Here is a 57,671-nt window from a genome sequence, read left to right as displayed (position 1 = left end):
ATCTAAGACAAGACGCCATTTGATTGAATTTTGGATGATTGAACCAGAAATGGCCTTTATGCATCAAGAAGAAAGCTTGGAATTGCAAGAACGATATATTGCTTATTTAGTTCAAAATGTTTTAGATCACTGCGATTATGAATTACAAATTCTTGAACGTGACCGTGATGTTTTGAAGCGGTATACTGAACTTCCTTATCCACGCATTTCATACGATGAAGCAATTGATTTGCTTAAAGAAAGTGGACAATTCCCAGATATTAAGTGGGGCGAAGATTTTGGTTCGCCTGAAGAAACTTATTTGGCTGAACACTTCAGCAAACCGGTCTTTGTCATGAACTATCCTAAGGCTATCAAACCATTCTACATGAAGCCGCATCCAACGCGTGATGATATTGTTATCTGTGCTGATTTATTGGCACCGGAAGGCTATGGTGAAATCATTGGCGGATCTGAACGTGCCACTGATCCAGCCTATCTGGAAGAACAAATTGTTAAAGCTGGACTTAATAAGGGTGACTACGAATGGTACATTGATTTACGCCGTTATGGTAGTGTACCGCACTCCGGTTTTGGTTTGGGACTTGAACGTTGCGTTACATGGATTACTGGTGAAGACCACATTCGTGAAGCAATTCCATTCCCACGTTTGTTAAACCGTATTTATCCTTAATGTGAAGAAGGGGCCGAAACTATTCGGCCTCTTTTTTAACCGCCAGATACGCATTATTTAATTGAGGAAGAATTAAATGGAAGATATGATTTTAAAGCTGCTCAAAATGGGGCATACGACAATTTCTAATTTATTGTTGGAAAATTACACCAAATTAGGTTTAACCGACAGCGAGTTCATTATGCTGCTTTTATTAATTAAGTATCAGCAGCAAAATCAAGATGTTGACTTAGAAGCTTTGAGTGTGATGATGAACAAAAATGTTAGTGAAATCGGAACCTTACTGAATAATCTGTTAGTCAAAAAAATTGTTAATTTAAAGACGACAACTGATGCATTAGGTCGCCAGCATGATGAATACGACTATAATTTTTTATATGAAAAACTGGCCAAATTAGCTGCTGCACAAAAACCAGCACAACTTTCAAAGGGACAGAATACTTCAGATAATATTTTCAATAAATTTCAGGCGGAATTTGGACGACCACTGTCAGGATTTGAAATGGAAACAATCCGCTCCTGGCTTGATGAAGACCACTATCAACCTGATATTATTCTGTTAGCCTTACGAGAGGCGGTGTTGAATCAGGTCTATAATCTTAAATATATTGACCGTATTTTAATCAGTTGGGAAAAGCAACATGTCAAAACACCTGCTGATGTTGAAAGAATTAGTAAAAGACGGGATTTAAAAGAGCCTGAAAATCCAATTAAAAAGGATTTAACCGGGCCGTCAATCCCACTTTATCATTGGTCAGGTGAAGCTAATGACCCTAAGTGAGACGGAAATTGCTTTTGCTTTAGACCAAATGAAACAACTTTTTCCTAATGCCAGCAGTACTTTAACTAAGACGGATCCTTTTCATTTTTTGTTAGCTATTATTTTGAGTGCACAAACAACCGATAAGGCGGTTAATGAAGTAACACCGGCGCTGTTCGCTGCTTACCAAACACCGATGCAACTAGCTCAGGCAGATCCTAAAGAAATTGAGCAATATATTAAAAAAATTGGATTATACCATAACAAAGCGCGTTATTTAGTGGCCTGCGCGCAAGATTTGGTCAATAATTTTGCTGGTCAGGTACCTCAAACCAGAGCAGAACTGATGTCTTTACATGGTGTAGGACGTAAAACAGCAGATGTTGCATTGGCTGAATGTTTTCAAATACCGGCTTTGGCAGTTGATACTCATGTGAAGCGGGTAGCTAACCGCTTAGGGATGGTTGACACAGCAGACGTTTTAAAAATTGAACAGGAATTGATGAAAAAAATTCCCAAAGATCGCTGGATTGAAGCACATCATTTGCTAATCTTTTTTGGAAGGTACCAATGTTTAGCCAAAAAGCCTAAATGCGGCCAGTGTCCTTTAAGTAATTTATGTGAATATAACAAAAAGAGCTCCTTTTAAAAGAGCTCTTTTTGTTTATTGTTGACCGTTACTTTGTTGTGTATTTGTTGTCGCACTGTTAGTGCTGGTCGTGTTGTTAGCAGAATTTGATGCTTGATTATTATTAGTATTCTTGCTGCTTTGATTATTATTGTAATTAGTATTTTGACTGCTGCTGTAATTAGTATTTTGACTGTCACTAGTCGTTTCAGAACTTGCTGATTGAGCAGCAATGCTTGCTGAAGAAGTCTCAGACAAAGCACTTGAAGTTGTGGTCATTTTACTAATTGATGAGGAACTCTTCTTGGAAGAAACAGTTTCACTCGATGAACCTGCCAAATACAACTCACGCACACCATTAACGGTTTTGACATAGACATTGCTTGGACGAGACCAGTCACTGTTAGTTTTGCCTTGGGATAAGTACATCATGGCATAGCGGTAGAATTTAGCAGCTAATTGTTGCGATGTTGTTCCCAAGTAATTATTAGCTTCGTAAGGATGGTCGTAGCCAACCCAAACTGAAACTGAATAATTTTTGGTATAACCGTCAAACCATGAATCCATAACGGCACTAGATGGGAATTTTGCTGAAATATCTGAAGGGTAGGCATTAGTACCGGTTTTGCCGGCTTGATATAATCCGGTAATAGCCGCATTAGTACCTGAACCTTGCGTGATAACTTGTTTCAACATATCGGTAATCATATAAGCGGTTGAAGCTTGCATAACTTTTTTGCCGCTTGCAGCAAATTTTTTGGTCTTGCCATCAGCTGTGATAATGGTATTGATATATTGTGGCTTGTAGTAAGTACCACCGTTAGCAAAGGCAGCATAAGCAGCAGCGTTTTGCAGGGTTGATGAAGGTAGGCCAATCCCGTTTTGGTATTCCAAAGTCTTCTTATAGGTGATACCCAATTTAGCTAAGAATGCTTGAGCCTTAGTGATACCAACCGCTTCTAGTGCTCTAATGGCTGGAACGTTACGTGATTCAATTAAGGCTTTACGCATGGTAATGGTGCCTTCATATTTGTGGTCAAAGTCATAAAGCTGAATGTTAGTTCCGGGATAAATATATTTCGTATCTTTCAGTGGCTTGTAGGTTGCCCAGGAAAGATATTCAATTGCCGGTCCGTAATCTAATAAAGGTTTAGCCGTGGAGCCATTGGTTCGATCTGTCTGAACTGCGCGGTTTAAACCAAAGGTGATGTTGCTGGTTTTACGGCCACCTAGCATAGCGACGACATTGCCGTTGTTAGGGTCAACCACGGTTGAAGCGACTTGGAGGCTGTTATCAGGATAATAGAGATAAGTATCGGTATTAGCAATTTCATATAAGCGCTTTTGCACCTTCATATTAAGGTTGGTGTAAATTTGCAAACTATCTTTATAAGGGTTATAACCCTTCTTTTTAACTTCCTCAATAACCTGCTTAATATAAGGGTCAGCAATTTTTTCAGTTGTTGTAGCTGTTTCTTGCTGGTGTGTTTGAATTAAGCCGGTGGTAATAGCTTCATTTTTAGCAGCGCTGGCTTGACTGGAAGAAATTTTCTTATTGGCAACCATTGCATCTAATACTTCATCACGTCTGGATTTGGCATAAGTAGGGTTGGAATAAGGATTGTATTGGGATGGAGCATTAGGGATTCCGGCAATTAAAGCTGTTTGGGCTAAATCTAATTGACTAAGTTCCTTGCCGTAGTAATATTTAGCAGCAGTCTGCATCCCATAGCAGCCATAACCCATGAAGACTTTATTAACATAGAAAGTTAAAATTTGTGACTTGCTATAGGCTTTATCCATTTGAAGAGCTAACCAAGCTTCTTGAGCTTTGCGCTTGAAGGTTTGATCGGAACGTTTCGTGGAGAAGAAAGATAGTTTGATTAATTGCTGATCCAAAGTACTGCCGCCTTGCAAGCCAGCTGAAGAGCCGGTGACATTTGCAATGGAAGCCGCTACGATTCGAATAGGGTCAACACCGATATGTTTGTAAAAACGACGGTCTTCAATGGAGATAACTGCATCTTTCAACTGTTGCGGAATATCTTTTGAATTAACGTAAACACGACTTTCGGTACCTAAAGACATAATTTTGTTGCCATCGGTATCATAAATGACGGTTGAACCCGAACTAGAAAGCCGACTTTCGTTTAAAGTCGGGGCATCTTTAGCCCACATAAAAAACAAAGTCGAACCTGAACAAATAATAGCTAAAAGTGCTAAAACAAGTCCGAGGACAATTTTAGAAAAGAGTGACATATGCTTTTGGGGTTTGCGTTTTGGACGGCGTTTAGCCGTTTTGTGTTTGGCAGACGAACGGGTGGCATTGTTACCTTGTCGTCTTTTGGTACGTGAATATTTAGGATTATCTGTTCCCATAATATCCTCCTTCAATCCTTTTTAATTTGCTTGAGCAGCTGATCTACACCATCTAAATAGGCTATCTTCGGTGCTAAGCGATAAAAAATTTCAAAACCACGCTTGGAGATAACTTCTTTGGGAATCGATTTTCTGCCGGTTGCTTGCTGATCCCAATATTCGAATAGAACATCGCAAGGCAGTAAAAAAAGCTGGTTTGTTGTTACAAATTTTACAATTGCAAAGCAAATACCACCTTGTTTTTGGCAAGCACGCATATGTTCGATTTGATGTTTATGGAAATTTTTTAGCGGAAATGATACCTTGTTTTTGGTTTCCTTAGCATCAAAATCTAAATATTTTCCATGATAAACACCATTATAGTCAGTTGTGGATGCTTGTTTAAAATACGCTTCACGAATAACAGCAGCACTTCTTTTAGGGTAAGAAACGTCAACGATTTGAATGGGAATAGGCTTCTTATGAATAACAGCTATTCCATGGTCTAAATAGTACTTATTACTTTCATTGAGTTCTGCTTCTAGGGACATACCACGATTACCGTAAAGGACGTGTTGGGATTTTTGTGGCCGGTCGGTAGCATTTTTTTTAAAAGGCTGGCCGTTGGGATAATTAATGCCCAATATTATCAACTCCCATCCGACTAATTATACCAATATGTAGCTAATTTAGCAAAGATAGCTTAAAATAAAAATAGGGGGGTGAAATTATGCGCTTATGGGTAACGGGTTATCGCAGCTATGAATTAGGAATTTTTAGTCCAAATGATCCTAAAATTGAAGTTATTAAGTATTGTTTGCAAGACAATCTCAAAGAGATGCTTTTTAATGAGAATTTAGAGTGGGTTTTAAGCGGCGGTCAATTAGGCGTTGAACAATGGGGGCTTGAAACAGCGCTAGAATTGAGTCAAGCTAACCTAGCATTAAAAACAGCCTTGCTTTATCCCTTTTTAGATTTTGGAAATAATTGGAAAGAGGATAAAAGACTTGCTTTAAAAATGTTGGAAGAACAATGTGATTACAGCATTTCACTTAGCAACCAGCCTTATCAAAATGCGCAGCAGCTGAAAAATTATCAACAGTTTATGTTAGAACACACTGAAGGCTGCTTGTTAATTTATGATCCAGAATATGAAGGTAAAGCAAAATATGATTATCAAGCTATTTTAAAATATCAGCAGATGAATTCTTATTTTTTGAAGCAGATTGATATGTATGATTTGCAAGATTACGGGGAACAATATCAAGAAAATCAAAATTGGGGTTTACAAGCGTAAGAAAATCTGCTATATTATTAGTTGTTGTGAGTTAAGTCTTGATTTTAAGTGAGGTGCAGTTTCAATGGATGAGGTCAATTTTACGCCTAAGGACATTGTAAGCAAACATTTTAAACCTAAAATGCGCGGCTATGATCCAACTGAAGTTGATGATTTTTTAGATGCAGTGATTCGCGATTACGAGACATTTGCTAGTGAAATCCAACGGCTTCAAGGCGAAAACGAAAAACTGCGCAGCCGTGTTGATGATTTGAATAAGCAAATCAGCGTTGGCGGTGCTTCGCAGACTGCACGTCCACAAACGAATATGACGAATATGGATGTTTTAAAACGTCTGTCAAATTTGGAACGGCATGTTTTTGGTGCGCAGCTTGACAACAACAGCGATCAAATGAATCGTTTTTAATTATTGTTAATAAGTTATACAGTTTTCGGGTAATCGCGGTCTATTTTTATAGGCTGAGGAAAGTCCAAGCTTGCACAAGCTGAGATGCTTGTAGTGATCGTGCTTGCTGAAAAAATAAGGCAAGGTACCTTAATTGGTAACGGCAGGTAAAAAGGCTAAAGCGTATGCCATGCCTGAGTAGTCTTGAAAAGTGCCACAGTGACGAAGCAGTTATGGAAACGTAGCTGGTGGAACGAGGTAAACCCCGCGAGCAGGTAACCCAAACTTTGGTAGGGGCGCTTCATGACGGAAATGAACAAATCATGGGGGCGAGTTTTTAACTCGGAGATAGATGATTACCACCGATTTCGGATTCCTGAACCGAATGACGTACGGAACGTGGCTTATAGAGGACTGTATACCAGGATTGACTAGGGTGGAAGGCAACTTTTATCCTAGTCTTTTTTATTTGAATTTTAAAGTGAGGCTAAATTATGGAAGATTTCAATTTAATTGCAACCTGTGCTGCCGGAATTGAAGCTATTACAGCAAATGAACTAAAACATTTAGGGTATGCAGTACAGACCGAAAATGGGCGCGTGCGTTTCAAAGGAAATATGCGTGATGTTTTTGAAACTAATTTATGGTTGCGCACAGCCGACCGGATTAAAATAGTGGTAGCTGAGTTTAAAGCTGTCACTTTTGATGAATTATTTGAACAAACTAAAGCTTTGCCGTGGGATGAATTTTTGCCAATGGACGCTGAATTTCCTGTTTCGGGTAAATCGCAAAAATCCAAATTGCATAATGTTCCCAGTGTGCAATCAATTGTCAAAAAGGCCATTGTTGATAAATTAAGTACCGTCTATCATCGTCGGACTCATTTGCCTGAAACAGGTAATCTTTATCCAATTGAATGTGCTATCAACAAAGATCGCGTAATGCTGACGTTAGATACATCAGGTACCAGTTTATTTAAGCGCGGCTATCGTTTAGAAAAAGGTGGGGCGCCATTAAAAGAAAATATGGCAGCTGCACTAGTTTTATTAGCTCACTGGTATCCTGAAAAAACCTTTGTTGATCCAGTATGCGGTTCAGGCACTATTCCAATCGAAGCTGCTTTAATCGGACATAATATTGCTCCGGGCTTTAAGCGCCAATTTGCTTGCAGTAGTTGGGACTTTGTTGAAGCTTCATTGGAAGAAGATGTGCGTAATGAAGCTTTTGATAAGGCTGATTATGATAAAGAATTGGATATTTACGGCTATGATATTGATGGAAAAATGATTGATATTGCTAAATTAAATGCCAGAGAAGCAGGGTTACTTCATAGCATCCATTTTAAACAAATGGCAGCTAAAGATTTTAAAACCGACAAAGAGTATGGCGTGATTGTGGCTAATCCGCCGTATGGTGAACGGTTAAGTGACCAAGAAAGTGTCCGTAAATTATACCGGCAAATGGGTGACGTTTACCGTCCTTTGAAGACTTGGAGTAAGTATATTTTGACGAGCGATTTGCAATTTGAAACTTTCTATGGTGAAAAGGCGACTAAGAGACGTAAATTATATAATGGTTCACTGAGAACAGATTTATTCCAATATTGGGGTCAAAAGAAACCACGAAATTAACTGTTTAAAGCCTGCAAGGCTAAAGTGTGAGCCCCTTTATTTTCCTTGTCAGGAATCCAATTAATGAAGACTGAATCAAATTGATAAATCAAAATATTTAATTGGTTAAGACTAGGTGCATAGCTTTTGCTATAATTTTTTAAGAGGCTATCATAAAGAATTTTGCTGTCGGTATAAAAAAAGATGGCTTCTTCAGCATGGGCCAAAGGTTTGAGCTTTTCAAAGCCCAAAATAGCAGCCAAAAATTCTGCTTGATGGTTATCGAAAGCAGAAAGTTTACTTTTTAATTGGCTTTGTTTTTGATTTTGCACAATTAAGATGCCGGCAGCACTATGCCCGTCTTTAAAGGCGGCATCTGTATATAGTTTGATCATTATGAGACCTCCATTTAGGTTAAGCATAACGAAAACAGGTTAAAAAAACAAGTTTTTGACATAAAACAGTTATTTAAAGATAGGGATGATATTTTGAAAAAAGTTTTTTATTGTCAGCCTGATGTCGCTACAAGCGTTACATGCTGGTCATATACCGGAATGCTTTTTTTATTGAGCTTATTATTATGGTTAGAATTGACTGTTTTTCAAATTTGGACAGCAATCAGCTTTTTGCTGTTTGTGCTAGTGGCTGGGATTCAGTTATATAAGCGCCGGCTTGTTTTAACAGATGATAGTGTCGAATTTCAGACGGTATTGTCTTTTAATAATAAAAAGATACGCTACCAAGATATCAAAGATGTTGAATTACTGAAAAATGGAATTAATATTACTGGTAAAAATGCAATTATCACAGTGGTTTTAAAAAGGAAAAACGCCAAAAAAATATATGAAGTGCTAAGCAGCCAGCAATAATGTTCGTGTTTAGCAAATCAAACGGGTCAAAAAAAGACATTTTTTTAGAATAAAGTTAATATTTAGGTGACATGAAGCTGGAAATGTTTTATACTGGAATCATCAAAATGCAGGAGGTTGATTTTTTGAAAGATATTGAAATTGCACAACAAGCAACGATGGAACCAATCACTAAAATTGCGCAAAGAGCAGGCTTAAGCGCAGATGAAATTGAACCTTATGGCAAATATAAGGCTAAGATTACTTTGCCGCTGACAGCCCGTCCTAAAACAAAGCGCAAACTGATTTTGGTGACTTCTATTAATCCTACCCCTGCCGGTGAAGGCAAGTCTACTGTGACTGTCGGTTTAGCCGATGCGATGCAACTGAGCGGTGCTAAAACGATGATTGCCTTACGTGAACCATCTTTAGGACCTGTAATGGGAATGAAAGGCGGAGCTACTGGTGGCGGTTATGCGCAAGTTGTACCGATGGAAGATATTAACCTGCATTTTACGGGTGATATGCATGCTTTAACAACTGCCAACAATACCTTGGCAGCTTTAATCGATAACCATATCTATCAGGGAAATCAGTTGCAAATTGATCAGCGGCGGGTTATTTGGAAGCGTGTTTTAGATATTAATGATCGTGCTCTGCGACATATTGTCATTGGTTTAGGCGGAGCTACGTCAGGTGTTCCTCGTGAAGATGGATTCGATATTACGGTTGCATCTGAATTGATGGCTATTTTATGTTTATCAAAAGACTTAGCCGATTTAAAACAAAGAATTAGTCAAATTGTTATTGGCTATAACTTTGCTAAGCAGCCCGTCACAGTGGCCGACTTAGGTGTAGCTGGAGCAATTACCCTTTTGCTTAAAGATGCTATTAAGCCTAATTTGGTGCAAACCTTGGCGCATACGCCAGCGATTATTCATGGCGGTCCTTTTGCGAATATTGCACATGGCTGTAACAGTGTCTTAGCTACAAAGACTTGTTTAGATTTAGCGGATTATACTGTTACTGAAGCCGGTTTTGGCGCTGATCTTGGTGCCGAAAAATTCATGGATATCAAGACTCCTGTCTTAGGTCAAACACCTAATACGGTGGTTATTGTTGCTACGGCACGCGCACTTAAGTCTAACGGTGGTGTGGCTAAAGCTGATCTCAATGAAGAAAATCTTGATGCTTTAGTGAAGGGTTATGCTAATTTAAGGAAGCATATCCAAAGTATGAAGCGCTATAATGTACCAGTTATTGTAGCAATCAATCAATTTACTCAAGATACTGATGCTGAATTAGCTAAAATTAAAGAATTGTGTGCCGAGGATGATACTAAAGCATATGTCTGCAATGTGTGGGGGCAAGGCGGAAAAGGTGCTGGTGATTTAGCACAAGCAGTAATTGAAGCTTGTGATGAAGACCGGACCTTTATACCGCTATACAAAGCCGATGACAGTATAGAAGTTAAAATTCAAAAGATTGTCACTGAAATCTATGGCGGCGCTGGCGTTGAATTTTCGGCTAAAGCTAAGAAACAGTTGGCTTCTTTCAAAGAATTTGGTTGGGATAAGATGCCAGTTTGCATGGCTAAAACGCAATATTCTTTGTCAGATAATGCCAAGTTGATTGGAGCGCCAACAGGTTTTACAATTCATGTCCGCGAATTTGTACCTAAGTTAGGAGCGCATTTCTTAGTAGCATTGACAGGTAACGTCTTAACGATGCCAGGCCTGCCGAAAAAGCCCGCTGCTATGGGGATGGACGTTTCAACTGATGGTGTTATTGAAGGGTTATATTAATTAAGGGTAAAAGGCAGTTTTTAACTGCCTTTTATTTTTCACACCAATAACAATGATAAAAAGTTACTTTAACTATTTAATATAAAAACAAAAGCCACTAGGGGGTGCTTGGTTTCCCCGAGGTGTTAGTGTATACTAAAATTAATTGAAAGGATGATTAAATTGCTTGGATATGGTATCTTAATTGCCTTAATAATCTTAATTGACCAACTTGTAAAACATTTTATCGTTATAACCATTGCTCTAAATCACAGCACACCTGTGCTTAGTGGGGTATTATCCTTAGCTTACATCAGAAATTATGGAGCAGCTTGGAGCATGCTGATAGGGAAAAAGGCCTTTTTTATCATTATCAGCTTAGTATCATTAGCTTTAATGGGCTACTTTTTTTGGAAAAAACGCCAACAAATCCTATATAAATTAGGTTTGGCTTTCATGATTGGCGGAACCGTTGGCAACTTTATTGACCGGGTACGCTTGGGCTATGTGGTTGATATGTTTCAACTGGATTTTATTAATTTCCCAATTTTCAATGTAGCTGATTCAGCTTTGACAGCAGGTGTGATTATCATTTTTGGGGCTTTACTTAAAGATGAAGACTAATTGAGAGCGTGGTACGCTCTTTTTTTGTGATAAATTTTATCTTTTGCTTAAACTGGTATACAATGAAAGTATTGTATTTATTAGGAAGGATTTTTATGTTAAAAATAAACAAAAATGCTGCGCTCATTTTTTTAGGCATCTTGCTCTTTAGCCTAGCAACTCCACTTAGTAACTTTTGTAAGCAGGATACAATTTCAACGGTTAAAGCATCTAAAAAAAGCAAAAAGCCAACCGTTAAATTAGTAGGTGTAGGGGATTCTTTGACACATGGTGTCGGCGGTCCTAATGATTTTGGCGGCTATGTGACGATGATAAAAAAGCAACTTGAAAAAAAAGAAAAGGTTAAAGTTAGGACGAAGAATTATGGAAAAACGGGTGATCGCAGTGATCAAATTACCAAAAGAATTGCGACACAAAAGAAGTTGCAAAAAGATTTGGCTAAAGCTGATGTAATTACTTTAACGGTTGGTGGTAATGATTTAATGCAAGTAATGCAAAATAACGCCGAAGCAATGGCTAAAAATAAACTTTCTCAAGTCATGCCTAAAGCACAAAAAAAATATCAAAAAAAACTGGCCAACCTCTTTGAAAGCATTCGCCGTTATAATCAAAACGCACCGATTTTTATTATCAGTATTTACAATCCTTTTTATGTATATTTTCCTCAGCTAACGCAAATGCAAAAATATACTTTAATTTGGAATAAATTAGCTAAAGCTCAAGCTGAAGAGGACTCAAATGCCTACTATGTTGATATTTGTGACCGTTTGTCGTATGGACAATATGATGGCAAATCTAAGCAAAAGCTTATTAAAAATACACAAACTGATTTAACCGAATTGACGAGCAAAGAATTAGAAAAATCATTAACTGACAAATCTGAAAAGAATGATTACTTATCGGCCGCAGATCATTTTCATCCTAATACCCAAGGATATAAGTATATGACCAAAAAACTCTATCAAGTGATGGAAGCTCACAAAAACAAGTGGCTTAAGAAAGGAAATTAAAATGTTGCAACGAAGTACAAATAAAAATGCAGTATCCAAGAACCCTTGGAAAATTGCTTTTATCACCTTAGCAAGTCTGATAATTATTCTTTTTGCCTATCTCATGATTAGAATTAATCAGCCTAGTCCTAGCCAAAAAGATTTCGAAGCCGAAAGTACCCAAACAACGGGAAAATATGCTGATGTAACTGTGGCTATGAACAAAAAACAGTTACAAGCAGCCATCAATTATTATTTAAAGCAGAATCAAAAAACAAATGGAGTTAAGTATCGCGTATTACTCGATAAATCAGCCATTATGATGGGAACGACCAAAATATTGGGAATGAATGTTTCGTTTACCCTTTATACAAAGCCAACGTTAGATGCTAACGGAAATATTGTTTTTAATGCTAAAACGGTTGCTGTAGGATCGTTAAACGCCCCAGCAAGTTTTATTTTAAAATATATTCGCAATAATTATGATTTAGGCAAATGGGCTAAAATTGATGCTAAGAAAGCTAAAATTACATTGAATTTAAATCAACTAACCAAAAAACAAGGAGTCAAAATTAAAGGGCGTAGCTTAAATTTGAATAATAACAATATTAAATTTGATTTATCTATCCCTTTGGATAATAATAAAATTACAACCAAATAGGGGGCAGCTGATGAAAAGTAATGCGATGTCTTTTTATACCTTTTTAATGACTTTAAGGAATCCTGACTCCACATCTGAAAGTGCTACTTTTGCCAATGCGGCCTTTTTTGACTCGGGCTTTCCTAAGCAATCCTGCGATTATGATGAAATATCGTCTTATCTGGAATTAAATGCCAGCTACCTGGCATCAATGACCATTTTTGATGATGTTTGGCAGCTTTATCAAGCTAAAATAGCTTAAGATGGAGGTTTAAACAATGGAAGAAGAAACCAAAAGAAATAAATTTAAACAAATATTTCAAAAGAAAAGGCTTGGACTTTTAGGGATTATTATTACAATCTTGCTTTCCGTTTTAGTAGGCGGTGGTTCAGTCTATTTTGTTATGAATAAACAAGTGACGGCCTTGCAAAAAGAAAATCAATCTTTAGGTAAGATAAGTTCGGTTTTTAATACAATTTATTATAACTACTATAAAAATGTCTCCCAAAAGAAATTGACGAACGGTGCTATTAGCGGAATGATTAACGCTTTAGGTGATCCTTTCTCAGAGTATATGTCGGCCACTGAAAGTTCTGATTTAAATGATACTATTTCTGGCAACTTTGGCGGAATTGGTGCGCAAGTTGAAAAAAGTGATCATGCGGTTAAAATTATTGCACCTATCGCTGAAACTCCAGCTGCCAAAGCTGGATTAAAAGCTAATGATTTAATCATCAAAATTAACAATAAAAGTACTAGCTCCATGACTTTAACTAAAGCCGTTCAATCGATGCGCGGAAAAGTTGGAACTAAAGTGACTGTAACAATTAAGCGTAATGGACAAACGTTTACCAAAACGCTGACAAGGGCTAAGATTCCTGTGAAGACCGTAACAGGACAATTAAGCTCGCAAAATAAGTCAGTCGGCGTTATTACAGTGACAAGTTTTGCCACTAACACATCTAAGGAAATGAAACAAACGATTAAATCCTTACGCAAACAAGGTGCTAAATCTTTTGTTATCGATATGAGGAATAATCCTGGCGGTTTGATGGATCAAGCTTTGAAGATGTCATCGATGTTTGTTAAAAACGGCAAGATTATCTTACAAGTTCAAACTAGAGGTGGAAAACCAACAGTTTACCGTGCTGGCAAACAATATGACAAAGGCTTTAAAGTACATGAGAAGACCGTGGTTTTAATCAATAGCGGATCTGCCAGTGCGGCAGAAATTTTCTCAGCTGCCTTGCATCAATCAGCCGGAATCAAGTTGATTGGGACTAAATCATATGGTAAGGGGACTGTTCAAAGTACATTACCTTATAAAGATAAGACTGAACTTAAATTAACAATTGCTAAGTGGTTAACGCCAGATGGTACGTGGATTCATCACAAAGGCTTAACACCGGATATTACGGCTGATTATCCTAAGATTGCTTATACTATCATCCCAAGTACGACGAAGACATTGAAATTAAATGATAATTCCAGTTCTGTCAAGTCTTTACAAAAGATGCTCAATTATTTGGGCTTCAACGCCGGCAGTGCCAACGGATATTTCTCAACCCAAACTCAAAAAGCCGTTTTGAGCTATCAGAAGCAACATGGTTTAACACAAAACGGAAGTGCCGATGCTAAGATTTTAAGTCAAATTGAAAGTGAAATTTCCCAAAAAGTCAGTCAACAAGATAATGCGATGACACAAGCTTTGAAAGCTGTTAAATAAAATTTAGGACACAAGCCAAGTTCAATTTGGCCTGTGCCCTTTTTTTTATGTTCTAAAATTGTTATCATAGTAAGGTATAAAAATTTTTAATTTAAGCATAGATAAATTTTTAAGGAGGCAGTTAAAATGACCGTTATTCAATGGTATCCTGGGCATATGGCCAAAGCTTTGCGCCAAGTAAAAGAAAATCTCAACGCCGTTGATATTGTGCTCGAGTTAGTTGATGCACGTTTGCCAGAATCATCACGCAACCCTAAACTCGAAGAATTACTTAAAGACAAAAAATCAATCATTGTTTTGACTAAAATGGATTTAGCCGATCCTGCACAAACAAGGGCTTGGGTAAATTATTATGAAGCATGTGGGCAGCCTGCGATTGCTGTCAACAGCAACCAAGGTACCTTAAAAGCAATTGAAAAAAAGATTACAGAAGTACTTAAAGATAAAATTGCTGCTAAAGAAGCTCGCGGCATCAAAAATTCCCGCGTAAAAGTTATGTGCATTGGCATCCCAAATGTCGGTAAATCAACGTTGCTTAATCATCTAGTGAAGAAAAATGTGGCCATTGTTGGCAATAAGCCTGGAGTGACTAAGTCGCAACAATGGCTTAAAGCTGGTAATAGTCTCTTATTATTAGATACACCAGGTATTTTATGGCCTAAATTTGAAGATCCAATTGTCGGTAAAAAGCTGGCTTTAACAGGGGCGGTTAAAGATACTTTGTACGCTAAAGATGATGTGGCTTTATATGAATTAGAATTTTTCATTGACCATAATCCGCAAGCATTACTAGAACGCTATAAATTAACTCAGGATGATTTGGATGAACCAACAGCTGAATTACTGTTAATTTTGACTAAAAAATTTGGTTTTAAAGATGATTACGATCGTGCTAGCGAACGATTAATTATTGAATGCCGTAAAGGAAAATTAGGTCGTTTTACCTTGGACATGGTACCCAAAAATCCAGCTTTAGGTGAATAAAATGGATAAGATGACAATTAAAGCGGTCAAACAGCTTTTAGCTGATCAGCCCTCACAGGATTTGCTTGAAGAACTCAAACATGACTCACGCAAGGGTGTGCAGGCTTTGCTGACTTCATATCATAAGTCCCAAGCTAAAAAAGTTCAGCAAGAACAAGCATTTTTCAAGCGCTTAACGCTTGAAAAAGATTTATGGCAAAAAGGTATTACTTATGTGGGCGGAATTGATGAAGTTGGACGTGGGCCATTGGCCGGTCCAGTGGTTTCTTGCTGCATTATTTTGCCACATGATTTTGACTTAATTGAAGTCAATGATTCAAAGCAGCTAACTGCTAAAAAGCGTGAAGAATTATACGGACAGATTTTAATGCGGGCTGTAGCAGTAGGTATTGGAGTCGTTGACAATCGTGTTATCGATGAGATTAATATTTATGAAGCGGCGCGATTAGCAATGAAAAAAGCACTCTTAGCCTTGGATGTTAAACCGCAGCATCTTTTAATTGACGCTATGCAAATTGAGACTGATATTAAGCAGACTAAACTGATTAAAGGGGATGCTAAATCGGCCTCGATTGCTGCAGCCAGCATTGTTGCCAAGGTTTATCGTGATCATCTGATGTCTTTTTATGATCGTATCTACCCTGGATATCATTTCAGTAATAATGACGGCTACGGCACTAAAGAGCATTTAGCCGGTTTAGCTAAACTGGGTGTTTGTCCCATTCACCGCTTAACATTTGAGCCGATTAAATCAACATATTTTAAATAATTTCTGTTTTTTCAGCGTCTTTATTAGTTGAGAAAGCAGGCGATTTGAATGGATGAACGTGAATTTTTAATTAAATTGAGTATCTTGGGACAGCCTTACCGCTTACAGTTAATGGCAGCTTATTTTATTGCCAAATATAAGCGGATACCATATGCCAGTGAAGCAGCGATTATTTGGCAAAAAAGTTTAACTTATGCTGCCACAGTCTATGAACAACTAACAAATGAACAAACAAATAGTCTTTACCGCAAAAACAGCTCACAGACACATTGTTTAACAATTCTGGATGAAGCTTATCCTCCCCAGTTGGCTGAAATCTATCATCCCCCAGTTGTGTTATATTATCAAGGCAGCTTAGCTTTACTTAAAGCGCCTATTTTAGCAATTGTTGGTGCACGCCAAAACAGCAATTATGCTTTGACGTGCTTGCAGCACTTACTTCCTGATATTTTAGCTAAAGCACCACATTTAGTGACGGTCAGTGGCCTTGCAAATGGCGTTGATATGCTGGCACACAGTTTGACTTTATTACAAAAGCGTCCCACCATTGCTGTTTTAGGAACAGGACTTAATCTGTGCTATCCCAAGCAAAATCATGCTCTCCAAAAAGATATTGCCCAATTGGGGTTAGTTTTAAGCGAATATCCCCTGGATAGTCCGCCATTAAAATTTCATTTTCCCAAACGGAATCGTATTATTGCTGGACTATGCCAAACGGTTTTAGTTGTAGAAGCTAAAAAGCGTAGTGGCAGTTTAATTACCGCTAACCTGGCTTTACAAGAAAACCGCAATGTCTTAGCCATCCCAGGTCGGATTGATATGCCATTGTCTCAGGGAACCAATGAACTCATTTTGGCTGGGGCCAAGCCGGTTTTAAAAGCTGAAGATGTCTTAGAAGAAATAGCAAATGCTTGACAAAAAGCCTTTAACTATCATAACATGATATCGAATTTGCTTTTTAAATAGGAAGAAAATTTTAAATTGATACTGTATAAAAGGATGTGTGGTTATGCCTACCAAACAGGTAACAACTAGTTCCAAAAAAAAGACAACAAGACGAAAAGTTAAAAAGAATCTTGTTATTGTTGAATCACCATCAAAAGCTAAAACCATTGAAAAATACTTAGGTTCCAAATATAAAGTTATGGCTAGTTTAGGCCATATTCGCGATTTACCTAAAAGTAAAATGGGAATTGATGTTGAAAATAATTATGAACCTCACTATATCTCAATTAGAGGTAAGGGCGATGTTATCAAAGAGTTACGTAAAGAAGCTAAAAAAGCCGAACATGTATATTTAGCAGCCGATCCGGACCGTGAAGGAGAAGCCATTGCTTGGCACTTGTCTTATTTGCTTGGCTTAGATCCTAAAGATAAGAATCGCGTGGTTTTTAATGAAATTACCAAAGATGCGGTTAAAAATGCCTTTAAATCCCCTCGGGCTATCAATATGGATTTAGTGGATGCACAACAGGCTAGGCGTGCTTTAGACCGGCTTGTCGGTTATTCAATTTCCCCGCTTTTGTGGGCTAAGATTAAAAAAGGCTTATCAGCAGGGCGGGTACAATCAATTGCTTTAAACTTAATTATTCAGCGTGAAAAAGAAATTAAGAATTTTAAGCCTGAAGAATATTGGACAATTGACGCTGAATTTAAAAAAGAAAAACATAAATTTAAAGCCGCTTTTTACGGTTTAGATGGCAAAAAAACACCTTTACCAAATAATGATGCGGTGCAACAGGTTATGCAAAAACTGGATTTAAAGCAGCCCTTTACAGTGGCCAACGTTGAACAAAAAGAACGGCGCCGGCAACCACCGTTACCGTTTACCACATCCACTATGCAACAGGCTGCCAATAATAATTTGAAGTTCCGTACCCAAAAAACGATGATGGTGGCTCAGCAGCTTTATGAAGGTATTAATATAGGTCGTGGCGGTTCAGTGGGGTTGATTACCTACATGCGTACGGATTCAACCCGTATTTCAGAAGTTGCTAAACATGAAGCTTCTGCTTTCATCCACGAAGAATATGGTGACCAATACGCCGCACTTAAGCCTAGGCAAGGCAAGCTGGCTGAAGGCGCCCAAGACGCACACGAAGGCATTCGTCCATCTTCTGTTTTGCGGACGCCAAAATCTTTGGAAAAATATTTAGATAAAGATCAAATGAAGTTATATTCCTTGATTTGGGCGCGCTTTGTGGCCAGCCAAATGACACCAGCCGTTATTGACACAATGAAAGTCGATTTAGTGCAAAATGGGGTCACTTACCGCGCTAACGGATCCAAGATGAAATTTGATGGTTTCACCAAGGTTTATACAGATGCTAAAAAGACTGATAATATGCTGCCTAATTTAGTCAATGGTGATGAGGTAATACTCAGCAAAAATCAGCCTAACCAACACTTTACTTTGCCACCAGCTAGATATACTGAAGCTTCTTTGATTAAAACTTTAGAAGAAAACGGGGTAGGAAGACCTTCAACTTACGCCCCAACTTTAAATACCATCCAAAAACGTTACTACGTTAAGCTGGTTGCTCGTAAATTTGAACCGACGGAATTAGGCGAGATTGTAGACAATATGATTAGTACTTGTTTCCCAGATATTTTAAATGTCAAATTTACGGCTGACCTAGAGTCACAATTGGATGAAATCGAAGAAGGCAAACAAAATTGGGTGCAAGTTATCGATCAATTCTACAAGCCTTTTGCTGTTGAAGTCAAAGATGCCGAAAAAAAGATGGCTAAAGTGAAGATTAAAGACGAGCCGGCTGGGTTTGACTGCGAAATTTGTGGAGCACCAATGGTGATTAAAATGGGCCGTTTTGGTAAATTTTATGCTTGCAGCCGCTTCCCAGACTGTCGCAATACGCAAGCTATTGTTAAGCAAATTGGCGTCAAATGTCCTAAGTGTGGGCGTGGCCAAATTGTGGAACGTAAATCCAAGCGCAATCGGACTTTTTACGGCTGCAATCGCTATCCTGAATGTGACTTTGTTTCCTGGGATAAGCCGATTGGACGTGCTTGCCCTAAATGCCAGCACTTTTTGATTGAAAAGAAAACGAAAAAAGGCATTCAGGTTAAATGCCCAAACGGTGATTATGAAGAAGCTATGCAAAAATAACGGAGGATTTGAATGGAAAGAAGTGTTAATGTAATTGGAGCCGGTTTAGCTGGCAGTGAAGCAGCTTGGCAACTAGCTAAGCGCGGAATTAAGGTTAATTTATATGAAATGCGTCCTGTCAAAAAGACACCTGCACATCATACCGGTAATTTTGCAGAATTGGTGTGTACTAACTCTTTAAGAGCTAACCAATTAACTAATGGGGCTGGCCTCTTAAAAGAAGAAATGCGCCAATTGGATTCATTAATCATGAGCGCTGCTGATAATCACAGTGTGCCGGCAGGTGGAGCCTTAGCAGTTGACCGTGATACTTTTTCAGGTGCTGTAACACAGACTTTAAAGCAACACGAAAATATTAATGTCATTAGTGAAGAATTAACTGAACTTCCTGAAGGCTTAACGATTGTAGCTACCGGTCCTTTGACATCAGATCCCTTGGCTAAAACCATTAAATCCTTTGCGGGCGATGAGGGCCTTTACTTTTACGATGCTGCTGCACCAATTATTGAAAAGTCGTCACTTGATATGGATAAAATTTATCTCAAGTCACGCTATGATCGCGGGGATGCAGCTTATCTCAACTGTCCAATGACTCAAGCAGAATTTGAAAACTTCTATCATGAATTAATCAACTCACAAACAGCTGAAATGCATGATTTTGAAGATGAAAAATTCTTTGAAGGGTGCATGCCAATTGAGCAAATGGCTTCACGTGGCGAAAAAACAATGCTTTTTGGGCCCTTAAAGCCAGTTGGCTTAGAAGATCCGCGGACAGGCAAAGAACCGTATGCGGTTGTACAATTGCGTCAAGATAATGCTGTTGGCGATTTGTATAACATCGTAGGCTTCCAAACTCATTTAAAATGGGGCGAACAAAAGCGCGTCTTTTCGATGATTCCTGGTTTAGAAAATGCCCAATTTGTCAGGTATGGCGTCATGCACCGCAATACCTACTTGCGGTCGCCTGAATTTTTAGAAGCAACCTACCAAAGTAAAAAACGCAATGATTTGTTATTTGCTGGTCAAATGACTGGGGTCGAAGGATATGTAGAAAGTGCTGCAAGTGGGCTTTATGCTGGTATTAATGCAGCCCGCTTGGTTGATGGCAAGGAACCACTGGTCTTCCCGATTGAAACGATGATGGGCGCCATGGCACACTACATTACCCACGCCAGTGCCAAACATTTCCAACCTATCAATGCCAATTTTGGGATTGTTCCGCGCCTTTCCAAGAAAATCCGTGACAAGCGTGAGCGTAACTTAGCTTTGTCTAAACGAGCTTTAGATATCTTAAATACATTTAAAGAAGAAAATGAATTGAATTAAACAGATAAGACAGGTTCTTTTTAGAGCCTGTTTTATTTTTCTTTAAAAAAAGGGCGCTTTCTTGACTAACGTGCATAGATGTTAGACAATAAAAAAGAAAGGCGGTGTTTAGGTGGAACAGCAATGGCTGGTTGAATTTAAACAATATCTCGCAATTGAACGCCAATATTCCGAGGCAACAGTTACTGCATATACGAAAGATTTATATGAATTTTGTGATTTTCTCAAAAATAATGGCGGTGCGGTCTCGTTTAAAAAAATTCAAAATAATGATGTTCATGCTTATTTAGGATGGCTATATGACCGTGGTTTGAAAATGACAACGGTTTCGCGAAAAATATCCAGTTTAAAGACCTTTTTTCACTTTTTAATTAAAAATGAAAAAGTTTCCTATAACCCGTTTTCCTATGTTTCAATCAAGCGTCATCCAAGACGTTTGCCGCATTTTTTCTATGAAAAAGAAATGAATGCCTTATTTGCTGCTGTTCAGGGCGATGAACCGCTGGTTACACGGGATAATGCCCTGTTAGAAGCACTCTATTCAACTGGAATGCGTGTTAGTGAATGTGTAGGCTTAAAAATGGCAAATATTGATTTTGAAATGCATACCATGCTTGTTCATGGTAAAGGGAAAAAAGACCGCTATGTACCTTTTGGCAAATACTTAGAACAGGCTTTGCAGCGTTATTTTACGTTGATGCGTACGCCGGTAATGGCAAAATACCATAAAAATCATGATTATGTATTTGTTAACCATTATGGTGATCAATTGACATCGGCAGGAGTAAGCTATCTTTTGGATGAAATTGTCAAAAAAAGCAGCTTGACGACAACCATCCATCCCCATGAATTAAGGCATACTTTTGCTACGCATTTGCTGGCTAATGGTGCTGATTTAAGATCCGTTCAAGAGCTTTTAGGTCACAGTAGTATTTCAACTACACAAATTTATACACATGTCACGCCTGAACATTTACAACGTGATTACCGCAAATTTTTCCCGCGGGCTTAATTTAAGGAGGAAGTTAATATGACAACAATTTGTGCTGTAAGGCATAATGGAAAAACTGCGATGGCCGGTGATGGTCAAGTCACTATGGGTGAAAAGGTTATTATGAAAGGAACTGCGCATAAAGTTCGCCGAATTTATGATGACCAAGTTGTGGTTGGTTTCGCCGGCAGTGTAGCAGATGCTTTTAATTTGGAAGATCGTTTTGAAAAGAAATTAAATCAATATAGCGGAAACTTGCAAAGAGCATCGGTTGAATTAGCGCAAGAATGGCGTAGTGACCAAGCTTTACAAAAACTGGAAGCTTTATTAATCGTGATGGATAAGGATAACCTGCTGATGGTTTCAGGATCAGGCGAAGTCATTGAACCTGACGATGATGTTTTAGCCATTGGTTCTGGCGGTAATTTTGCTTTAGCAGCCGCTAAAGCGATGACTTTGTATGCCCAAGATTTATCGGCTAAAGAAATTGCGCAAAATGCGGTTAAGATTGCCAGCGGGATTGATATCTTCACGAATGAAAATATTATTTGCGAAGCTCTATAGGAGGAATTTTAATGGAGAAAACACCACGTGAAATTGTTAAAGAACTTGATAAATATGTTATCGGTCAAGATAAGGCCAAAAAAGCTATTGCTATTGCTTTGCGCAACCGTTATCGCCGGATGCAATTGACTGGCGAGATGCAAGACGAAATTACGCCGAAAAATATGCTGATGATTGGACCAACTGGTGTCGGTAAAACTGAAATTGCCCGCCGTTTGGCCAAAATTGTTGATGCTCCTTTTATCAAGGTTGAAGCAACCAAATTTACAGAAATCGGCTATGTTGGGCGCGACGTTGAATCAATGGTCCGTGATTTGGTAGAAGTAGCATACCGCATGGAAGAAAACGAAATGTTCAAAAAGCTGCGTCCTAAAGCGGTGAGTTTAGCTGATAAGCGTTTAGTTAAATTATTAGTTCCCGCGCAAAGAAAAGCTCAAAAAGAAAATCAGCAGCAAGCTTTTGCCAAAATGATGGCTGACCTGCAAAAAGGGGATTATTCCAGCTTATTTAACCAGCAGGCTGAAGAAAAGGAAGAAGTTACTGAAGAAGTAGCTAATCAGCGCATGACCGTAGCAGAAAAACTCCGCCAAGGTTTATTAGAAAATCAAGCGGTTACCATCCAAATGGATGAACCAACCGTCAATAATGGCACCAATAATATGTTGGAACAAATGGGCGTTGATTTATCCGACGCATTGGCCAGCTTGACACCTAAGAAAAAAATTACACGGACCATGACTGTCAAAGAAGCACGTGAAGTTTTAGTACGTGAAGAAGCGGAAAAAATGGTTAATACGTGGGATTTAGCTGATGCAGCGATTAAAAGGGCCGAAAATACGGGGATTATTTTTATTGATGAAATCGATAAAATAACGTCTAAATCTAAACAAAATGCTGGTGAAGTTTCCCGTGAAGGTGTACAACGCGATATTTTGCCAATTGTTGAAGGTTCACAAGTTAAAACCAAGTATGGTTTGATTAAAACCGACCATATTTTATTTATCGCATCTGGTGCTTTTGCGGAATCTAAACCTAGCGATTTAATTGCTGAACTGCAAGGGCGTTTTCCAATTAGAGTCGAGCTGGATGATCTTAAAAAAGAAGATTTTGTCCGTATTTTGACCGAACCTAAAAATGCCTTAGTAAAACAGTATATTGCTTTAATTGGTACGGATAACGTGGAAGTTATTTTCACTAAAGAAGCTATTGAAAAAATTGCTGAGATTGCATATAACGTCAACCATGATACCGAGAATATCGGGGCACGCCGGTTGCATACAATTTTAGAAAAGTTGCTCGAAGATTTGCTTTTTGAGGGTCCTGATATGCATATGGGCCAAATTACAATCACAGAAGCTTATGTTGAAGACAAGGTAGGCTCCATCGTTAAGAATAAAGATTTAAGTCAATATATTTTATAAATAAAAAGGTTTAGCTTAAAAGCTAAACCTTTTTATTATTTTTTTTGTTTATGCCAATAAACTAAGCCAAAGGGGACTAAATTTTCAGTACCGTTTTTAATGCGTTCAATATTGCCCCAATGCCTAATGAAAACAACAATAGTTAAAACTAAGGCTACGACTGTCAAAATAGGATCATGATAAAATAGTGAAGCCACCGTAATCAAGGTAAAGCCAACCATGCTAGAAACACTTACCATACTTGACAAAAAGAGGGTAATTAAGAAGATAACCCAAGCAATTGCGAAAAATTCCGGATTATAAACCAAAAGTACCCCAACACTGGTAGCGACAGCCTTACCACCTTTGAAACCGGCAAAAATAGGGAAAACATGCCCGATAATGGCAGATAAGCCAATTAATAAGGCATTAACATGCATTCCAAAAAACATTGGCAATAAAGCAGTTAAAGAGCCTTTGAACATATCCATAAATAAAACAATCGTTCCGGCCTTTTTGCCTAAAACACGAAAAGTATTGGTCGTCCCCATGTTCCCACTGCCATAATTTCTAACATCTTTGCCATACATCAATTTACCAACCCAAACACCGGAAGGAATGGAGCCTAGGAAATAGCCAATAATAAGCATGACAATAATTTTTAAAGTATAAGAATCCAATTCATTTCCTCCTCTAACATAAAGTCTATTGTACCCCACAAGTGAATTCAGGTCAAAAGGTGAACTTGAACATACATTCGATATATGATATGCTAGAAAGCGCTGTTAAGAATTATCCAACCATATTTCCCTTGTTTTGATGACTTTTAGCGCTACGGGGGTAAATAAACGGCTTGATATGCCAAGGTAATTTAATGTAGAATAAAATAGTTATTATTTAGGAAAGGGTCGAGTTTATGAGTACTGAAAAATACAATGATGATTCCATCCAAGTTCTAAAAGGCTTGGAAGCGGTCAGAAAACGCCCGGGGATGTATATCGGTTCGACTGACTCTAAAGGACTTCATCATTTAGTTTATGAAATCGTCGATAACGCAGTGGACGAAGCCCTATCTGGATACGGTAAAGAAATTGATGTTACAATCCACAAAGACGATTCAATCACAGTGGTCGATTATGGTCGTGGGATGCCGGTTGGGATGCACGCGATGGGGATTCCAACCGTTGAAGTTATTTTTACTATTTTGCATGCCGGCGGTAAATTTGGCCAAGGCGGCTATAAAACCTCAGGTGGGCTGCATGGTGTGGGGGCTTCCGTCGTTAATGCTTTATCAGAAAGGTTAACCGTTAATACTGTGCGCGACGGCATTGAGTATGAAGAAGATTTCGAAAACGGCGGACATCCTATCGGCACTTTGCGCAAAATTGGCAAGACTAACCGTCCAAGCGGCACTAAAGTAACCTTTAAGCCTGATGGCAAAATCTTTTCCACTACCCATTACGACTATGATACTCTAGCAGAACGCTTGCGAGAATCAGCCTTTTTGCTCAAGAATGTCAAGATTGTATTAACTGATGAAAGAACAGCTACCCAAGATATTTTTTACTATGAAGACGGAATTAAAGCTTTTGTTTCATATCTCAATGAAGAAAAAGATACTTTGGGTTCCGTAATGTATTTTGAAGGCAAAAAAGACGGCATTGAAGTTGAAGTAGCTGCCCAATACAACGACGGCTACTCTGAAACCTTGCTGTCTTTTGTTAATAATGTCCGCACTAAAGACGGTGGTAGCCATGAAGCTGGGATGAAGTCAGCTTGGACGAAGGCTTTTAATGAATATGCCAAGAAAATTGGGTTAATTAAGCCTAAAGGCAAAAATCTCGAAGGCAGCGATGTCAGAGAAGGCTTAGCCGGTGTTATCTCAGTCCGTATTCCAGAGGAATTGCTGCAATTTGAAGGACAAACCAAAGAAAAACTGGGAACACCAGAAGCCCGGACTGTTGTGGATAGTATTGTTAGCGAACAATTAGGTTATTATTTAATGGAAAATGGCGAATTTGCTCAAGATTTAGTCCGTAAATCACTCAAAGCAAGAGAAGCACGAGAAGCAGCTCGTAAAGCCCGCGATGAAAGTCGTAACGGTAAAAAACGCCATAAAAAAGAAGGCTTGTTATCTGGTAAATTAACGCCAGCACAGTCCAAAAATGCTAAGCGAAATGAACTCTTTTTAGTCGAAGGTGATTCAGCCGGCGGGTCCGCTAAACAAGGCCGTGACCGCAAATTCCAAGCCATTCTGCCTTTAAGAGGTAAGGTTTTAAATACGGAAAAGGCCAAGTTACAAGATATCATTAAAAATGAAGAAATTAATACCATGATTTATACCATTGGGGCTGGAGTCGGCGCTGAATTTAACCTTAAGGATGCTAATTATGACAAAGTTATCATCATGACGGATGCTGATACCGACGGCGCTCATATTCAAACACTGCTGTTGACTTTCTTTTACAAATACATGCGTCCCATGATTGATGCTGGCCGCATTTATATTGCTTTGCCGCCTTTATATAAATTGCAAAAAAGCGTCAAAAAGAAGACAACCGTTAAATATGCTTGGACAGATGCTGAATTAAAGGCTGCTGAAAAAGAAATCGGCAAAGGCTTTACCTTGCAAAGATTTAAAGGTTTGGGAGAAATGAATGCTGATCAATTATGGGAAACAACTATGAATCCTGAAACAAGAACCTTGGTCCGGGTCAAAATTGACGACGAAGCTTTGGCTGAAAAGCGGGTTTCAACATTAATGGGTGACCGGGTTGAGCCTCGGCGCCGCTGGATTGAAAAAAATGTTCAGTTTACCCTTGAAGAAGATGGCAGTCTGCTTGATACAGCTGCAGCTTCTTTTGCCCATGGTGATTCATCGAGTGCCCATGACCAAAAAGCAGCCCAGCAAAGTCTCTCATTATTTGACGATGACATCGATGATATTGATAAATAGAAAGGAATGAGTAACATTTGGCAGAAGTAACACATTCAAATATCCAAGAGCTGTCCTTAGAAGCTGTTATGGGTGAACGTTTTGGCCGTTACTCCAAGTATATTATTCAAGAACGTGCTTTGCCTGATATTAGAGATGGCTTAAAACCGGTACAGCGCCGGATTTTATTTGCCATGAACCAAGACGGCAATACTTTCGACAAGCCTTTTCGTAAATCAGCTAAATCCGTTGGGAATGTAATGGGTAATTTTCACCCCCATGGCGATAGTTCAATTTATGAAGCAATGGTTCGTCTAAGTCAAGATTGGAAATTGCGTGAACCACTCATTGAGATGCACGGTAACAACGGTTCCATGGATGGTGATCCACCGGCAGCCATGCGTTATACTGAAGCACGTTTATCGGAAATTGCTGCTGAAATGCTGACAGATATTGATAAAAAAACAGTTGATATGGTACCCAATTTCGATGACACGGAATTTGAACCGACTGTTTTACCAGCGCGTTTCCCTAATCTCTTAGTTAATGGCGCGACGGGAATTTCAGCCGGATATGCTACTGAAATTCCTACGCATAATTTGGCTGAAACCATTCAAGCAACCATCTTTTTGATGAATCATCCTGAAGCCTCGTTGGATGAGCTGATGCAATTTGTAAAGGGCCCTGATTTTCCGACCGGCGGGATTATGCTTGGCATAGAAGGTATCAAAAAAGCCTATGAAACAGGGCGTGGCCGGGCTATGTTAAGAGCTAAGACAAAAATCGAAGCTTTGCGAGGCTCCAAAGAACAAATTGTCGTTACGGAAATTCCTTATGAAGTTAATAAAGCCGTTTTAGTTAAAAAAATTGACGAAATTCGGCTTCAAAAAAAGGTTGAGGGTATTGCTGAAATTCGCGATGAAAGCGACCGTGAAGGCTTACGGATTGTGATTGAACTCAAAAAAGACGTCAATGCTCAAGGAATTTTAAATTATCTCTTTAAAAATACTGATTTACAAATTTCGTATAACTTCAATATGGTAGCGATTGACCATATGCGGCCTAAGCACGTTGGCTTAAAGCAGATTTTGACTGCTTATTTAGAACACCAGCGGGTCGTGGTCACCAAGCGGACTGAATTTGATTTAAACAAGGCTAAAGAACGCAAGCATATTGTGGATGGTTTGATTAAGGCTTTGTCCATCTTAGATCAAGTTATTAAAGCTATCAGAGCTTCTAAAAATAAAAAAGATGCCAAAAGCAATTTAATGAACGAGTTTTCTTTTACCGAAAAGCAGGCTGAAGCGATTGTTTCATTACAGCTGTATCGCTTGACTAACACGGATGTCTCAGCTTTAGAAGCGGAAGCTAAAGATTTAGCCCAAAAAATTGCACAATACACCGCTATTTTACAAGATGCACATCAATTGGATGCTGTGATTAAAAAAGAATTGCAGGCAATCGCTAAGAAGTATAGTTCTCCACGCCAGACCGAGATTAGAGCTGAAATGGAAGAACTTAAGATTGATACGAAGGTTTTGTTTGCTCAAGAAGAAGTCATGTTGCAAGTTTCGCATGATGGTTACGTTAAACGGTCTTCTTTACGGTCATTTAATGCTTCTGACGCTCAAGATAATGGCCTTAAAGAAGACGATCAAACCATCTTGCAACAGGTAGCTAATACATTGGACTATCTTTATATCTTCACTAATAAAGGTAATATCATTTACCGTCCAGTACATGATATTGTGGATGCCCGCTGGAAAGATACCGGTGAGCACCTCAGTCAATCAGTCGGCCTGGATGATGATGAATATGTCATTCAAGCACTGGTTTTCAAGGATTTGAAACAGACAGGCAATTTCGTCTTTGCTACTAAGGAAGGATATATCAAACAAACGCCTTTAGCTGATTTAAAACCGGGACGAACGTATAAATCTAGAGCTGCAACCTTCATTAAACTAAAACAAGCTACCGATGAGGTTATTGCGGTTTACTTTGTAGAGCAAAGTGCCAATTTACAAGTCTTTTGTGCTACTCATGGCGGTTATGGCTTAAGATTTGACTTAGCTGAAGTACCTACTACTGGCGCTAGGGCTGCTGGTGTTAAGAGTATGGATTTGCGTGATGATTATCTGGTTACAGTAGCACTTATTGCTAAAGAAGCTACCATTGCAATGCTTACCCAGCGGGGATCATTCAAACTGATGGAAGCTGAGATGGTTCCACAAAGTGCACGAGCTAGACGCGGGGTACAAATTCTACGTGAATTAAAACGTAATCCACACCGCTTAATTTTTGCACAACCGGTTGATCCGCAATCCTTACTTAAAGTAAGCTTGGAAAAAGCAGAGCCCGTCATCATTGACTGCCAAACCCACCATAATAGCGATCGTTATTCAAATGGTTCTTTTGTGGTCGATATTGAAACACAGGGTACTATCACAAATGTAGAAGTAATGCCTTTAGCTGATACAGAAACACAAAATTAAGCAATAAAAAAGACTGGAAAAAATTCCAGTCTTTTTTTAGGCCTTAAGCGCTAGCACCTCAGCTTCAATTGGGGTGACGTAAAGCGTTTTTTGCCCTTCATAAATCACAAACCCAGGTTTAGCTCCATTTGGTTTGCGGATATGTTTGACTTGCACATAATCAACAGCTACATTAGCAGATGTGCGTGCTTTAGAATAATAGGCCGCAATTTGAGCTGCCTCTGTTAAAGTATTTTGGCTTGGATGATTATTATGGATAATAACATGAGAGCCAGGAATATTTTTGACATGCAGCCAATATTCATCTTTGCGCGCTGTTTTAAGCGTTAATTTATCATTTTGGAAATTATTTTTACCAACTGAAATCTTGGTACCGTCCGAAGCGATAAATGTGTCTGGCTTGCTAGTAGAGGCAGGGCGCTTTTTAGCTGCCTTTTTAACCGTCAAATAGCCGCCTTTTTCTAATTCGGCTTTGATATCAGGTAAATCACTAGGATTTGCCAATTCAATTTGTGCTTGGATGGTTTCCAAATAAGTAATTTCATCCTGAGTTAATTTAAGCTGCTGGTTGATAAAGCCAATCGCATTTTTTAATTTTTGATATTTCTTGAAATATTTTTGGGCATTACCGGAAGGAGAAAGCTGATTTGAAAGGGTTATTTTAACCGGCTTTTCTTGATCATAATAATTATTCAAGGTAATCGATGCCATGCCTTTTTTTACTTGGTATAAATAAGTGGTTAACAGCTCTCCTTTAACCCGATAGCTATCTGCATTTTCCGTAGCTTTTAACTCTTGCTGTAATTTTTTAAGTTTTTTGCGATTACGCGCTAAATCATTTTTAACCACGTGAATCATCCTTGCGCCTTGAGACATGACCCGGTCTTTAGTAGCTTTGTTCCGATAAAAATGATCTAGCATTTCGCTTAAACTGGCAAAAGTCTTACCTTCCACGTTAAAGCAGGTAAAATCATCCCCACGCTCAGTCTTAAAAATCGTTGGTGTCGGATTAAGTGTTTGCTCTAAGAATATCTTTAAAGCTGCTTGACCTTTTTGATGCAGCATATCAGCTAAAATTAAGGCGCTGTTTTTAGAAAAGCCTTGATATTTTTGAACAATTTGTCCAGCTAAGACTTCACGATTAGGAAATTGCTGCAGTAAATTCCAATCAAAATCATTTTCAAACAGATTAATTTTATTTTGCATAGGTGGTCTGCGATAGGCAGCATTTGGCAAAAGTGTGCGATAGCGATTTTGATCCATACCTACATGTTTAATGGTATCAATGATTTGACCTGTTTCTTGATTTAGTAAAATCAGGTTGCTATACCGTCCCATAATTTCTAAACTTAACACTAGCGGCAATTTATCGCCCAATTCATTCCGCGTAACAAAACTTAAATTAAGTACCCGATCATTAGCTAATTGTTCTAACGTAACTAATTTGGCGCTTTCTAAATATTTCCGCAAGACCATAGTAAAATTAGATGGTGTTTGTGGATTAGTATACGGTATATGCGTGATTTGTGCTCTAGCATAGTTAGGATGAGCTGATAACAATAATGGGTAATTAATCTTGTTATTTCGAATAGTGAGGATGATTTCATTTTTATAAGGTGCTGAAATTTTGGTAACTCTGCCATTAATTAAGATTGCTTGTAATTCGTGCACAAGTGCATGTGTAAATAAACCATCAAAAGCCATTATTCTTCCTCCTTAAAAAGCATTCCTATTTATTCTACTTTTTTAAGGGGAAAATAGCAAAAATTTGCGCTAAAGTGTGAAAAAACATGAAAATTTTTTTTGCAAACTTTTTCTTTTTCAAAAAATGACAATAAACTATTAAGGCCTTTTCTAGTCATATCAGTCTTTATGTGTTATGATAGTTTTTGGTAATATTAATTGAAGTAGGTGGCTTTTTATGAAAATAGCTGTTGTAACCGACAGTACTGCCTATCTGACTAAAGAACAGGTGGAAAAATATAACATCCGAGTTGTTCCCATCCCCTTTGTGATTGACGATCAAGTCTATAATGAAGGCGTTGATATCACAACCGAAGAATTTTATGATAAATTACGTACATGCCAAAAATTTCCTTCAACTACACAACCTCCCGTGGGTGAATTGATTGAGCTTTATAACTCTTTAGCTGATGAAGGATATGATACTGTAATCAGTATTCACTTAGCCGGCACGATTTCGGGTTTTATCAGAACCTTGCAGACAACAGTTAAAGATGCGGTATCAGACCGAATCAATCTTATACCTTATGATTCTAAAATTACGGTTTTGCTGATGGGTTATTTAGCCATTGAAGCCGCTAAATTAACTCAAGAAGGAAAAGACTTAGATACCATTTTAGCACGCTTAAATCAGCTTAGAACAACAATCAAAGAATTTTTTGTCGTAGATGATTTACAAAATCTCGTTCGCGGAGGACGCTTATCTAACGCTTCGGCTTTTATCGGCAGTGTTTTAAAAATTAAACCGTTGCTGACATTTGATGATGAATCGGATAAGATTGTTGCTTTTGAAAAAGTTCGTTCTTCCAAACGAGCTTTGAAACGGGTAGAAGAATTGTTTGACGAGCGCATCCAAGGCATTGATTATCCATTGCGCCTAATTGTTATTCATGCTAATGATGAAGCAGCTGCTTTAGCTTGGCGTGAAAAATTAGCTAAAAAGTATCCTGATTATCCAATCGATATCAGTTATTTTGGACCGGTTATCGGAACGCATTTAGGCGAAAAAGCCTTGGCTTTAGCTTGGATGGAAGATATTTATCGCTAAAAAGGGGCTTTAGTCCCTTTTTATTTTGTTTTACTGGCAAAGGTGGGTTTATTTTGAAGATTCAACTAGGATTAAAAGGAAGTACTGATTCAAGACAGATTGAAAATCGTTTGCAATATCATCCTGATGTCTTTGAATTTTTTACCGATGAGAATGATTTTACTAAAGAAGGACTAAGGCGCTTGCGTTTTGATTTAGAATGGATCAAAAGCGAAGATGTCAAACAGATTGTCATCCATCAGCCTATGCGCTTTCATGGGCTTTTTACGGAGCTAATTGCGCCCGAAGATAAATGCCGCGATTTGTATTATTTTATCGATAAAAGTACTAATGACATGCTGCAATTAGCATTTGATTATGACTGTCAAGTATTAGTCCACGGTTCATACTCTAGACAAACACAGCAATTTATCGATATGTGGGATGACGTTAATAGCGCCCGTGCACAAGCATACCATCGGATGGATGCGTTTAGTGCGCTGGGACAAGACCACATCATGTTTGAAAATTCGATTTCACCGATTTTTTATTATGGTGAGCCAAAAGAAAATACTTATATCTATGATAAAGGCTACCGTTTGGCTTTTGATACATCACATTGCTTTATTAAAATGCATGGATCAAATGACGCTTTACTGGCTTCCTTAAAACAGCTGCAAAATCATATTGTGCATTATCATCTTGTTGATTCAATGGGCCTAACACATGATAGTTTGCCTTTAGGTCAAGGCAAGATTGCGTGGGAACAAGTCCTGCCCTTACTAAATCCTAAAGCAAGCAGTATTTATGAAATTGTGTTAAAAGACCAATTGGATGCGGTAGAGCAACTAAAAAGTCATGAATATCTCCTGCAACTGACACAAAAGTTAAGAAAGGCTTAAATACACTCATTATTCCTGCTTTAACACCGACAAATTGCCTTTAAATGGTTATAATTAAAAAAGAACCATTTAAAAGGGGTGTTGGCTTTGAACCATGAAAAATTTAATATTTGGATGAATATCGCCGTTGGTGTTTTAGGGACAATTTATGTGTTGAGTACGTGGTATTTTCGTTTTATTGTGGCTATTTTGCGCCGCCCAGGGCGCTCTTTAGACGTAGCCGAACATTATGCAGATGGCGCTCAAGTATTATTTTCCTTCATCATCTGTTTATCAATTGCAATTGCTGGTTGCGGACTTGTCAGCTTATTGAGCAATTTAATCCATTTTGATTACCCATGTTTTTTTAACCGCATTGCCTTGGATATTATGGTCATGTTTATGCCTTTAATGAATAATGAAAGCTATCTATTCTTTTTTTATGAATTAATTTTTTGCGGAGTTTTGGCCTTATATATTAATTATTTATACATCAATAAAATATTTGAAGATTTGTGAGGGATAGGCAACTTTGAAAATTATAAAAGAAATATTTAGTTGGGTTATTCCGCTTTTAATCGGTTTTTTGATTGCATATGCTTTAAAAACATATGTTATTTCAATCGTGAAGGTGGATGGAACATCGATGTATCCCAACTTGCAAAATAACGAACGTGTCGTAATGCTACATTATGCTAAAATTAAGCGTAATTCAGTGGTTGTTTTTAATGCTTACGGCGTTGATCACAATAATCCGACCATCCAAAAAGACACTAAATATGTTAAAAGGGTATTAGCTTTACCAGGAGATAAGGTTGAATACCATGACGATGGCAAATTATACGTCAATGGAAAATATCAGTCTCAAGGATATATTACGACAACACAACAAACAACAGGGACTTTGAAAGCTGAAACGGTTCTTACACGCAATGCGGCGGTGCCTTTAGGAACCGACAGCAGCTTTACGGTACCTAAGGGAAAATATTTTGTCTTAGGTGACAACCGAGCAGTTTCAAATGATAGTCGCTATTATGGTTTTGTTACTAGAAGTAAAATCTTAGGTGTTGTGAAAGTTCCGTTTTGGAATAACAAAGCGAAATTAATTAATTCATATTAACTTAAAAAAACACTTGTTAGTAGCAAGTGTTTTTTTTAGCAAAATCCAAAAAGGCTCTAGGGCGCGGATTTTAAAGCTGCTTTCGATAATGTATATTATGTAAACTAGAATAAAATTTTAACTCCCCCCTCATAGCACAGTTGAAATTACGCCCAAAAACTTGTAAGATTGATATTGCGGTCAAGTTTGGAGGTTTTATCGTTATGAATCAACGCATTATCTTTGCTTTAACATTGCTGGTAAGTGTTATAATTGCGTCAATTGGATCAATGTTTAAAATGGTGTCCTTAACCAAAATTGGTTATGGCTTACTCGGAATAGCTTTAGTTGTAGCAGGATTTTTATTGCTCGTTTTAAAACATACTGAAATTTTATCCGGTGGCAAACGGGAAAAATGGCTTAATACACCTGGTGAAGTCAAAGCTGTGACAGTTGTGAGCGGTTTATGCTGCTTAGCTGCTGGTGCCTATACATTGTTTCAATGTTTTTTTAAATAGCTAAAAAAAGCTCAGTTTATCTGAGCTTTTTTAATAGATATCAGTAATCCAAGAATCTAAGCCATTTGCTTGCGGATGAAAATAAATCTCTGATAAATTGTCATCTGCAAAAACCGGCAACATTTCTTTAAAATTAAGCGGCAATTGATAATCAGTAATTTTTTCTTTATCAATCCAAAAAATATCGCCTTCGCGCGAACTCTTGATTTGGCCGGTAAATTGGTCGCATTTATATAATAAAACAAGATATCTTTTTCCATCTTTACGCGGAAACTGCTTAATGCCGCATAATCTAGGCTTAATTAATTTTAAGCCGGTTTCTTCATAAACTTCACGCACCATAGCATCATTGAAAGCTTCATTAGGCTCTACATGGCCACCTGGAAAAGTTATCCCTGCCCAAGCCGGGTTTTTACGATTTTCAACCAAGACTTGCCGGCCTCGATAAATCATACACATATTAGTTAATTCAACTTCTTCTAATGGATGCATCCAATTCCCCTTTCGCAATAAAAAAAGGACTTAAGCGCCCTTCTTTTCTTTAATACCAATTAAACGCTTCCCAATGCTTTTTAGCATTCGCCCAGCTGCCATAGCGTTGCTTAACATAATTATTAGCAACCTTTTCTTGGTTAGCAGCAGAATAATCACCATTTAAGTAGCTTTGATCAAGCTGATATTTGCCAATATACTTGCCGTTACGAGCTGTATAGCTGCCGCCTGATTCACGTTGAACAATCCAAGCTCTGGCTTCAGCTTCAACTTGGCTTTCATTATTATTAATGCTCGTAGCACTACTGGTGCTAGCAGATGAACTGGCTATCGTTTGGGTAGCTTTTGTTGCTGTGTTAGCTGTTTTAAGTACCGTATCTTTGCCTGGAATCAACAAACTTTGACCTGTCATGATGAAGTTTGGATCAGCCAAATTATTAGCTTGAACAATTCTTGCTGTGGTCGTGCCATATTCGCTAGCTAATTGTGAAACTGTATCTCCAGCTTTAACTTGAATCTTTTGCATTGTATCAGAAAATTTCTGAGCTTGGCTACTAGTAACATTGGCTAACTGCCCTGCTTGACGCAAAACATTTAGATAAGCCGATTGATCTGCTAATGCCTGCGTATTTTCAACTGTCATTACAACCACCCTTTTTAGCTATTTGAACTTATTTTAACATTAAAAATTGCTGTCTCTCGTAAATTCATCAAAAGTTTGATATTAATTTAAATTTTGGTTATAAGTTAAAACATCATTTAAATAACCTTCTGTCAGATTAATCTGCTTTAGTAAAGCTTGATCATGCGTGTGCACAACACCTTCATAAAGCTGATCTTGATACAATTTAAGATAAGGCAAATTGGCCTCTTGGGATCTTTGAACTTCCTTTTGGCGTGAATAAGCAACCTTTCTGAAAGATACTTGGGGAAGTCCGGTTTCATCGACTTCCAGAAGACAATATTGTGCTCTTAAATCTTGATGCAGCTTGTCCCAATCTTCAAAGGGCTCTCCGACTGAACCAGGATTAATTACTAGTTGTTCTTGTGTAGTATAGCGCATAAGTGGATGGTGAACATGCGCATAAAGGGCCACATCCGCTTCAATATCTTTTAAGACTTCATCAAAAGTTGCCTGATCAGCTGTCGGATATAATTTTTGGCCAAAATTATGAAAAGGCAGATTATGGGAACAGCTAAAAGTTAAGGTTCCAAGTTGTCTAGTTTGATGCATGGGCCAAGCTGCTATTTGCTCAATAATATCTTTTCCAAGCTTTTGCCCCGTAAATTCAGCTAGGCGGGAAAAAAAGACCCGACTAGGCTTGGTTAAAGCTAATTTTCCATAGAAGCCATTCACCAATAAATCATCCCAATTGCCTCGTACAATTAAGCTGGGCTCTAACTCTTTAAATAATCGCCATTGATTTAACGCGCCTGGTCCAGGCATAAACATATCGCCCAAAAACCACACATCATGCACTTTTTGTTGTTTCAAATCATTCACTACAGCTTCAAAGGCGGTCAAATTACCATGGATATCTGAAATAAGTGCTATTTTTTGATACATATCATTACCTCTTTTGCTTTTTAAAATCCCAAATGGAAACTATCCATTGTCTTTTTGATATCATCACTTTCAATTCCAATATACCTTTTGGTAACTGATTCAGAAGAGTGGTTAAAAATCTTCATTAAAGTGGCAACATCATGCGTTTTTTGATAGTAGTGGTAACCAAACGTTTTACGCATGGTATGAGTCCCAATATCATTACGGCCCATCAGCTTAGCAGCTTCACGAAAAATAACATAAACTGTATTGCGTTCGATATGGCCGCCTTGTCTCGATGGAAAAAGCCAATCGGAATTTTTTTTACCTACAATATAACTATCGATAATTGGCCGCATATTTTTAAGATACAGCTGCCGGACCTTACCGGTTTTTTGTTCTACGATATAGGGATTATCTTCTTTGACATCTTTAACTTTTAAAGTCACAATATCTGAGGTTCGAAGTCCATTATTGATACCTATTAAAAAAAGCAGCTGATTTCGCTTACCTTCGACCGGAACACCTAAAATTTGCAAGAAAGTATCGATTTCTTTTTTTGTCCGCAAAGGTTGAACATTATAGTGTCGTTTTTTTCTTGCCAACTTTCTCCACAACCTTTCTTAATGAGCGATGCAAATAAGAGCGTCTCTCAGCATCATCCTATTAGTTTTAACATCACTATTATACCATTAAACACTATAAATGGTGAAGTCAACTGGTAAAAATAGCCGGCCAAACACCGCTACATAATAGCCTTTCACTTCACTATAATATGTATTATAGTGAAGTGGATTAAAAATATCATACTTATAAAAAAGCATCCCTTTGATTGAGAAATGCTTTTAAATAATACCAAATGTTGCAGATCAAGTAATATGCCATTTTGTTTATTTGCTTGATCTTATCTTTAAACAATGTCTTTAGTATAGCGGCAAGTTTGCGCCAAAAATAAAGCGTATAGTTGAACGGCCCTCCAAAATTGGAGGGCCGCATTTGATTTTGCAGCTGTTTTTAACCGTTAGGCGTATTTATACTTCTTTTGCCAGTCGGGACGAACTACGGTAGTTTAATTTAAAAGATTAAACCACGTCAGCTGATTGCCGGTAAGACTTAAAAATCGGGTTAAATTTCAAGTTGCCGAATGCTTCGCCGATTAATACTTTCGATATCATCCTAATAGGTTGAAGCCAACTGGTCTGTAACCAGCCATTTGCCGTCTTGCTTTTCAAAGCTCATCTTAATTTGGAGCGGCCAGGTGTAGGTGCCGCCGCCCCAAATCCGGGCTTTGGCCCTGCTTTGCCCGGTTAGGCCGGCCTTTTGTCCGTTAACCGCCACATCTTTAATATTTTCTTCTTTAGATGCAAAATACCGCATCTCTTTACTTTCGATTTGGTTGAACCATTCTGAAATAGGTTGCACATAGCCGGTCATATAGATTAAAACACTGCCCGGCTTCACAATCTGTCTGAGTGTTTGGGTATCTTTTTTAACCATTGCCTTATTAACCATGCGATATAAATTTTTGATTTCTTCTGTATCGTTCATTTTCTTTCCCGCTTTATCTTATTTCTTGCTTTTATTATAGGGTTTAACCATAGATAAATCTAATATTTAAAAACTATTTATAATACATATTTTCTATCAAGAAGTTTTTTATGGTTGAAAGCCCCTCCAAATTGGAGGGGCGTATTTGTTTTTTTATGTTTAATGAAATTCTTTCCAAATTTTTTTAAGCTTAGCCTGTTCTTCAGGATGGTTTTCGGCAAAGTAATCTGAAAGATGATGAACATCTTCTTTGGTCGGTCGCCAGCCTTCAAAATAGTTTGAGGTCGTATCGGCACGAATCAGCTGAAACTTATTTTTATTTGGAATGTGGACACCCTAGATAGTTTGAGCTTCATTATCGATCTTCAAATTCATACTTTTTATCCATTGTCTTTTCTCCTTATCTAATTGATAACTATAACGTATCAGATTAACAGAAACGTGACAATTTTTTGTCAACAAATTACATATAAATTTTAAGTAACTGTGACATAAAAAGTGCCTGCTTAACCATTATATGGTAACGCTTAATATAATAACTAATGAATTTAAATAATACCGTTTACATAGAAGATTATTATATGGGTGAAAAAATAGCAGTAGTTACAAGCGGCACCCAAGAAATCGGGCGAGCAATCGTAAAACAACTACTCAATGATTGTTGATACTCCTTTGTGAGCTTTTACTGGAATATGTGACCATTCTAATAAAAAAGAGACGTCTGTCTTACCAAACGTCTCACTAGAGAATTTTAGTTAATTATGTGCATTTTTTTGGCCAAAGGCTTGAGGTGCCGAAACTAAATGCATAAACCGTCTACGATATTTAAAAACAGCCTCGCGCATTTGACTTTCACTCCATTCAGGCACAGGGGTAAATTCATAATTGACATACATCGTTTCTCCTTCAAAACGGGTACTCAAAATTTTGGTGACCTCAACATAGATTTTGGTTTCGGTATCGTAAATGAAATCACCTACATGTGAAACCGTATGCCATTCATTCAAAGTATAAGCTAATTCCGATTCAGTCTCAATATATTCACTGGCCAAGTTTGGTGAATGATATTTTTGACATAAGCAGGTATAGTTAACAAAACGCTTTTTTTGACGCATAAAAGGTTCAACATCCATAATATTGATAATCACATAGGTCTTATTATCTTTTTCAATAACATCGCCAACTTGAAGCGGATATTCCACTTGATGAGTAATTAAAATTCTGCGCAGCATCTTAATCCCCCTTTTTTATAAGTCTAACTCCCTAAAATTATAACGACTAAATTGTATCATATCTTAAAGTGCTTGCCAAATTCAAGTAAAAAGGCACTCGCTTAGGAGTGCCTTTGCTTAGGCAAGGTCTAAAATTTCTTTTAATTGTGTTACTTCATAAGTCGGCTCAGCTTCAGTTGTATTGGCTGTTTTTTTAGGATTAAACCAAACACTATCAAGTTTTGCATTATTAGCACCTAAGATATCCGACGTTAAAGAATCACCAACTACTAAAGCCTCACCAGCTTTAAAGCCGTCAATCTTGGCTGTTACACGGTCAAAAAACAGTTTATCCGGTTTATCAACCCCGATTACTTCGGAAATAAAAATATCATCAAATAAGGCTTCAAAACCTGAATCTTTTAACCTTTTTTCTTGTATCTTCAAGACACCATTAGATATTACATATAATTTTTTACCCTTGCTTTTTAAGGCTGTTAAAAGCTCATGGGCGCCATCAATTTCTTTATGGCTTAAAGCTAAAGAATTCAAATAAGTATCAGAGGCTTTTTTTGCATCGACAGTTAAACCATATTTTTCTTTAAAAAAAGTCGTAAACCGTGTGTTTAAAAGATGATCACGGGTGATTTGCCCTAATTCAAGTTTTTTCCATAATCCTTGATTAAAATCATGATATGCTTTTTTCATCTCAGCATTTAAAGTTAAATTCAAACTTTCAAAAAGCTTCGCTAAAGCCGTTATTTCAGCATCATGAAAATCAAGCAAAGTGTCATCAACGTCAAATAACAGCGTTGTACATATTTTTTGCATTTATTCTTGGGCGGATATCACTCCGCTGCTCCTTTCTTATTTTAGCTTCAATTCGTAGGCTTTTCTTTTAGGATCAATTTTTTCATTTTGAATCTCGATTATACCCCGGTAAGAAAAGCCCATTTTTTGTGCTATATGCTGCATAATTTTATTTTGCGCATGGGTGTCGATGCGCACATGTCTGATACCTTGGGCATAAATAGCCGAAAATAAGCAGGCAAATAAAGCTTCACTGAGGTGGTGGCCCCGAAATTTAGCAGAAGTTGCTACTCGATGGATAGCGATATAAGGAGCAGTATAATCCTGTCAAGAGCCTTCATAGATAACCTGATAATTAGGATCAGGATCTAAAACTAATGAGGCCATCCCACCAATTTGATCGTCAACAATTAAAACATAACATTGACCTTTTTGAATGTCTTCTTTAAATGTTGCTTGATTAGGCGCACCGTTTGGCCATTGAGGCGAACCGGAAGCTTTCAAAAAAGCCTTGGCTTCTAAAAAAATCTGGGTAATCGTCGGCAAATCGTCCAAAGTAGCTTTTCTCAAATATTTTGTCATTATTTTCTTCTATAAATTAAATAAGCGTTTTGATAATTCAATTTCTTTAGGATCAGGATTGCTGTTATGAAAAATAACCGTTCCTTTGCTAGTAGGATCTTGTTCCAAGTGGCCTTTAACTAATAGACGTTTTAATTCTCTAGCAGCCCCCGGTGCACCATCAATTACATAGACATTTTCGCCTACGATTTCCTGAATGGCTTTAGCAGCAAAGGGAAAATGAGTACAACCCAGAACCACAGAATCGATTTTTCCCAGGTAAGGCTTTAAAATTCTGCGTAAATATTGTTTAAGTTCAGGCGTATCAATCTCGCCGCGTTCGACAAATTCAACTAAGTCGGTGGCTGGCAATTTCATGATGTTCGCTTGATCTTCATATTGTTGCATCAAATGATTGAATTTGTCTTCTCGTAACGTTAATTTTGTAGCCATCACTAAGATATTAGAGTGTTCTTTATGCAAAACGGCTGGCTTTAATGCTGGTTCAAGCCCTACAATAGGCAGGTCGGGATATTCTTGGCGTAATTCTTTAGCAGCGGCACTTGTAGCTGTATTGCAGGCAATCACAATGGCTTTAACATCTTGGTTCACGAAATATTCAACAATGTTTTTACTAAGCTGATAAACTTGCCCAACGGTTTTGATACCATAGGGTGCATTTTGGGAATCACCAAAAAAGATAAAATCTTCGTTAGGCATTAATTTAACGCATTCTTTTAAAACCGAGATGCCACCTAAACCAGAATCAAAAACCCCAATGGGCCGTTTATTTTTTACAACATCCATAAAAATTACCTCTAATCTATAATGATTTAATATAAGCTTGAATTCGCTTAACAGCTTCTCTAAGATTATCCATTGAAGCAGCGTAACTCAACCGAACGTAACCTTCTCCGCCAGGACCAAAAGAAGCACCTGGAATCAAGGCAACTTTGGCTTCCTTAGCTAAGGTTCTGACAAATTTCCATGAATCATGGCCACATTGTGCAGGAATTTTAGCAAATAAATAAAATGCGCCATCAGGACTAGCCATGGTAAAACCGGCTTCTTCAAGCCCCTGCTTAACAAAATCACGCCGCTTAAGATATTCTTTTTTCATTGCTAAGCTGTCATTTTGTCCATGTTCCATCGCTTCTAAAGCACCATATTGGGCACTTGTCACCGAAGAAGTTACCATATATTGATGAGCTTTAACAGCTTGATCAATAAAGTCTTGCGGGCCAAAAACAAACCCAATCCGCCAACCGGTCATGGCATGTGATTTCGACAAACCACTAATTAAAATGGTTCTTTCTGGCATGATTTCAGCCATTGAAGTATGGTCACCGCTATATGTCAATTCGGCATAGATTTCATCACATAAAATCCAAATATCATGGCGACGGCAAACATCCGCCAAAGCTTCCAATTGTTTTCTGTTATAGGTTACCCCAGTAGGATTGCTTGGGAAAACCAAAACTAAAACTTTAAAATTTTTTTCAGGATGTTCTGCAAAGACTTGCTCTAAACGACTTGGTGTCAAAACAAAATCATCTGCACTGGTATCAACGCACACCACATCGCCACCATTAATTTTAGCGATATCGGCATAAATTGGGAAAACCGGTGTAGGCATAATTAAGGTATCATCAGGATTTAAAATTGTCTGCAAAGCTGTTGCAATACCTTCAGTAGCCCCTACTGTCGTAATTACCTGGCTAGGTTGATAATTCAAATGATATTTTTGGTTGAAATAAGCAGCGCAGGCCTGACGCAAAGCAGGGATACCGGCATTAGGCGTATAGTGTGACTGATTTTCATCAATCGCTTTTTTAGCCGCTGCTTTAATATGTTCCGGTGTGTTAAAATCCGGTTCACCCAAGGTTAATTTGATGATCCCAGGAATCGCACTGGCTTCAGCATCAAATTGCCGAATAGAGGAAACGGCAATTTTTTCAATTTTATGATTAAATTTATTTTCCATGGAGTACTTCACCTCATAATAATTATCCTTAAAGAATATTATACCGCATTAATTAAAATAACTGCTACCCAAGAACTCATTAAAAAAGCCCTAGCAAGGGCTTTTACTTAGCAACTTTAATTTCAGTATACGGTGAAAACATTGCTAATTGTTCTTTAGTTGGCTGCTTATCAGTGATAAATAATGAAATCTTATCTAATGAACAAATACGGTAATATGATTTATTGACAAATTTTTGATGTTCAGCTACTAAAATAACGCGGCGGGCTCTTTTGACGGCAGTTCCGACAATTTGAGCATCACCCTGATCTAATAAATATGCTCCCGTTTCGTCAATGCCGGACGCCGCAATAAAAGCTGTATCAAACATAACATCATTTAATTCTTCAACAGCTAAATTTGAATAGAAATATCTATTTTCATGATTCAGCGTCCCGCTCAGTACTTTGACAGTTACCTTATTATGCTCAGATAGAGCAATACAGTTATCCAGCGAGTGGGTTACCACTGTCAGCGGCATATTAATATTTTGACATGTCTTTAGCAAAATAGTTGATGAATCCACAAAATACACATTATGCGGTCTGAAATATTTAGCTGCTTCAAGTGCTATTTGCGTTTTTTGTTTCGTAAATTGTGATAAACGACTTTGAAAATTAGGCACACTGCGCCCAAAATCAAGCGGCAAAATACCGCCATGCGTTCTTTTTACTTCCCCACGTTTTGTCAGTAAAACAATATCTCGGCGAGCCGTATCTTGTGAAACGCCAAATTCTTCCATAATGTCTTTTGTTGATAATTCTTGGCGTTCTTCAAGTAATTGCTTAATCAGCTCAATTCTTTTTTCTTGGCTCATTAATTTCACTCCATTTAAAATAATTATCTATATTTATAGTATACCTTTTTAAATCAGTGAATAATAGTTTTTTTAATGATTTTATCCGCAAAATATGCGCATTTACTTTTTTTAGCTTATAAAAAAAGAATTAGCCGTGGCTAATTCTTTTTTGTAATATCTCTTAAGCTAAGCTTCAAAAGCTTTTTGCATTGGTGGAACGACTTGCTTCTTACGTGAAACAACACCAGGAAGATCCATCTTGCCGTCAACTAATTTCTTGCCAAAGGCTTTTTCAACCACATCAGTTGGTTGGCCTACAACCAATAAGCGGGTATCAGAATCTAAAATATTAGTTACCATCAGTAAGAATAAATCATAGCCTTCAGCTTGACTTTGCTTTTCAATAGCAGCTTTTAATTTATCTTCACGTGCAAATACTTCGGCCAAATCAACAGTATTAACTTGGTCAACACGAACAGTCTTGCCACCCATTTCAAATGACTTAGCATCAGCTGAAATCAATTCTTCTTCAGTTTTGGATGCCAAATTTGTACCAGCTTTAAGCATTTCCAAGCCATATTTTTCATAATCAACGTCAGCAATCTTAGCTAATTCTTCAACAGCCTTTTTGTCTTCATCAGTGGTTGTTGGTGACTTGAACAACAAAGTATCAGAGATGATAGATGAAAGCATCAAACCGGCAATTTTAGCTGGAACATCAATTCCATGCATCTTGTATTCTTTATAAACAATAGTGCTGCAGCAGCCAAGTGGTTCAGCATGATAATATAATGGTGCAGCTGTTTCAAAGTTAGCAATACGGTGGTGGTCAACTACATGTGTAACCGTCAAATCTTTGAGATCATCTACACTTTGTTGTGCTTCATTGTGATCAACTAACATAACAGCTTCAACTTCAGGAGCAGCTGTAGTGATTACACGGGGAGCTTCTTCCTTGAAGTAGTCAAGAACAAACTTGGTTTCTTCGTTAGGTTCACCCAAAGCAACTGCTTCAGTTTCATAACCAAGCTGATTTTGTAAATATGAATATGCCTTTGCAGCACAGATAGCATCTGTATCTGGATTTTTATGTCCAAAAACGAATTCTTTCATGAAAATGATGTCTCCTTTTGATAAGATAATTCAATTATACCGCCCTTAAAATTAAAACACAATCTTAATCGGCTTTGATTTCTTTTAGACGCATAATATAATCTTTTTTAGCCAAATAAGTATCAAAAGTTTTCAAAAAATTGGCAATCCGCGGAATTTGATTTTTGCCTTTTCTAAAGACAAAAGCTAAATCAAATTTAATTTCAGGTTCAAATAGAGCTGTTGCCATCTGACCATTATTATGAGCCGCAACAAATGATGTTGGTAAAGCAGTATAAGTTTGCGTCTTTTTAGCAAAAGCAAACAATTGCGCCGGCGTTGCAAAATGCGCTACACTGGTTGGTTTGTCAAGCAAAGCGTTCTTATAAGCTTCACGAATAATATCATTTAAATAATACTGTGGCGGATAAGTAACCCAGTTATGTGTCAACGTATCCTTTAAGCGGATACGCTTGCGCTTACTGAGATTTTCGTTGCCATGGATGAATAACAAATCTTCGGTAACAATTCTTTTTGACTCATACGGCTTCCAATTTTTAATACTTTCATCTGGTAAGTATGTTACTGCCAAATCAATTGTATCACTTTCCAAACGTTCCCAAATTTCCTTACGCGTCAATGAATGCAAGGTTAACTTAATTCCCGTATTTTGTTCATAATAATCTGTAATAAAGCTGGCAAAAACGCTACTTTCAATTGAAGCTAAAATACCAATGCTAATTTCACCTTGGGTCGCACTGGTTGTTTGTTGAATCTCATCAGTCGCTTTATTTAACGTTTCATAGATTTTGTGAGTTGCTTCCAGCATCGTATAACCTGCATCTGACAGGTGCAATTTCTTGCCAATCGAATAAAATAAGGGGGCACCAACTGTCCGTTCTAATTTTTTAATTTGCTGAGTTAAAGCTGGTTGGGTAATCCCTAAAATTTGAGCAGCCTGCGTATAACTCATCGTTTCCGCTAACTGTAGAAAATAACTCAAGGTTTTAGAAGAAAAAATAGTATCTTGCTTACTCTTCATAAATTTTTCCTTTCAAATCAACTAACATGTTTATTATTAGCTAAGTAAATAACTTATCTTAATATAAATAATAATACAACAAAATTACCTAGATGTTAACGTACATTTAGTTTTTTCAAATAGTTTTTTCAAAAAAACCGCTAAAAAAAGACGGTCTAAAACCGTCTTTTAAACTTTATTTAATCTTCAAAGCTGTCTTCAAAGTATTTTGCACCTTTGTTAACGCATCCTGACTGACAACTTCATAAGAAACACCATCAATCATTTGACCGCTACCCTTTAATTGAACTTGTTCAATATTGGTAGCTTTGCTATAGCTGGAAGCAATCTTTTTAACATCGCTAAAAGTCAAGTCTGTCTTCATATTAGAAGAAATAGCATTTAAAATACTTTGATATTTAGTCAGACTATCTAAAGAAGCAATCTTTTTAACCATAGCTTGAATAACCATCCGTTGTCTTAACTGGCGTCCATAATCACCACGTGAATCTTGGTGACGCATCCGTGTATAAGCTAAAATATTCTTGGAGTTAATCGTAACGTTGCCTTTGGCAAAGTGATAACCATCAGCGGTAAAATCTAAATCGTTGTAGACTGTCACAGATCCAACAGCGGCCGATAACTGTTCTAACCCTTTCATATTAATTTCAACATAATGATCAATTGGAATATCAAGATATGATTGCAAAGTATTCAAAGCTCCTGACACACCGTCATAAGCATACGCTGCATTAATTTTATTATTGCCTGAGTGTCCGGCAATTGTTACCAGAGTATCCCGGGGGATTGAAACCAGCGTGGTCTTATTGCTAGCAACAGCCGCTACCATGATTGTATCACTACGGCCTTGATAAGAGCGTCCGTATTCACCTGTATCAGTCCCTAACAGCAATACTGAAAAAGGCTTGCCGCTAGAAATAGTATCTTGGGTTCTTTTCTTCTTATAAGAAACTTTTTTGTAAGTTTTATCAACTGCATCTTTAGCAGAAAAATAGAATTTAGCTGCTACACCCCCATTAACAACTACTAATGCCAGTAAAACACCTAAAAGCCATTTCCACCATGCGCGCCGATGGTGATGATGGTGTTTTTTTGAATCATCCATATTAAGATCCTCACTTTCTTGTGACTATAATCACATCAATTTTATTATACCAGTAAATGCGCTTAAATAAAGATAAAATTAAAAAAGCTAGGATTATTCCCAGCTTTTATTTAAGCCAATTTTCAGGATTTTGCCGCCATTCATGCAACAACTTCTCCTCATTTTTGGTAATGTAGTCTTCTTCTAAAGCTGCCTGCAAAAGTTCAGTATAGTTGGTCAACGTTACAAAAGGAACTTTTGCCTGCGCAAAATTATCTTCAATACTTGCTAATTGATAAGAAAAAATAGCTCCGACCCCAATCACATCAGCACCTTCATTGCGGGCCGCATCTACAGCTTTCAAAACACTACCACCGGTTGAAAGCAAATCATCAATAACCACCGTTTTTTGATGTGGCTTCAAAACACCTTCAATTTGCTTTCCTCGGCCATGATCTTTAGGTTTCGACCGGACATAAATCAGTGGCAAATCTAAGTTTTGCGCAATCAAAGTTGCGTGCGGGATGCCCGCCGTAGCTGTACCGGCGATCACTTCTACTTCGGGAAATTTTTCTTTAATCATTTGTGACAAGCCTAAAGCAATCCGGGTTCTAATTTGGGGATAGCTGATGGTAAGCCGGTTATCGCAATAAATAGGGCTTTTAATCCCGCTGGCCCAAGTAAAAGGTTCGGCAGGAGCCAACTTAACGGCCTTAATTTTAAGTAAGTCTTTAGCAATTTGTTTCATTTTAATTCCTCCATAAATCACACACTTGCCGATATGCTAAAATAGCGTCTGGCGCTTGTGTAATAGAGCGGCCGACAACTAGCGCGCTTGAGCCATTTTGAGCTGCTTTATCAGGAGTCATGACTCGTTTTTGGTCACCAGCATCGCCACCTAACAGTCTAATCCCAGGTGTTACCCGCAAGAAATCAGGACTAGTAGCTTCAGCAATCATTTGCGCTTCATATGCTGAACAAACTACCCCGTCTAAATTGCTAGCATAAGCTAACTTGGCATAGCTTTTAACACTTTCATTGAGATTGCAGGATAATAATTGTTCTTCTTTAACCATACGTTCATCGGTCGATGTTAATTGCGTAATAGCCAATAAACGCGGTGTTTTTTGTCCCGCTTGCAAAGCTCCTTCGATAAGACCATTTTTAGCCGCTTTTAACATTTCGCTGCCGCCAGGAGCATGTGTGGTGGTTAAAGCCACACCTAATTTGCCTAAAATGCGCATAGTTGCTTCAACCGTATGTGGAATATCATGGCATTTTAAATCTAAAAAGATATCATGTCCCATGGCCTTGAGTTCTTTAACCATATCTGGACCTTCTGCATAAAATAATTCCATTCCGATTTTAACAAAAAGCGATTCATCTTTGGGGAATTGTTTTAAAAAATTTAAGCAGATTTCCTTATCAGGAAAATCCAAGGCAATAATTGGACGATCAATTTTCATTTTTAAAAGCCTCCAGTACTTCTTGGTGTAATTGTTCCAAAGAATCAATTTGCAATTCATCCATTAAAGCCGGCAACTGTTCAACTAATTGCGGACAAATCACCGGATTATCAAAGTGGGCCGAACCAACCTGAACGGCACTGGCTCCTGCTAAGAACATTTCCAAAACATCCTGTGGTTTTTCAATGCCGCCCACTCCAATAATTGGCAGTGAAGTAACATGCGCTACTTGATAAATCATCCGGATTGCAATCGGTAAAATACCATGCCCAGAAAAGCCACCGGTTAAATTGCCTAAAACTGACTTTCTAGTTCTAAGATCAAGATGCATCCCCATTAAGGTATTAATCATGGTTAAACCATCTGCACCGCCAGCTTCGACTGCCTTGGCAATAGCGCAAATATCGGTAACATTAGGCGACAATTTCACATAAACAGGTACGCTAGAAACGGCTTTAACTGCCTTGGTTAATTGCTGAGCCACTTCTGGTACCGTCCCAAAGGCCATCCCGCCTTCTTTAACATTAGGACAAGAAATATTCAGTTCTAAAGCTGACACTAAGCCACTAGCTGACAATTTTTGCGCAACATCAAGATAATCTTGCTCACTAGCCCCGCCAACACTACCGATAATAGGAAGTGTTGGATAGGCTTTTTTTAAAGCTGGCAATTTTTCAGCTATAACACGTTCTAAGCCAGGGTTTTGCAGACCTACCGCATTTAAAACACCATTATCCATTAAAGCAATTTTAGGATTAGGATTGCCCACGCGGGCTTCTTTTGTGGTCGTTTTTACTACAATTGCACCTAATTTATTCAAATCATATTTGGGATTTTCACCAAACCCAAAGGTTCCGCTAGCGGGCATAACGGGATTTTTTAATTTTAAACCAGGTAAATTAACTGCTAACCTTGACATTTTATTGCCTCCATTATAAAGATTCCGTCGCAAACGATCTATTTTCTAATGCCTTAAGCAAAGCATCAGTTGTATTAAGCGAGGTTAAAAGAGCGATATTGTGTTCAATCGCCGTTTGTCTGATGATAAAGCCATCTGAAGCCATTTCTTGATCATGTCGCATTGTATTGATGACCAAATCAACTTGATTATGAGAAAGCAGCTCTAAAATAGCGGGCTTACCGTCTTCTTTAGCGTTGATTTTGGTAATCTCTGTGGCATATAAATGATGTTGCTTCAAAAATTCAGCTGTCCCCCTAGTAGCATAAATCCGATAGCCGATTTTGGCAAATCTTTTAGCTAACGGCAAGACAGCTTTTTTATCACGATCTTCAATTGTAAATAAGACGCTGCCGCATTCGGGAAGAAGCATATGGGCACCAGCAAAGGCTTTATATAAAGCTTTTTCAAAGGTAAAATCGCTTCCCATCACTTCACCGGTTGATTTCATTTCAGGTCCCAAGAAACTATCGACATCAGCTAATTTACTAAAAGAGAAGACCGGAGCTTTAACATGAATTTGCTTTGATTCGGGATAAAGCCCCGGCTTAAAGCCTTGGTCTGCAAGACTTTGGCCTAAAATCACTTTAGTAGCTACTTGTGCCATCTCTATTCCGGTAATTTTGCTCAAAAAAGGTACTGTCCGACTAGCACGCGGATTGACTTCCAGTACATAAGCTTCACCATTGTGGATGATAAATTGGATATTCATAATACCAACACATTTTAAAGCTACAGCTAACTGTTCAGTGGCAGCTACAATCTGCTTTTTGATATCAGCTGAAAAATTTTGAGGCGGATACACAGCCATCGAATCGCCCGAGTGAACCCCGGCGTGTTCAATGTGTTCCATAATACCAGGCAAAAGTACATCCTTACCATCACAAATGGCATCAACTTCACACTCGTAACCTGCTAAATAAGCATCGATTAAAATGGGATGATCTACAGCTGCCGTTGCATTTTCATCCAAATACGTTTCTAATTCGTGGTCATTATTAACAATTTCCATCGCTCGTCCCCCCAAAACATAACTTGGACGAACCAACACGGGATAGCCAATTTCATGTGCACAGTCAATAACTTCTTGACGGCTGGTTGCCGTTTTCCCTATCGGCTGCTTTAAACCTAATTGCTTAATCACTTGATCGAATAATTCGCGGTCCTCAGCCCGGTCTAAATCTTCTACGGTTGTTCCCAAAACCTTAACGCCATGAGCTTTTAAACCTGCAGCTAAATTGATGGCTGTTTGCCCGCCAAATTGGACGATAACGCCTAAAGGCTGTTCTAATTCGATAACATTCAAGACATCTTCTAATGTTAATGGCTCAAAATATAGTTTATCTGAAATCGAAAAATCCGTTGACACGGTTTCAGGGTTAGAGTTCATCACAATGGCTTCATAGCCCAACGCTTGAATGGCTTTAACGCTATGGACGGTAGCATAATCAAATTCAACCCCTTGACCAATCCGAATCGGACCAGACCCGATGACTAATACTGAAGCTTTAGCGGCTTTTTGACTTTCATTTTCTTCATCATAAGTACTATAAAAGTAAGGTGTATGGGATTCAAATTCAGCCGCACAAGTATCTACCATTTTGTAGACTGGCAAAACATGTGCATCATAGCGTAAATTACGCACTTGATCTTCAGAAATATTCCATAATTTACTGATGGTAAAATCACTGAAACCATAGTATTTAGCCGTCTTTAAAACTTCATGGTCACCCACGTTATGAGCCAATTTATCTTCCAATTCAGTAATGTGCTTAATGATATCTAAGAAATACAAATTAATTTTGGTTAATTCATGTACCTCAGCTAAAGAATAATTTCGTCTAAAAGCTTCGGCAATGTAAAAAAGCCGGTCATCTTGAGCATTAATTAACCTATCTTCTAACAACTCATCGCTTGCAGCACGTGCTTTTGGACTTAGCAAATCTTTTGTATCAATTTCTAAAGACCGTACAGCTTTTTGCAACGCTTCTTCTAAGTTGCGGCCAATAGCCATCACTTCACCGGTGGCCTTCATCTGTGTGCCTAATTTACGGTCAGCTTTCGGAAATTTATCAAAAGGCCACCGTGGAATCTTTGCGACTACGTAATCTAAAGCCGGTTCAAATTCAGCATAAGTTGTCTTGGTAACTGGATTAATGATTTCATCTAGAGTTAATCCAACCGCAATCTTTGCTGCCATTTTAGCAATCGGATAACCGGTTGCCTTTGAAGCCAGCGCACTGGAGCGTGAAACCCGCGGATTAACTTCAATGACATAATAGTGATAGCTATGCGGGTCTAGCGCCAGCTGCACATTACATCCGCCTTCAATTTTTAATGCGCGGATTAATTTTAAAGCACAATCCCGCAACAACTGGTATTCGCGATCAGATAATGTTTGGGTTGGCGCAAAAACGATAGAATCGCCTGTATGAATCCCTACCGGATCAAAATTTTCCATTGAACAAACAACCATGGCATTATTAGCCTTATCCCGCATAACTTCAAATTCGATTTCCTTGTAACCTTTAATTGATTTTTCAATTAAACATTGCGTTGCCGGTGATAAATCTAAGCCATTAGCACAAATCTCGGCCAATTGCTGTTGGTTGTCACACATACCGCCGCCAGTACCCCCCATGGTAAAAGCCGGCCGTACAATGACAGGATATCCGATTTGCTTGGCAAAGTCCAAGGCTTCATTTACCGTCTGTACTGTCTTGGAAGCGGGCACAGGTTCACCAAGGTTTTGCATTAATTCTTTAAATTTTTCTCGATCCTCTGCTTGATCAATCGCTGCCAGATTAGTTCCCAATAATTTGATATTAAGTTCGGCTAAAATGCCTGATTGTCCTAATGCAATTGCTAAATTAAGTCCAATTTGGCCACCCAAAGTCGGCAAAAGTGCGTCAGGATATTCTTGCCGTAAAATACGCGCTACCGCATCTACGGTTAAAGGTTCAATGTACACCTTATCAGCAATCTTGGTATCAGTCATGATGGTAGCAGGATTAGAATTAACTAAAATTACTTCATAGCCTTCTTCTCTAAGCGCCATACAAGCCTGTGTGCCTGAATAATCAAATTCAGCAGCCTGCCCAATGATAATAGGGCCAGAACCAATTACCAAAATTTTATGAATATCTTTTCTCTTAGGCATTTTGACCTTCCTTTCGAATATCAATCATATGCATGAAATCATCAAATAAATCATCTGCATCATGCGGACCGGGCGCTGCATCCGGATGGAACTGTACAGTAAAGGCCGGATATCGCTTATGTCTTAAGCCTTCAACCGTTTGATCGTTAACTTCTTTATGGGTAATAATCAATTCGTTCGTATCCACGGTGTCTTCTTTAACTGCATAACCGTGGTTTTGGGAAGTAAAAGTGATTCTTCCGGTAGCAATTTCTCTAACAGGATGGTTAAATCCGCGATGCCCGAATTTCATCTTATAGGTATCAGCCCCATTGGCCAAAGCAAAGATTTGGTGTCCTAAGCAAATGCCAAATAAAGGCAAATGCTTTTCAATTTCTTGTACCATTTTAATTGCTTCAGGCACATCTTTAGGGTCGCCAGGCCCGTTCGATAGCATGACACCATCGGGCTTTAGGGCCAAAATCTGCTCTGCGGTGGTATCATATGGCACCACAATGGTATTGCAATCGCGTTTGGATAATTCACGTAAAATACTGTGTTTAGCTCCAAAATCCACCAGCACAATATTGCGCTTGCTACCGGGATTAGGATATGGATGCTTGGTCGAAACCTGAGCAACAACTTGATCATTAATAACCGTAGCGTGCAATTGGTCAAATGCATGTTTCATGTCATTAACCGGATCAATTAAACTGCCCTTCATGGTTCCATGAATCCGCAATTTTTTAGTTAAAGCCCGTGTATCAATTCCCTTAATTCCTGGAATCCCCATATTTTTTAAAAAATTATCAAAAGTATCTTGTTTGCGCCAACTATCCGCTACCCGCGCTACTTCGCGGCAAACAACCCCGCGGCAATTGGGTTCTAATGATTCATAATCATCCAGATTAACCCCGTAGTTGCCAATCAAAGGATTGGTAAAAACAAGGATTTGATTGGCAAAAGACTGGTCAGTAACTGCTTCTTGATAGCCGGTCATGCCAGTTGTAAAGACAACTTCACCGGTAGTATGGCAATCAGCCCCAAAAGCCTCACCCTTATATACTGTTCCATCCTCTAAAATTAAATACCTTTTCACAATTTATCTCCCTTTCTGATAAGCCGCTTTACCTGAGACCAACGTCAAAACTGTTTGAGCATGGACTTTTTCACCGGTAAATGGTGTGTTAATCCCCTTTGATAAATAATCTTTTTCTGAAATAACTGTTTCGTGATTTAAATCAAACAAGGCTAAATCCGCCGGCTTGCCTGGCATAATTTCACCAGCTTGCTTGATGTTAAATAGCTTAGCTGGATTAATACTCATCCAATTCAGCAATTGTTCCAAAGTAAAGATTTTAGTTAAAACAAATTTCGTATACAGCATGCTAAAGGCGGTTTCGCTGCCTGTAATTCCAAAAGCAGCGTCTCGCATATCACCGGTTTTTTCGGCAACACTATGTGGTGCATGATCGGTCGCAATCATGTCAATTGTACCATCCAACAATCCGACAATTAAAGCTTGCTGGTCACCCTTGCTTCTTAAAGGCGGATTCATTTTATAATAAGGATCATTGGTTAAAATATCGTCTTCACTTAACAATAAGTGGTGTGGCGATACTTCACATGTTACGTTGATTCCATGCGCTTTAGCTAAGCGAACTAATTCAACGCTTTCCTTTGTCGAAACGTGGCAGATGTGGTAATGGACACCTGTTTCTTTAGCCAACAGCAAATCGCGGGCAATTTGGGAAGATTCGCTCAAACCTAGCATCCCTGGAAGACCTAATTCTTCAGCTTTTTTACCAGCATTCATCACACCACCGAAAAGCAACGAGTTGTCTTCGACGTGGGCAGCAATTGGCAAATTCAGGCTTTGAGCTTTTTTCATTGCCAAGTACATTACACCAGCACTTTGAACACCCTTGCCATCGTTGCTAAGAGCGAAAGCACCGGCTTTTTTCAAAGCACCGTAATCGCCAAGTTCTTCCGAAGTTAACCCAGTCGTAATGGCTGCATATTGCAAAATATGAACAACCCCGTCTTTTTGATTTAAAGCTACCATCTGGGCAACTTTTTCTGGCGTATCAGGGACAGGATTCAGGTTAGGCATTGCACAAACAGTAGTATAACCGCCATGTGCAGCCGCCATACTGCCGGTTTTGATGGTTTCTTTATAAGTAAAACCAGGTTCACGATAATGAACATGCACATCTACCAAACCGGGAGCCACCACTAAATCAGTTGCATCAATCGTTTGATCGGCTGTAACTACTTGAGCTAAATCCACACCTAAAGCTTTGATTTTATCGTCTTCAATTAAAATATCTTCTTTAACTAAGTTACCGGCTTGATAAACTGTACCGCCTTTAATGAGTAATCGCATTATTTAATGCCCCCTAAGTTGCGTCCGCGCATAACAGCTTCAATCATAGCCATCCGCATGAAGACACCATTGTGCATTTGAGCTTTGAAACGTGATTTTTCAGCTTCAACTAATTCAGAAGCTAATTCCACCCCACGGTTAATCGGACCTGGATGCATGATGATAGCATTGTCTTTCATGCGGCTATAGCGTTCCTTGTTAATACCGTAATTTTTGTGGTATTCATTACCATCAAATGTTCCTTCATTGGCATCTTGGGCATGACGTTCATGTTGAACCCGAAGTAACATAATAACATCCATTTCATCGACTAAGTCATCTACCGGCTTGTAAGTGCCATACTTGGCAAATTCTTCAGAATACCAGTATTCAGGACCTGAGAAGTAAACTTCAGCACCCAATTGATTTAATAAAATCATGTTGCTACGAGCTACACGAGAGTTGGTCAAATCACCAATGATGGCAACCTTTAAACCTTCAAATTTACCAAAATGATCATGAATAGTCATTAGGTCCAGCATGCATTGCGAAGGATGTTGGCCGCTGCCATCCCCACCGTTAACTAAGCCGATATTCAAGGTTTGACCTGGTTTAAGATTAATCAAATTGCGGTAATAATCATTTTGTCCGTGACGAATCACTGCTAAATCAACGCCAATCGCATCCATCGTTAATAAAGTATCATACAAAGTTTCACCTTTCTTAACTGAGGAATGGCCTGGATCAAAAGGAATGACCGTTAAACCTAATTTTCTTTCTGCAACTTCAAAACTGGTATGGGTTCTTGTTGAATTTTCAAAGAACATATTAGTTGCAAAAACTGGTTCTGATAAAGGTTGAACCGCGCCGCCATGCTTGAAGTATTCAGCGCGTTCAATCAAGTTAAATACATCTTCGTTAGTTAAATCTTCAACAGTTACAAAATGTTCTAAGCTGGTAAGGTTATTAGTCATCATCATCATTATTATTTTTCCATCCTTTATAAATAATTTTTTGCTTTTGTGTAATAAAAAAGTCTGAACCTGATACAGATCCAGACAGACAATTAGGTAACTTAAAGTAAACTACACCCTAAGACACACAACCTTTTGCCCTCTCTGGAGTCAATTAAATGGTTGTTTTATTTTTTAGGTATATCTCGTAATTCAATACCATCTTTGTGGTCAACTTCATCCACATAAACGGCAATTTCTTCATCAAGTGAAGTCGGAATATTTTTACCGACAAAATCAGCTCTAATTGGCAATTCACGGTGTCCCCGGTCAACCAGCACAGCTAAGTTAATGGTCTTGGGACGGCCTTGATCCATTAAAGCATCCAAAGCAGCACGGATGGTACGGCCGGTAAAGAGAACATCGTCGACCAAAATAACATGCTTATCAGTGATATTAAAACCAAGATTACTCTTTTTAACCACTGGTTCTTTGGTATTGTCAGCTTCATGAGTTAAATCATCGCGGTACAAAGAGATATCAAGTTCACCAACTGGGATATTTGCCCCTTCAAGTTGTTTTAACCGTGATGCAATTCTTTGAGCTAAATAAATTCCTCGTGTTTTAATACCGACCAAAACGATGCCATCAATGCCTTTATTTTTTTCAATGATTTCGTAGGTCATCCGCGTTAAAGCACGCTTCATCGCCATTGCATCATAAATTTCTTTTGCCATGATTCATCCTCCTGAATTTAAATTCAAAAAAAGCCACCTAGTCCTCGACTAAGTGGCAACACAATTAGGGCGCAAGACACCATATTTATCCGTTACCTTCTTAGCCTCTCTGGACTAACTTAAAGGACTTAATTTGTTGTATATAATTTATAATAATAGGTTCGTTTTGTCAAGATAATTTAGACATTTTTGAAAAATTTCTGGAATTGGAACTTCAAAAACCATTTCTTTGCCGGTTGTTGGATGGACAAAGCCTAGTTTGCCAGCATGTAAAAACTGTCCTTGACCTTTAATGGTATTTTTAGGTCCATATAAAGGATCACCCACTAACGGATGACCGATATATTTCATATGAACCCGAATTTGATGGGTCCGCCCAGTCTCCAAAATACAAGTAACCAAAGTATAATCTTGATAGCGCTTGATGACCTTAAAATGTGTTACCGCATGACGGCCGTCTTTAATAACTGCTTGTTTCTTGCGGTCTTTTAAGCTGCGGCCAATAGGCGCGTTAATCGTACCTTCATCTTCTTTAATCCGTCCATGAACTAAAGCTGTATATTCGCGCAAGTTGGTTTTATTTTTCAGCTGGCTGGCCAAAGCTTGATGCGCTTTATCATTTTTAGCCACCATCAATAAGCCGGACGTATCCTTATCAATTCGATGGACAATACCTGGTCGAAAAGTGCCATTAATAGTTGACAAAGGGCAATGGTAAAGTAAAGCATTTACTAAGGTTCCATCTTCATGTCCTGGAGCAGGATGGACCACCATGCCTTGCGGTTTATTAACTACTAAAACATCATCATCCTCATAGACAATATCTAACGGTATATTTTCAGCCTTAATTTCAAGTGTCTTAGGTTCGGGTTGTTCTAATTGAATTACATCATCAGGTTTAACTTTATATTTGGCTTTTTGGCTAGTACCATTGACAAAAATATGACCTTCATCCAATAATTTTTGGATTTGTGATCGCGAATAATCATCAAAAAGCTGACTAACTACCTTATCTAAACGGCCACTCTCGGTTGTTACAGTTTTTTCGAGCATAATTACCTTCCTTAAAAATAATAAGAGGTCTGGTTTAGACCTCTAATAAGCGATTTTATTGCCATTATTATAACATACTTCAACAAACATGTTCTACCATGCTATACTAAGAGCAAAGGAAGTGATCATATCAAAACTTCAACTCGTAAAATTATCTTTGCTGCCGTTTGGACTGGTTTAGGTATCAGCTTTTATTTAACTTTTGGTATTTTTTTGCTACACCATTTAGCACAAAATGGCCATCCTGCACTCATTACAGCTGACAGTTTGGCTTTTAGTTTTGGCCTTGGTGCTTTGCTTTTGCAAATCATTGCCACAAGCCTTTTAAATACAAAAGCTTACCGTGTTTTACATATTCTGACTTTAGATTTTTACTATCTCTTTTGGTCATCTTTTTTATTTGTCTTTAGTTTTGGAATAAAATTCTTTGCCCGTGGCTGGGTGGCTTTTGGCATCCTTTGTGCTTTAAGTGTAGCGATGATTATTCATACCAGCATTTGGTATTTGAAAGCTTGGTATCTTAAGCAAGTATTTTACACTTTAGTGATAGGTGCTGTTTGTTGTCTGCTGCTTTCAACCATCAATCTATTGGCCTTAATTGCTTTAACTTTAG

Annotated in this window: 58 protein-coding genes and 1 other RNA gene (2 of these 59 cut by a window edge); 30 read left to right on the top strand and 29 right to left on the bottom strand. The window is 38.2% G+C overall.

Features of this window, described 5'->3' with window-relative positions; all coding sequences use genetic code 11:
• The 3 genes from asnS to nth form a co-directional block, all read left to right on the top strand.
• Window positions 1-673, top strand: partial view of an asparagine--tRNA ligase gene (gene asnS, locus BMX26_RS02810; protein WP_075529940.1) — the 3' portion only. 629 nt of this gene lie to the left of the window's left edge; only the last 673 of its 1,302 coding nucleotides appear in the window; its start codon lies beyond the left edge, outside the window; the stop codon is at window positions 671-673.
• Window positions 674-749: 76 nt separating this feature from the next.
• A complete protein-coding gene (locus tag BMX26_RS02805; protein WP_075529939.1) occupies window positions 750-1,454 on the top strand; it encodes a DnaD domain-containing protein in 705 nt (234 codons plus the stop codon).
• Window positions 1,441-2,082 (top strand): endonuclease III, encoded by a 642-nt coding sequence (gene nth, locus BMX26_RS02800; RefSeq protein ID WP_075529938.1) that lies wholly within the window; start codon window positions 1,441-1,443, stop codon window positions 2,080-2,082. Before BMX26_RS02805 ends, nth begins: the two co-directional genes overlap by 14 nt.
• A gap of 15 nt (window positions 2,083-2,097) precedes the next feature.
• Here nth and BMX26_RS02795 read toward each other — a convergent pair whose 3' ends face one another.
• Both BMX26_RS02795 and recU read right to left on the bottom strand, forming a co-directional pair.
• Window positions 2,098-4,440 carry a transglycosylase domain-containing protein gene (locus BMX26_RS02795; protein ID WP_075529937.1) on the bottom strand — a complete coding sequence of 781 codons (2,343 nt, stop codon included), beginning with the start codon at window positions 4,438-4,440 and terminating at the stop codon, window positions 2,098-2,100.
• Between the two features lie 11 nt (window positions 4,441-4,451).
• Window positions 4,452-5,063, bottom strand: coding sequence for a Holliday junction resolvase RecU (gene recU, locus BMX26_RS02790; protein WP_075529936.1), 612 nt, complete (start codon window positions 5,061-5,063; stop codon window positions 4,452-4,454).
• Between the two features lie 86 nt (window positions 5,064-5,149).
• On the opposite strand from recU, the gene BMX26_RS02785 reads away from it, so the two are divergent.
• From BMX26_RS02785 to BMX26_RS02770, 4 genes are all read left to right on the top strand, one after another.
• Window positions 5,150-5,716: a DUF1273 domain-containing protein gene (locus BMX26_RS02785; RefSeq protein ID WP_075529935.1), complete on the top strand. Its 567-nt coding sequence runs from the start codon at window positions 5,150-5,152 to the stop codon at window positions 5,714-5,716.
• Window positions 5,717-5,780: 64 nt separating this feature from the next.
• Window positions 5,781-6,122 (top strand): cell division regulator GpsB, encoded by a 342-nt coding sequence (gene gpsB, locus BMX26_RS02780; protein WP_075529934.1) that lies wholly within the window; start codon window positions 5,781-5,783, stop codon window positions 6,120-6,122.
• Window positions 6,123-6,143: 21 nt separating this feature from the next.
• Window positions 6,144-6,513, top strand: an RNA gene (gene rnpB, locus BMX26_RS02775) — RNase P RNA component class B.
• 82 nt (window positions 6,514-6,595) lie between these two features.
• On the top strand, window positions 6,596-7,732 hold the full coding sequence (locus BMX26_RS02770; protein ID WP_075529933.1) for a THUMP domain-containing class I SAM-dependent RNA methyltransferase: 1,137 nt from the start codon (window positions 6,596-6,598) through the stop codon (window positions 7,730-7,732).
• Here BMX26_RS02770 and BMX26_RS02765 read toward each other — a convergent pair.
• The gene (locus BMX26_RS02765) at window positions 7,729-8,106 is read right to left on the bottom strand and encodes a ribonuclease HI family protein (RefSeq protein WP_075529932.1); all 378 of its coding nucleotides are present in this window, start codon (window positions 8,104-8,106) and stop codon (window positions 7,729-7,731) included. The genes BMX26_RS02770 and BMX26_RS02765 overlap by 4 nt on opposite strands.
• Before the next feature lie 93 nt (window positions 8,107-8,199).
• Between BMX26_RS02765 and BMX26_RS02760 the strand changes: the two genes are divergently transcribed.
• The 15 genes from BMX26_RS02760 (at window position 8,200) to hslU (ending at window position 23,505) form a co-directional block, all read left to right on the top strand.
• Entirely contained in the window at window positions 8,200-8,580 is a 381-nt protein-coding gene (locus tag BMX26_RS02760; RefSeq protein ID WP_075529931.1) for an EbsA family protein, read from the top strand.
• Between the two features lie 125 nt (window positions 8,581-8,705).
• Entirely contained in the window at window positions 8,706-10,364 is a 1,659-nt protein-coding gene (locus BMX26_RS02755) for a formate--tetrahydrofolate ligase (RefSeq protein WP_075529930.1), read from the top strand.
• A gap of 162 nt (window positions 10,365-10,526) precedes the next feature.
• Entirely contained in the window at window positions 10,527-10,967 is a 441-nt protein-coding gene (gene lspA, locus BMX26_RS02750; RefSeq protein WP_143454846.1) for a signal peptidase II, read from the top strand.
• A 95-nt stretch (window positions 10,968-11,062) separates the two neighbouring features.
• Window positions 11,063-11,977, top strand: coding sequence for an SGNH/GDSL hydrolase family protein (locus BMX26_RS02745; protein ID WP_075529928.1), 915 nt, complete (start codon window positions 11,063-11,065; stop codon window positions 11,975-11,977).
• 1 nt (window position 11,978) lies between these two features.
• Entirely contained in the window at window positions 11,979-12,617 is a 639-nt protein-coding gene (locus BMX26_RS02740) for a YpmS family protein (protein ID WP_075529927.1), read from the top strand.
• Window positions 12,618-12,627: 10 nt separating this feature from the next.
• A complete protein-coding gene (locus tag BMX26_RS02735) occupies window positions 12,628-12,858 on the top strand; it encodes a YozE family protein (protein ID WP_075529926.1) in 231 nt (76 codons plus the stop codon).
• A gap of 16 nt (window positions 12,859-12,874) precedes the next feature.
• Window positions 12,875-14,323 (top strand): S41 family peptidase, encoded by a 1,449-nt coding sequence (locus BMX26_RS02730; RefSeq protein ID WP_075529925.1) that lies wholly within the window; start codon window positions 12,875-12,877, stop codon window positions 14,321-14,323.
• A 126-nt stretch (window positions 14,324-14,449) separates the two neighbouring features.
• Window positions 14,450-15,307: a ribosome biogenesis GTPase YlqF gene (gene ylqF / locus BMX26_RS02725; RefSeq protein ID WP_075529924.1), complete on the top strand. Its 858-nt coding sequence runs from the start codon at window positions 14,450-14,452 to the stop codon at window positions 15,305-15,307.
• A 10-nt stretch (window positions 15,308-15,317) separates the two neighbouring features.
• Entirely contained in the window at window positions 15,318-16,076 is a 759-nt protein-coding gene (locus BMX26_RS02720) for a ribonuclease HII (protein ID WP_075529999.1), read from the top strand.
• A 48-nt stretch (window positions 16,077-16,124) separates the two neighbouring features.
• The gene (dprA, locus tag BMX26_RS02715; protein WP_075529923.1) at window positions 16,125-16,991 is read left to right on the top strand and encodes a DNA-processing protein DprA; all 867 of its coding nucleotides are present in this window, start codon (window positions 16,125-16,127) and stop codon (window positions 16,989-16,991) included.
• 94 nt (window positions 16,992-17,085) lie between these two features.
• Complete coding sequence (topA, locus tag BMX26_RS02710) at window positions 17,086-19,203, top strand: type I DNA topoisomerase (RefSeq protein ID WP_075529922.1); 2,118 nt, start codon at window positions 17,086-17,088, stop codon at window positions 19,201-19,203.
• A gap of 12 nt (window positions 19,204-19,215) precedes the next feature.
• Window positions 19,216-20,529, top strand: coding sequence for a methylenetetrahydrofolate--tRNA-(uracil(54)-C(5))-methyltransferase (FADH(2)-oxidizing) TrmFO (gene trmFO, locus BMX26_RS02705; RefSeq protein ID WP_075529921.1), 1,314 nt, complete (start codon window positions 19,216-19,218; stop codon window positions 20,527-20,529).
• Window positions 20,530-20,641: 112 nt separating this feature from the next.
• Window positions 20,642-21,541: a tyrosine recombinase XerC gene (gene xerC, locus BMX26_RS02700; protein ID WP_075529920.1), complete on the top strand. Its 900-nt coding sequence runs from the start codon at window positions 20,642-20,644 to the stop codon at window positions 21,539-21,541.
• Between the two features lie 18 nt (window positions 21,542-21,559).
• A complete protein-coding gene (gene hslV, locus BMX26_RS02695) occupies window positions 21,560-22,084 on the top strand; it encodes an HslVU peptidase proteolytic subunit (RefSeq protein WP_075529919.1) in 525 nt (174 codons plus the stop codon).
• An 11-nt stretch (window positions 22,085-22,095) separates the two neighbouring features.
• Window positions 22,096-23,505, top strand: a complete 1,410-nt coding sequence (gene hslU, locus BMX26_RS02690) for an ATP-dependent protease ATPase subunit HslU (protein WP_075529918.1) — start codon at window positions 22,096-22,098, stop codon at window positions 23,503-23,505.
• A 35-nt stretch (window positions 23,506-23,540) separates the two neighbouring features.
• On the opposite strand, the gene plsY is transcribed toward hslU, so the two are convergent.
• The gene (plsY, locus tag BMX26_RS02685) at window positions 23,541-24,134 is read right to left on the bottom strand and encodes a glycerol-3-phosphate 1-O-acyltransferase PlsY (RefSeq protein WP_173648153.1); all 594 of its coding nucleotides are present in this window, start codon (window positions 24,132-24,134) and stop codon (window positions 23,541-23,543) included.
• Window positions 24,135-24,400: 266 nt separating this feature from the next.
• Here plsY and parE point away from each other — a divergent pair, with 266 nt between their 5' ends.
• Together parE and parC are read left to right on the top strand one after the other, a co-directional pair.
• Window positions 24,401-26,440 carry a DNA topoisomerase IV subunit B gene (parE, locus tag BMX26_RS02680; RefSeq protein WP_075529916.1) on the top strand — a complete coding sequence of 680 codons (2,040 nt, stop codon included), beginning with the start codon at window positions 24,401-24,403 and terminating at the stop codon, window positions 26,438-26,440.
• 68 nt (window positions 26,441-26,508) lie between these two features.
• Window positions 26,509-28,911: a DNA topoisomerase IV subunit A gene (parC, locus tag BMX26_RS02675; RefSeq protein WP_412771394.1), complete on the top strand. Its 2,403-nt coding sequence runs from the start codon at window positions 26,509-26,511 to the stop codon at window positions 28,909-28,911.
• A gap of 36 nt (window positions 28,912-28,947) precedes the next feature.
• Here parC and BMX26_RS02670 read toward each other — a convergent pair whose 3' ends face one another.
• Window positions 28,948-30,615, bottom strand: a complete 1,668-nt coding sequence (locus tag BMX26_RS02670) for an Rqc2 family fibronectin-binding protein (RefSeq protein ID WP_075529914.1) — start codon at window positions 30,613-30,615, stop codon at window positions 28,948-28,950.
• A 217-nt stretch (window positions 30,616-30,832) separates the two neighbouring features.
• On the opposite strand from BMX26_RS02670, the gene BMX26_RS02665 reads away from it, so the two are divergent.
• The 5 genes from BMX26_RS02665 (at window position 30,833) to BMX26_RS02645 (ending at window position 34,179) form a co-directional block, all read left to right on the top strand.
• Window positions 30,833-31,702, top strand: coding sequence for a DegV family protein (locus tag BMX26_RS02665; RefSeq protein ID WP_075529913.1), 870 nt, complete (start codon window positions 30,833-30,835; stop codon window positions 31,700-31,702).
• 53 nt (window positions 31,703-31,755) lie between these two features.
• Entirely contained in the window at window positions 31,756-32,583 is an 828-nt protein-coding gene (locus BMX26_RS02660; RefSeq protein WP_225355189.1) for a sugar phosphate isomerase/epimerase, read from the top strand.
• An 87-nt stretch (window positions 32,584-32,670) separates the two neighbouring features.
• On the top strand, window positions 32,671-33,081 hold the full coding sequence (locus BMX26_RS02655; protein WP_143454845.1) for a hypothetical protein: 411 nt from the start codon (window positions 32,671-32,673) through the stop codon (window positions 33,079-33,081).
• A 13-nt stretch (window positions 33,082-33,094) separates the two neighbouring features.
• Complete coding sequence (lepB, locus tag BMX26_RS02650) at window positions 33,095-33,682, top strand: signal peptidase I (protein WP_075529912.1); 588 nt, start codon at window positions 33,095-33,097, stop codon at window positions 33,680-33,682.
• 203 nt (window positions 33,683-33,885) lie between these two features.
• Window positions 33,886-34,179: a hypothetical protein gene (locus BMX26_RS02645; protein WP_075529911.1), complete on the top strand. Its 294-nt coding sequence runs from the start codon at window positions 33,886-33,888 to the stop codon at window positions 34,177-34,179.
• Window positions 34,180-34,209: 30 nt separating this feature from the next.
• Here BMX26_RS02645 and BMX26_RS02640 read toward each other — a convergent pair whose 3' ends face one another.
• From BMX26_RS02640 to BMX26_RS02525, 24 genes are all read right to left on the bottom strand, one after another.
• Complete coding sequence (locus tag BMX26_RS02640; protein ID WP_075529910.1) at window positions 34,210-34,671, bottom strand: 8-oxo-dGTP diphosphatase; 462 nt, start codon at window positions 34,669-34,671, stop codon at window positions 34,210-34,212.
• 49 nt (window positions 34,672-34,720) lie between these two features.
• The gene (locus BMX26_RS02635; RefSeq protein WP_075529909.1) at window positions 34,721-35,314 is read right to left on the bottom strand and encodes a LysM peptidoglycan-binding domain-containing protein; all 594 of its coding nucleotides are present in this window, start codon (window positions 35,312-35,314) and stop codon (window positions 34,721-34,723) included.
• Between the two features lie 81 nt (window positions 35,315-35,395).
• Window positions 35,396-36,238, bottom strand: coding sequence for a metallophosphoesterase family protein (locus BMX26_RS02630; protein WP_075529908.1), 843 nt, complete (start codon window positions 36,236-36,238; stop codon window positions 35,396-35,398).
• Between the two features lie 20 nt (window positions 36,239-36,258).
• The gene (locus tag BMX26_RS02625; RefSeq protein ID WP_075529907.1) at window positions 36,259-36,822 is read right to left on the bottom strand and encodes a tyrosine-type recombinase/integrase; all 564 of its coding nucleotides are present in this window, start codon (window positions 36,820-36,822) and stop codon (window positions 36,259-36,261) included.
• Between the two features lie 571 nt (window positions 36,823-37,393).
• A complete protein-coding gene (locus BMX26_RS02620; protein WP_075529906.1) occupies window positions 37,394-37,765 on the bottom strand; it encodes a nuclear transport factor 2 family protein in 372 nt (123 codons plus the stop codon).
• Between the two features lie 755 nt (window positions 37,766-38,520).
• Window positions 38,521-38,997, bottom strand: coding sequence for a hypothetical protein (locus tag BMX26_RS02610; RefSeq protein ID WP_075529905.1), 477 nt, complete (start codon window positions 38,995-38,997; stop codon window positions 38,521-38,523).
• Between the two features lie 117 nt (window positions 38,998-39,114).
• Window positions 39,115-39,807, bottom strand: a complete 693-nt coding sequence (locus BMX26_RS02605) for a YjjG family noncanonical pyrimidine nucleotidase (protein WP_075529904.1) — start codon at window positions 39,805-39,807, stop codon at window positions 39,115-39,117.
• 36 nt (window positions 39,808-39,843) lie between these two features.
• Entirely contained in the window at window positions 39,844-40,092 is a 249-nt protein-coding gene (locus BMX26_RS09880) for a GNAT family N-acetyltransferase (RefSeq protein WP_412771393.1), read from the bottom strand.
• Between the two features lie 21 nt (window positions 40,093-40,113).
• Window positions 40,114-40,368, bottom strand: coding sequence for a hypothetical protein (locus BMX26_RS09730; RefSeq protein ID WP_225355188.1), 255 nt, complete (start codon window positions 40,366-40,368; stop codon window positions 40,114-40,116).
• 9 nt (window positions 40,369-40,377) lie between these two features.
• Window positions 40,378-41,154, bottom strand: a complete 777-nt coding sequence (gene murI / locus BMX26_RS02595) for a glutamate racemase (protein ID WP_075529903.1) — start codon at window positions 41,152-41,154, stop codon at window positions 40,378-40,380.
• Window positions 41,155-41,170: 16 nt separating this feature from the next.
• Window positions 41,171-42,331: a pyridoxal phosphate-dependent aminotransferase gene (locus tag BMX26_RS02590; RefSeq protein WP_075529902.1), complete on the bottom strand. Its 1,161-nt coding sequence runs from the start codon at window positions 42,329-42,331 to the stop codon at window positions 41,171-41,173.
• A gap of 103 nt (window positions 42,332-42,434) precedes the next feature.
• Window positions 42,435-43,187, bottom strand: a complete 753-nt coding sequence (locus tag BMX26_RS02585; RefSeq protein ID WP_075529901.1) for a DeoR/GlpR family DNA-binding transcription regulator — start codon at window positions 43,185-43,187, stop codon at window positions 42,435-42,437.
• Window positions 43,188-43,355: 168 nt separating this feature from the next.
• The gene (locus tag BMX26_RS02580; protein WP_075529900.1) at window positions 43,356-44,282 is read right to left on the bottom strand and encodes a manganese-dependent inorganic pyrophosphatase; all 927 of its coding nucleotides are present in this window, start codon (window positions 44,280-44,282) and stop codon (window positions 43,356-43,358) included.
• Between the two features lie 64 nt (window positions 44,283-44,346).
• Complete coding sequence (locus tag BMX26_RS02575; RefSeq protein WP_075529899.1) at window positions 44,347-45,303, bottom strand: LysR family transcriptional regulator; 957 nt, start codon at window positions 45,301-45,303, stop codon at window positions 44,347-44,349.
• Between the two features lie 175 nt (window positions 45,304-45,478).
• Window positions 45,479-46,408 (bottom strand): LCP family protein, encoded by a 930-nt coding sequence (locus BMX26_RS02570; protein WP_075529898.1) that lies wholly within the window; start codon window positions 46,406-46,408, stop codon window positions 45,479-45,481.
• Between the two features lie 106 nt (window positions 46,409-46,514).
• The gene (gene pyrE, locus BMX26_RS02565; protein WP_075529897.1) at window positions 46,515-47,135 is read right to left on the bottom strand and encodes an orotate phosphoribosyltransferase; all 621 of its coding nucleotides are present in this window, start codon (window positions 47,133-47,135) and stop codon (window positions 46,515-46,517) included.
• A gap of 1 nt (window position 47,136) precedes the next feature.
• Window positions 47,137-47,853, bottom strand: a complete 717-nt coding sequence (pyrF, locus tag BMX26_RS02560; protein WP_075529896.1) for an orotidine-5'-phosphate decarboxylase — start codon at window positions 47,851-47,853, stop codon at window positions 47,137-47,139.
• Complete coding sequence (locus BMX26_RS02555) at window positions 47,843-48,772, bottom strand: dihydroorotate dehydrogenase (protein ID WP_075529895.1); 930 nt, start codon at window positions 48,770-48,772, stop codon at window positions 47,843-47,845. The genes pyrF and BMX26_RS02555 overlap by 11 nt, the downstream gene beginning before the upstream one ends.
• Window positions 48,773-48,785: 13 nt before the next feature.
• On the bottom strand, window positions 48,786-51,971 hold the full coding sequence (gene carB, locus BMX26_RS02550; RefSeq protein WP_075529894.1) for a carbamoyl-phosphate synthase large subunit: 3,186 nt from the start codon (window positions 51,969-51,971) through the stop codon (window positions 48,786-48,788).
• A complete protein-coding gene (locus BMX26_RS02545; protein WP_075529893.1) occupies window positions 51,964-53,049 on the bottom strand; it encodes a carbamoyl phosphate synthase small subunit in 1,086 nt (361 codons plus the stop codon). The genes carB and BMX26_RS02545 overlap by 8 nt, the downstream gene beginning before the upstream one ends.
• Window positions 53,050-53,052: 3 nt before the next feature.
• Complete coding sequence (locus tag BMX26_RS02540) at window positions 53,053-54,336, bottom strand: dihydroorotase (RefSeq protein ID WP_075529892.1); 1,284 nt, start codon at window positions 54,334-54,336, stop codon at window positions 53,053-53,055.
• Window positions 54,336-55,292 carry an aspartate carbamoyltransferase catalytic subunit gene (locus BMX26_RS02535; protein ID WP_075529996.1) on the bottom strand — a complete coding sequence of 319 codons (957 nt, stop codon included), beginning with the start codon at window positions 55,290-55,292 and terminating at the stop codon, window positions 54,336-54,338. The genes BMX26_RS02540 and BMX26_RS02535 overlap by 1 nt, the downstream gene beginning before the upstream one ends.
• A gap of 164 nt (window positions 55,293-55,456) precedes the next feature.
• A complete protein-coding gene (gene pyrR, locus BMX26_RS02530; protein ID WP_075529891.1) occupies window positions 55,457-56,005 on the bottom strand; it encodes a bifunctional pyr operon transcriptional regulator/uracil phosphoribosyltransferase PyrR in 549 nt (182 codons plus the stop codon).
• A gap of 147 nt (window positions 56,006-56,152) precedes the next feature.
• Complete coding sequence (locus BMX26_RS02525; protein ID WP_075529890.1) at window positions 56,153-57,058, bottom strand: RluA family pseudouridine synthase; 906 nt, start codon at window positions 57,056-57,058, stop codon at window positions 56,153-56,155.
• Window positions 57,059-57,271: 213 nt separating this feature from the next.
• Here BMX26_RS02525 and BMX26_RS02520 point away from each other — a divergent pair, with 213 nt between their 5' ends.
• Window positions 57,272-57,671, top strand: the 5' portion of a protein-coding gene (locus tag BMX26_RS02520; protein ID WP_075529889.1) for a hypothetical protein. Its footprint extends 107 nt past the window's final position; 400 of the gene's 507 nt are visible here — the first part of the coding sequence; the start codon lies at window positions 57,272-57,274; its stop codon lies off the right edge, out of view.

Origin of the sequence: Ligilactobacillus sp. WC1T17 (assembly GCA_900110005.1) — a bacterium.
Lineage (GTDB): Bacteria > Bacillota > Bacilli > Lactobacillales > Lactobacillaceae > Ligilactobacillus > Ligilactobacillus ruminis_A.
The sequence above is the reverse complement of the archived record's forward strand: the minus strand, read 5'-3'. Positions and strand labels throughout refer to the sequence as shown.

What these genes read in the sequence shown, in the direction of transcription:
- BMX26_RS02805 (WP_075529939.1), top strand. Translation starts at nt 750, where the DNA reads ATGGAAGATATGATTTTAAAGCTGCTCAAAATGGGGCATACGACAATT.
- nth (WP_075529938.1), top strand. Translation starts at nt 1,441, where the DNA reads ATGACCCTAAGTGAGACGGAAATTGCTTTTGCTTTAGACCAAATGAAA.
- BMX26_RS02795 (WP_075529937.1), bottom strand. Translation starts at nt 4,440, where the DNA reads ATGGGAACAGATAATCCTAAATATTCACGTACCAAAAGACGACAAGGT.
- BMX26_RS02785 (WP_075529935.1), top strand. Translation starts at nt 5,150, where the DNA reads ATGCGCTTATGGGTAACGGGTTATCGCAGCTATGAATTAGGAATTTTT.
- gpsB (WP_075529934.1), top strand. Translation starts at nt 5,781, where the DNA reads ATGGATGAGGTCAATTTTACGCCTAAGGACATTGTAAGCAAACATTTT.
- BMX26_RS02770 (WP_075529933.1), top strand. Translation starts at nt 6,596, where the DNA reads ATGGAAGATTTCAATTTAATTGCAACCTGTGCTGCCGGAATTGAAGCT.
- BMX26_RS02765 (WP_075529932.1), bottom strand. Translation starts at nt 8,106, where the DNA reads ATGATCAAACTATATACAGATGCCGCCTTTAAAGACGGGCATAGTGCT.
- BMX26_RS02745 (WP_075529928.1), top strand. Translation starts at nt 11,063, where the DNA reads ATGTTAAAAATAAACAAAAATGCTGCGCTCATTTTTTTAGGCATCTTG.
- BMX26_RS02740 (WP_075529927.1), top strand. Translation starts at nt 11,979, where the DNA reads ATGTTGCAACGAAGTACAAATAAAAATGCAGTATCCAAGAACCCTTGG.
- BMX26_RS02735 (WP_075529926.1), top strand. Translation starts at nt 12,628, where the DNA reads ATGAAAAGTAATGCGATGTCTTTTTATACCTTTTTAATGACTTTAAGG.
- BMX26_RS02730 (WP_075529925.1), top strand. Translation starts at nt 12,875, where the DNA reads ATGGAAGAAGAAACCAAAAGAAATAAATTTAAACAAATATTTCAAAAG.
- ylqF (WP_075529924.1), top strand. Translation starts at nt 14,450, where the DNA reads ATGACCGTTATTCAATGGTATCCTGGGCATATGGCCAAAGCTTTGCGC.
- BMX26_RS02720 (WP_075529999.1), top strand. Translation starts at nt 15,318, where the DNA reads ATGACAATTAAAGCGGTCAAACAGCTTTTAGCTGATCAGCCCTCACAG.
- dprA (WP_075529923.1), top strand. Translation starts at nt 16,125, where the DNA reads ATGGATGAACGTGAATTTTTAATTAAATTGAGTATCTTGGGACAGCCT.
- topA (WP_075529922.1), top strand. Translation starts at nt 17,086, where the DNA reads ATGCCTACCAAACAGGTAACAACTAGTTCCAAAAAAAAGACAACAAGA.
- trmFO (WP_075529921.1), top strand. Translation starts at nt 19,216, where the DNA reads ATGGAAAGAAGTGTTAATGTAATTGGAGCCGGTTTAGCTGGCAGTGAA.
- hslV (WP_075529919.1), top strand. Translation starts at nt 21,560, where the DNA reads ATGACAACAATTTGTGCTGTAAGGCATAATGGAAAAACTGCGATGGCC.
- hslU (WP_075529918.1), top strand. Translation starts at nt 22,096, where the DNA reads ATGGAGAAAACACCACGTGAAATTGTTAAAGAACTTGATAAATATGTT.
- plsY (WP_173648153.1), bottom strand. Translation starts at nt 24,134, where the DNA reads ATGCTTATTATTGGCTATTTCCTAGGCTCCATTCCTTCCGGTGTTTGG.
- parE (WP_075529916.1), top strand. Translation starts at nt 24,401, where the DNA reads ATGAGTACTGAAAAATACAATGATGATTCCATCCAAGTTCTAAAAGGC.
- parC (WP_412771394.1), top strand. Translation starts at nt 26,509, where the DNA reads ATGGGTGAACGTTTTGGCCGTTACTCCAAGTATATTATTCAAGAACGT.
- BMX26_RS02670 (WP_075529914.1), bottom strand. Translation starts at nt 30,615, where the DNA reads ATGGCTTTTGATGGTTTATTTACACATGCACTTGTGCACGAATTACAA.
- BMX26_RS02665 (WP_075529913.1), top strand. Translation starts at nt 30,833, where the DNA reads ATGAAAATAGCTGTTGTAACCGACAGTACTGCCTATCTGACTAAAGAA.
- BMX26_RS02645 (WP_075529911.1), top strand. Translation starts at nt 33,886, where the DNA reads ATGAATCAACGCATTATCTTTGCTTTAACATTGCTGGTAAGTGTTATA.
- BMX26_RS02640 (WP_075529910.1), bottom strand. Translation starts at nt 34,671, where the DNA reads ATGCATCCATTAGAAGAAGTTGAATTAACTAATATGTGTATGATTTAT.
- BMX26_RS02635 (WP_075529909.1), bottom strand. Translation starts at nt 35,314, where the DNA reads ATGACAGTTGAAAATACGCAGGCATTAGCAGATCAATCGGCTTATCTA.
- BMX26_RS02630 (WP_075529908.1), bottom strand. Translation starts at nt 36,238, where the DNA reads ATGTATCAAAAAATAGCACTTATTTCAGATATCCATGGTAATTTGACC.
- BMX26_RS02620 (WP_075529906.1), bottom strand. Translation starts at nt 37,765, where the DNA reads ATGAACGATACAGAAGAAATCAAAAATTTATATCGCATGGTTAATAAG.
- BMX26_RS02610 (WP_075529905.1), bottom strand. Translation starts at nt 38,997, where the DNA reads ATGCTGCGCAGAATTTTAATTACTCATCAAGTGGAATATCCGCTTCAA.
- BMX26_RS02605 (WP_075529904.1), bottom strand. Translation starts at nt 39,807, where the DNA reads ATGCAAAAAATATGTACAACGCTGTTATTTGACGTTGATGACACTTTG.
- BMX26_RS09730 (WP_225355188.1), bottom strand. Translation starts at nt 40,368, where the DNA reads ATGACAAAATATTTGAGAAAAGCTACTTTGGACGATTTGCCGACGATT.
- murI (WP_075529903.1), bottom strand. Translation starts at nt 41,154, where the DNA reads ATGGATGTTGTAAAAAATAAACGGCCCATTGGGGTTTTTGATTCTGGT.
- BMX26_RS02590 (WP_075529902.1), bottom strand. Translation starts at nt 42,331, where the DNA reads ATGGAAAATAAATTTAATCATAAAATTGAAAAAATTGCCGTTTCCTCT.
- BMX26_RS02585 (WP_075529901.1), bottom strand. Translation starts at nt 43,187, where the DNA reads ATGAGCCAAGAAAAAAGAATTGAGCTGATTAAGCAATTACTTGAAGAA.
- BMX26_RS02580 (WP_075529900.1), bottom strand. Translation starts at nt 44,282, where the DNA reads ATGAAAGAATTCGTTTTTGGACATAAAAATCCAGATACAGATGCTATC.
- BMX26_RS02575 (WP_075529899.1), bottom strand. Translation starts at nt 45,303, where the DNA reads ATGAAGAGTAAGCAAGATACTATTTTTTCTTCTAAAACCTTGAGTTAT.
- BMX26_RS02570 (WP_075529898.1), bottom strand. Translation starts at nt 46,408, where the DNA reads ATGGATGATTCAAAAAAACACCATCATCACCATCGGCGCGCATGGTGG.
- pyrE (WP_075529897.1), bottom strand. Translation starts at nt 47,135, where the DNA reads ATGAAACAAATTGCTAAAGACTTACTTAAAATTAAGGCCGTTAAGTTG.
- pyrF (WP_075529896.1), bottom strand. Translation starts at nt 47,853, where the DNA reads ATGAAAATTGATCGTCCAATTATTGCCTTGGATTTTCCTGATAAGGAA.
- BMX26_RS02555 (WP_075529895.1), bottom strand. Translation starts at nt 48,772, where the DNA reads ATGTCAAGGTTAGCAGTTAATTTACCTGGTTTAAAATTAAAAAATCCC.
- carB (WP_075529894.1), bottom strand. Translation starts at nt 51,971, where the DNA reads ATGCCTAAGAGAAAAGATATTCATAAAATTTTGGTAATTGGTTCTGGC.
- BMX26_RS02540 (WP_075529892.1), bottom strand. Translation starts at nt 54,336, where the DNA reads ATGCGATTACTCATTAAAGGCGGTACAGTTTATCAAGCCGGTAACTTA.
- BMX26_RS02535 (WP_075529996.1), bottom strand. Translation starts at nt 55,292, where the DNA reads ATGATGACTAATAACCTTACCAGCTTAGAACATTTTGTAACTGTTGAA.
- pyrR (WP_075529891.1), bottom strand. Translation starts at nt 56,005, where the DNA reads ATGGCAAAAGAAATTTATGATGCAATGGCGATGAAGCGTGCTTTAACG.
- BMX26_RS02525 (WP_075529890.1), bottom strand. Translation starts at nt 57,058, where the DNA reads ATGCTCGAAAAAACTGTAACAACCGAGAGTGGCCGTTTAGATAAGGTA.